The organism is Pseudochelatococcus sp. B33, from assembly GCF_053570585.1.
This window is the reverse complement of record NZ_JBSEFH010000008.1, coordinates 1-57,062: the sequence shown is the minus strand read 5'-3', so window position 1 is coordinate 57,062 and position 57,062 is coordinate 1. Positions and strand designations below refer to the sequence as shown.

Sequence of the window (57,062 nt, the reverse complement as noted above, 5' to 3'; positions counted from 1 at the left end):
GTCGTGCAGGCCGGAGACCTGCTCGACAGGCGGCGGGCGGCGCGGCGGGTGCTCGCCGACGTCGAGGCGGCGGTCGCTCGCGCGGCGGCGCGGCTGACGGCGCATCGGGCGCGGGAACTCTATATCGTGACGTTTGTCGACGAACGGCATGTGTGGGTCTACGGGCGCGCCAACCTGTTCCAGAACGTGCTCGACCGCGTCGGTTTCATCAACGCATGGGACCGGGAGTCCGTCTTCGACGTGGTCGGGATCGAACGGCTGGCGGACAGGCCGCGGGCGTCGCTGCTCTATATCGAAAACAACATGTCCGGACTGCCGGCAGGCCTGTCGCGCAGCCCGCTCTGGCGGGCGCTTCCCTTCGTGCGGGATCGCCGCGTCCACGCGATTGCCTCCGTGTCTCCCTTCGGCGCGTTGCCGACCGCCGGGCGGTTCTCGCGGCTGTTCGCCGATGCTCTGGGCAGCAGGGCTGCAGGACATGGGTGAGGCAGGATATGGGTGAGGCAGGTTCGACAGTATCGGGATCCGCCGTGCGCTCTCCCGCGGCGGCAGCGGCGGTTCTCTGTCTGCTGGCGGTGCTGCTCACCGCCGGCAATCTCGCGCGCGAACTGGAGCCCGCGCTGTGGTGGCAGGCGCTGGCGCATCCCCACCCGGACGACATGCGCGAACTGGTGTTTCACTACGCGGCAATGCCCCGCCTCGCCGTCGCCCTGCTCGCCGGGGCGACACTGGCATTCGCCGGCGCCATTCTTCAGCAGGCGCTCGCCAATCCGCTGGCGGAGCCGGGAACGCTGGGCATTTCCGCCGGCAGCTATCTGGCGCTGGCGGTCATCCTGCTGGCGGCACCCGGAACGGGACCGGCGGGGCGCGAGCTGGCGGCGCTGGGCGGAGCCCTGGTGGCGGTCCTGTTCGTCCTCGGTCTTGCGGCGCGGCGGGGCGGTTCTCCGCTGACATTGATCCTCGCCGGGCTTGTCGCGGGTCTCGCCTGCTCGGTGGCGGGAAACGTGCTGCTGCTCTTCAACCACCGCTACCTGACGAACCTGTTCGTCTGGGGCTCCGGCGCCCTTCAGCAGAACGACTGGAGCGTCGTTGCGTCGCTCGCGGCCAAGGTCGTGCTCACCGCGCTGCCCATCTTGCTCCTGCTGCGGCCGCTGATCCTGCTCGGAATCGACGGCGGGGCTGCGTGGGCGCTCGGTCTCTCACCCGCCGTGACCCGCTCCGCTGCCGTCGCCCTGGCGGCTGCGCTTGCGGCTTACGTGACGGTGTCGGTTGGCGTGATCGCCTTCATCGGCCTCGCCGCGCCGGCGCTCGCGCGCCTCACGGGCGCGCGCACCCTGCCGCAGCAACTTCTCTGGGCGCCGGTCATCGGCGCGGCGCTGCTTGCTCTTGCCGACGCAGCCGTCCTCGCCGCCACGCCGCTTGTGGGCGCCGTGCCGACCGGCGCCGCCACGGCGCTGCTCGGGGCGCCGCTTCTCATCCTGCTCGGAAGAGGTTCCCTGCGGCGCGGCCTGCCTCAGCCGGCGGAGCCCGCAGAGCGGCGCCGTGGGATTGCCCGTCTCTTTGCTGCGGTTGCGGTCGCTTTCATGCTGGCCGTCGTCGTGGCGTCGATGCTGGGGCGTACCGGTGCCGGATGGCGCTGGGCCGACCTTGCCGGCCTGGAGGCGCTGCTGCCGTGGCGGGCTCCGCGTGTCGGCGCTGCGATGGGCTGTGGTGCAATTCTGGCCGTCGGCGGCGTGATCATGCAGCGCCTGCTGAGAAATCCGATGGCTGCGCCCGAACTGACGGGTGTGAGCGCCGGCGCCGCGTGCGGCGTGATCCTCGCCCTGCTGCTGACATCCGACGCAGGACGCCTCACGCAGATGGCGGCGGGAACCTGCGGCGCGCTCGCGGTGCTCGCCGCCATGGCAGCCATCGGCCTGCGCACGGCGTTCGCGCCCGAGCGCCTCCTTCTTGCCGGTGTTGCGATGACGACGGGTCTTTCCGCATTCGTGTCCGTGCTGCTCGCAACCGGCGATCCACGCCTCGCGGACCTCATCACGTGGATGGCCGGTTCCACCTATGGCGCAGGGCCAACGGAGGCGGCACTCTCGCTGGGGACGGCGGCGGCGCTCGTCGCGACGCTGCCCTTTCTCGCGCGCTGGCTCGAGATCGTGCCGCTGGGTGACGACACGGCGCGGGCGCTCGGAATCGGCCTCTCTCACTGCCGGGCCATTCTGATGCTTGTCAGTGCGGCGGCGGCGGCCGTCGCGACACTGATCATCGGTCCGCTGACCTTCGTCGGCCTGCTCGCCCCCCATCTCGTGCGCGCCCTCGGCGTTCACCGGGCCTTGCCACAGGCGTTGCTCGCGGCGCTGACAGGGGCCACGATCATGGTGCTCGCCGACTGGATCGGCCGGCAGGCAGCGTTTCCGCGGCAGATCCCTGCCGGCCTGATGGCAACGGCGGTCGGGAGCCCGGTTCTGCTGTGGCTGTTGTGGCGCGGCGGGAGGACGTCGGCTTGATCGAGGCATTGCAGCCTTGTTTTACCGGCAACCTGACGTGGTTTGGCGACCGTATCGCGTTGTCGGGGGAGCGTGAGCCCACGCTCGCGGCGGCGGAACTGCTGGAGCCGCCAACCGCCCGCCGGGTCATCGGCGGTTTTGCCGCAGCCTATTCCGACTGCGATCGGCGCGCCGTCGTTTCGCTCTGGGCGCAATGGTACTTCGCGGCGCTCGTGATACCCTGCGTCGTGGCAGCGGTTCGCCTCGGGCGGCAACTTCCTGTCGGTATCGATGAGGTCGGCATCGCTCTCGGCGACGATGCGCTGCCCGATGCGGTCGTCCTCCACCATGCGGGCAATATTGCGCCGCACAGCACGGCGTCGGTGTTTCCGATGCTTGTCGGAGGTCACGTCGAGCCGCTCATCGATTCGCTCTGTACGGTATTTGCCGTTGCTCCCCGCCTGCTGTGGAGCAATGCCGCGACGGTGCTGGAATGGACCCTCACCCAGACGGAAGCGGGACCGATCGCGGACGAAGCCTGCCTCGCGGAAGGTCGCCGCCTTGTTTCCGAACGAACGCTTGCGAACGGCTTCGCCAGTCCTCTATATCAACCGGTCCGCTATGTGCTGGAGGGTGGCGTCCGCGTCCGCCGCCGGAAGGTGTGCTGTTTGCGCTATCTGTTGAGGGGCGAGGAGCATTGCGGCAGCCTTTGTCCACTACCCGCGATCAGGAGGAATGCATGACGGCAGCGGCAGACAGGATGCTGTTCGAACTGGAGGCGGCATCCTTCGGCATAGGCGGTCGCACGCTTCTGGAGCCGCTGACGCTCGCGCTGCCGTCGCAGGAGATAGTCGGCCTCATCGGCCACAACGGCTCAGGCAAGTCGACGCTGCTGAAGCTTCTGGCGCGTCACCTGCCTCTGTCGGGCGGGACCATCCGTTTCAGGGGGCGGCTGCTGCCGGAGTGGGGCAACCGGGAATTCGCCCGCAAGGTCGCCTACCTGCCGCAGCACCCGCCGCCGGCCGCCGGCATGCTGACGAAGGAGCTCGTCGCGCTGGGCCGCTATCCGTGGCATGGCGCGCTCGGCCGGTTCGGCAAGACCGACCGCGAGAAGGTCGAGGAAGCGATCGCATTGACGGGGGTCACGGCCTTTGCCGACCGGCTCGTCGACACCCTGTCGGGTGGAGAGCGCCAGCGCGTCTGGCTCGCCATGCTGATGGCGCAGGATCCGGAATGCCTGCTGCTGGACGAACCGATCTCCGCGCTCGACATCAACCATCAGATGGAGGTCATGTCCCTGGTGCGGCGATTGTCGCATGACAGGCAGCTCAGCGTGATCGTCGTTCTGCACGACGTGAACGTCGTCGCGCGTTTCTGCGACAGCGTCATTGCCCTGCAATCCGGAGCGATGATTGCCGCGGGCTCTCCCGGACATATCATGACTTCGAACGAGCTGAAGCGCATCTATGGCATCGACATGACCGTGCTGACCCATCCGAATACCGGCGCTCCGGTGGCCATTCCATGCTGAGCCGCTCAAACCGAAAAGGCGCTCCGGCAGAGATGTCCGGAGCGCTGGCCTGAAGCCGAAGGAAGCGGCTCAGCGATGCGTGGTGATGCGGCCGAAGGTGCTCTTCGTGCCCCAGATGCCGCGGCGCAGGCATTCGAGCTGGAAGATCTGGCTGTGGTCGACGAACAGGTTGACGTCGATGCCGTAGTTCTTGACGTACCACTCGAACACCTTGGGATCGGCCGCCTCGAACATGACGTGCGCCTGCCCGACTTCCTTCATGATCTTGGCCGCGACATCGGTGCGCCACGGGTCGGCGTTCTCGGTGATGCCCTCCGATTCGATCATGATGATATCCGCGCCGGCGTCGAGCGCCGCCCGCGCGGTGTCGATGAGGATCTGCGGATCGCGCGTGCCCTCCGCCTCCAGTTCCTCCTGCGAGGTGTCGCCGCCGGCGCCGAACTGGATGCCGATCTCGGGCTTCGCCTTGAGGCCCGCCTTCTTCACCTTCTCGACGAGGCGCAGCAGGTCCGGCACCGGCAGCTGGATGAAGCCCGTCGACAGCTCGATGTAGTCGAAGCCGAGCCGCTTCACCTCGGCGATGTAGTCATCGACGTGATGGGCGGCGCGCGCGAGCACATTCTCGATCCAGCCGCCGGTCGAGACGTAGATGCCGGCGTCGTGGGCGATGGCAATGTATTTCTTCACCGCCTCCTCGGGCAGCAGCGAGAACGACCCGCCGGCGAACTTGAGGCCGTCGATATGTTCGCCGAAGACCTCGAACAGCTCCTTGAGATAGGTCGGCGTGACCGAGGCGTAGTACGGCCCGCGGATCTCGGTGATCGATTGCGTGCGCGGCTTCGGCTCGCGGTCGTTCATCGGCACGAAGGGGAAGAGGCGGTTCTTCCACACTTCGGATTGCTCCCGGGACTGCTCGCGAACGGGTTCTTCATGGCTCATGACGGTCTCCTTCGTCGGTTCGGGAAAGTCAGAAATCAGACGTTGAGGTTCGCGAGGATGGTCGCGAAGTCGCGGATGCGCAGCTTCTCGATGTTCTGCACCGCGTCGACGATCGACGTGCGGGCGCGCTCCGACGTGAACGGCGCAGCGAGGCCGTTGAACTTGGCGATCACCGTTTCCCAGCTCATGGGACGGGTGCGGAAGCCCTCGTAATCCGCCTTGTCGATGGAGAACTTCCTGCCGTCCTTCAGCGTCACGGTGATGGTCGTTGCGACCTCCTGCGGGAAGCGGTCCGTGTATTCCTGGCTGGGGCGCACGGTGAAGCGCTTCAGCAGGCCCTGGATGTCGTCGCGCAGGATGCGTTCGGGCTCGTACTGCGCGGGCAGGACGTTGCCGTCGATCAGCGCCACGCCGACCATGTATTGCAGCGAGTGGTCGGCTTCCTCCTTGGTGCGGATGATGGTCTTGTCGCCTTCCTCGCCGCCGCCGATGATGTGATAGGCGACGTCGAAGATGTCGATCTCGATGCGTTCGATCTCCTCGGCCTTGAAACCGTGCTGCGCCTGCAGTTCCAGCGCGCCCTCGATAGAGGATTGCGAGTGGATCTCGGCGTTGTATTTCTTGATGATCGATTGCTTGACGTTCTCCAGATCCTCTTTCGACCAGTCGATCTCGAACGGGCCGGCGATCGCCTCCTTGAAGCCCTTGTTGCCCTCGAACACTTCCTCCGGCCCGGTGATGCCGCGATAGGCGAGGAAGGCCGCGTGCGTGCCCACGAAGGCGGTGTTGGGGTAGGCGAGACCCTTCCAGTGCGACAGCGCGCCCGTGCGCGTCACGCGCAGCGCGTTGTTGCAGGTGCCGCTGATGGCGATGGCGTTCGCCGTCTTCTCGGCATCGAGCCGCAACGCCCGTGCGACGCCGGCGGCTACCGCGTAGGCGCCCTGCACGGTGTGGTCGAAGCCCTTGGCGCGCACGGGTGCGACGTCGCACAGCCGCCCCTGCACCTGATAGGCAACGGCGAGCGCCGCGAGGAATCCGTCGCCGTCCTGATCGGCATATTCGGAGGCCGCGAGCACGGCGCCGAGATTGTCGCTCTGATGGCAAGTCTCGCCCTTGGCGAGATAGCTGTCCATGAAGTCGAGATAGCGGACCAGCGCGCCGTTGTAGAAGGCCGCGCGGTCGGGGGCCGTCTTGCCGCCGCCGATCAGCGTGGCATGCGGATTGCCGCCGAAATCCTCCACGTGGGTGCGGATATACTTGATGGGCTCGCCGTCGAGCGCGCCGATTGCGACGCCGACACTGTCGAGGATGCGCTTTTTCAGTTCATCGCGGGCCTCGGCGGATAGCGCGCCAGCATCCGCAGATGCGACGAAGCGGCCGAGGCGGCGGACCTCGGTGTCTTTCGGATCGGAACCGTGGGCAGTCATCTTCTCTCCTTGCACCGCTAGCGAAAATGCAAAACAATGTAATAATTCCAGAAAAATCTCATCTGGAATTATTATTTATTTATGATTGACTCTATCGACCGCTGTTATTGCGAGTCGCATCGTTATTTGCTTATGTATTCAGAGTCAATCACCGATATGTATATTTGATTTTCTATAAATCAATGAATGGGGTTAACGATGAGCTGGTCTGAATACGGAGAAGCGGATCGCACGGACGGCCTTGCCGGCGCTGAACCGGAGAGAGAAGCGATCGGTTTCTCCGATCTGGAGCCGGATGAAGCGCTCCTGGTGTCGCTGTTTCGGGGCTGGCGCTACGGCGCGCCCACGGCAGCAATCGCGGCGCACATGGTGGCTATTCGCCTGCGGCGTCTCGATTATTATCAGTATACGGATCTATTCCTGGATGTGTTCAAAAGCATTGGACCGGACCACACCGTTTGCCCGCAACAGATCGAGGATCCTCTGTTGGCCCCGGAGGAGGAAGCGCTCATCGGGCACATGGCGGCGCTGCTGGGTCGGCCGGAAGGCGCCGCCGGGGCGCAGCCGTCCTCCCGACAGCCCATGCGGCGACCGTTCAGCGTGCGCCCGGTGGAGGCCATCGCCCGCTCCGGCCGCGACCGTCTGGAAATGATGATCGCCCGAAGCTATCGCCTCGTTTACACCCGCCTGCCAGCGGATTTCTGACATCCCGGCGTTCGCGGCGGACACCCCTGTCGCCTGCCGCATGAATGAAACTGTCGCCAAGCGCGCTTCCCCGGGGCGCGCTCACCCGCGCCGTCTATCCGGGCTGGCGCCCGTCTTCCTCCTGACGGAGGAGAAGGACGATCCCCACGGCCACTGCAAAACCGGGACCATGTTCAGTTTACGGGTTCCCGCCTCATGTTTCAATATATCAGTCCGTCTGCTTATGGTTCCCTGCTCGCCAGTAGGGCACGCAGATCCTGCGTGTCTTGGCGATCGCCTTCAGCGGCGCGAGCAGCGCCTCGTAAGCGGCGAATTCACCCGCGATCCAGACGAAATGGTCCCTGATTCCGGCCGCCGTCGCCGTGATTGCCTGCGAGACCGTTGCAACGAAACCACCGCACCCGTCTTGCCTGCTGCGATACAGCCATCGGCAGGAAAGGCCGGGCGGCATGGAAAGCGGCAGCCGGTCTTCGGGTGTATCGACCTCGATGACGATGTCCCCCGTTGCACCCGCGGGCAGGGCTTCCGCGATGCGCGCGATGGCCGGAAGGGCGGTCTCGTCGCCGGCAAGCAGATAGCGCCGCGCCGGTTTGACTCCGAGGCCGCAAGGCCCCGACATCCCGCAGATATCGCCGATCCGGGCCGCGTGGGCAAAATCTCCGGCAGGACCGGGAGCTTCGTGCAGGACGAAATCGATGTCGACCCACCCCGCCGCGGCGTCGATCCGGCGGATCGTATAATAGCGGGTCGCCACGGCCACGGGATCGATGGCTTCCAGTGGCCGCCCGGCGCGTCCGGATATCGGCGGCCTTGACGCATCTCCCGGACGGTTCGGGATATGGAGCCGGACATGCAGATTGGCGTCGGTGTCGAAACGCCGCAGATTGTCGCCTTCGAGGCGCAGGCGCTGCATGCGCGGCGCGATGCGCTGCGTGTCAGCAACCCGCATCCAGCGGAAATCCTCTTCATCGCGGATCATCGGTTCCTCGCGATCAGGACCAGCAGGAAGGGGCCGCCCACGACCGCGGCGAACAGGCCGGCCGGGACCTGGAAGGGAAAGATCAGGTTGCGTCCGAGCCAATCGGCCGTGAGCAGGATGAGGCCGCCAAGCAACGCCGCCGCGGCGAGGTGCGTGCCGGCGCGCTGGAAACCGGCGAGGCGGGCGAGATGCGGCCCCATCAGCCCCGCGAAGCTGAGCGGCCCGACGAGGATCGTGGCGGCGGCGGTCAGCACGGCGGACAAGGCATAGAGGACGCCACGCGAAAGCGTGAGCGGCATGCCCGCCGCGCTCGCGGTCGTTGTGCCGAGCGGCAGCAGGTCGAGCCAGCGCCGCAGCGCCGGCAGCAGCAGCAGCGCGGCCAGCAGGAGCGCCGCGCTCGCCCCGGCCTCGGCCGGCCGCACTGCGTAGGTCGAGCCCGACATCCAGGCGAGCACCTGTCCGAGCCGCGGATCCTGCGCCGCCATCAGCACGGCCATGACGAAGCCGGAGACGGAACCGAGGGTGATGCCGATCAGCAGCAGCCTTTCACCGGCGAAATCGGGCCGCCGCGACAGCGCCAGCATGAGCAGCAGCACAGCCATCGCCCCGCCCGAGCCGGCCAGGATCTGGTCGGTTCGTGTCGGGGCGGGCGCGGCGAGCAGCAGGGCAACCGTGCCGAGCATGGCGCCGGAGGATACGCCGAGCACCTCCGGCGAGGCCAGCGGGTTGCCGCTCATCCGCTGCAGCACCGCGCCGGCCAGCGCCAGCATCGCGCCGCCCGCGAAGGCGGCGAGCACGCGCGGACCGCGCCATCCGAGCAGATGCGCGTACGCGTCTCCCAAAGCGAGAGACCAGCCCTCCGGCCCTTGCCCGAGAGCCGTCGCCAGCCAGGCCGCACCGGGAACGAGCATCACTAGGATCAGGATGGCGGCGAGCGGATTGCCGAGCCGGAATACCGGGGCGGCTTCCGCCAGTTGCGGCGGCGCCATCAGCTTGAGCCTGCGGATCAGCAGGAAGAGAAGCGGCGCTCCGAGCAGCGCGGTGACCGCACCCGTCGGGAACAGGCGATAGGTGACCGGCAGGCCGAGGACGAGCTGGTCCGTCGCCAGCAGCAGCAGCGCCCCGATCACACCCGACCACAGCAGGAGAGGCCCGGTTTGCCGCACGCCGCAGGCCCGCGCCAGCGTTGGTGCGGCAAGGCCGACGAAGCCGATGACGCCGACTGAGGCCGTCACCGTCGCGGTGAGGGCCGCGGCGGCGATCAGGGCCGCGAGCCGATAGGCCGCCAGCGGCAGGCCGAGGCTGCGCGCGCTCTCGTCGTTCAGGGCAAGCAGCGTCAGCGGGCGCAGGAGCAGGAGCGCGATGCCGCTAGCGACGAGGAGCCTCGGCGCGAGGAAGCGGGCATCGCCCCAATCCTGCTGATCGAGATGGCCCGCGCCCCACAGAAAGAGCCCGACCAGGAAGTCGTGGTTGAACAGCGTCAGCACCGCGCTGACGGCGCCGCAATACAGGCTGACGATCATGCCGGCGAGCGTCACCGTGACGGGCGAGAGCCCGCGCCGCCACGCGAGGGCGAGGATCGCGGCGAGCGCGGCGCCGGCCCCGGCGAAGGCGACCCACTCGCGCTGCGACAGCGCGGCGGGAAACCACAATGTCGCGACAGCCATCGCGAGATAGGCACCGGCTGAGATGCCGAGCGTCGCCGGCTCCGCCAGCGGGTTGCGCAGGATGCGCTGCAGGATGGTGCCCGACAGGCCGAGCGCGCCGCCTGCCATCAGTGCGACGGCGATGCGCGGCAGAACGGTGTAGTGCAGCAGCATCTCGCCAGTCATGTCCGGATCCGGGGCGAGGACGGCGACGAAGCCCGTTCCCGGCGGCAGCAGGGCCGCGATGTTGCGCATCGCCGCGAGAGCGGCGAGGGCTGCCAATGCGAGCGCCGGCCAGAGCGGCGTGGAAAGCCGCATCAGGCGCCCCCCGGCGCCAGAGCCTGGGCGGCGAGGCGGGCGAAACGCAGCGCGGGCGGCAGTCCGCCATAGAAAAGCACGTCGGGGACAAGGGCGATCCTGCCCTCACGCACGAAAGGAAGGCTCGCCACGACGGGGGATGCGAGCAGGCTTTGAACCGCGGCCCGGCTGCTGTCGCCGACGCAGAGCAGCCGGGCTTCCGGGCGCTGCGCGAGACGATCCGCGCTCACCGTCGCATGGCCGAACCGGGACGTGGAGCCTTCCCAAGCGTTCTCGATGCCGAACCGGTCGAGCACCGCCTGAAACAGGCTGTTGCGCCCGAAGACGAGAAGGCGGCGCCCGTCGATGATCGTCGCGATATAGAGCGGCCGTCCATCATAGGCGCGCAGGCGCTCGGCCGCCGCGCGCAAGCCGTCGTCGACCGAGCTGACGAAAGTCGCGAAAGCCCCCCGAACGCCCAGAACGTCGGCCAGTTGCTGCAGTCTTTCGCGTGCATGGCCCAGCTTGTCGGCTTCACCAAATCCGTTCGGATCGAAGCTCAGCACCGGGGCGATGCGGGACACGCGTTCGCGCAGCAGCTCGAATTCAGGTTCGATCAGGATGAAATCCGGCTTCAGCCGGTCGGCAAGTTCGAGATTGGGTTCCGCGCGCAGCCCGAGTTCGTGCACCTGCGCCGGCGCCGCGGGCTCCACCACGAGCCGGGCGTAGCGCTCCAGTTCCGGCATCGCGAGCGGCGTAACGCCGAGAGCGAGCAGATTCTGCCCGCTCACCCAGTCGAACGTCACCACGGCCGGCCGCCCCGATGCACCGGCGAGCCTCGGCAGGGCAGCGAGAGCCGCCCCGCCGAGCAGAGCCCGACGCGAGACCGTGCAGCGGCCCATCAGAACTTCATCTGGGCAGACACTGCCACCGTGCGCGGCGCGCCCAGATAGTAGCTGTTCTGCCAGTAGCTCTTGTCAGCCACGTTGCTGACATTGACGCGCAACGTCAGGGGGTTGCCAAAGGCCTCGGTGGCGTAGCGCATGCCAAGATCGACGGTGGTATAGGACTTCAGCCGATCGTCGTTGAGATTATTCGCCCATTGCCGGCCCGTGTGATAGACGCCGCCCGTGAGGAAGAGGCCGCGCACCCAGGGCAATTCGTATTCGGCATAGAGCTTGGCCAGCACCGGGGCCACGTTCATCGGCGTCTTGCCGTCGTAAGTGCCGCCCTCGATCTCGGCGTCGAGCAGCGTCAGGCCACCGACGACGGTCAGGCCGTCCGTCACCTTGCCGGTCGCCGTGAACTCGAAGCCGCGATGCCGCTGGCGGCCGTCCTGCGTGTAGATGCCGTTCAGGTCCTCGAATTCGTAAGCCTTCTCGATGTCGAACAGCGCCGCGGTCAGCAGGACGCCACCGACCTCGGCCTTGGCGCCGACCTCGTATTGATGGCTGACCATGGGCGCCATCACGGTTCCGTAGTTGAGCGAGGTGCTCGGCGCGATGCCGCCTTGCTCGAGACCTTCGATGTAGCTGCCATAGAGCGTCAGCCAGGGCACGGGCTTGAACAGCAGCGAGGCCGAGGGCGACCAGCGGCCCTGATTGTAGTCGGGCTGCGCCCTCACGCCGTCCTCCTCGAACGCGCGGGTATTGATGCGGCTGTAGGTCACGCCGAGCAGCGCCGACCATTGGTCGTTGAACTCGATCTGGTCGCCGATGACGAAGTTGTGGTTCCGCACATAGCCCGATTTGTAGGGAGCGCCGAGGTTGAGCGGAAATATCGGCTCGGGCACGTGCAGCGGCCGCGTCATCGGAAACGGGCCTACCCAGCCGGTATTCGGGTTATAAGGCGTCCCCCAGGCCCTGTCGGAATACATGTGGTAGCCGATCGTCAGCTTGTGCTGGACCGAGAAGGTATCGAACTTGACGTCGGCGAATGCCTGGGCGGCATCGAATTCGTTCTTCGTCTCGCCGGAGCGGATGGCGATCTGATAATATTCCCCCGGGTCCCTGACCGAGTTCATCGTGTGGTCCTGCACCGGCCGGTTGAACCATTCCCGGGCATAGGCGGCCCGCAGGGTGATGTTGTCGTTCAGTTCGTAGTTCAGCCGGGCCGCGAGGCGGGTCTTCTCGATCTCGTCCCGGATCCAGGGCTGGCTCCAGTTCCTGCTCGCGTCCGGCGCGCGGCCGTGCGGCACACCGGCGCGGAAGGTCCAGTACGACGAGGGCACGTCTATGTCGTACCGGCTGTGCGACGCGTTGAATTCCAGCTTCAGCCGGTCGGTGATCTGCCAGTCGAAGGCGCCGCTGACGAGCAGGCGATCGATCTTCTGGTCGTCGATCGCGGTCGGCCCGCCCTCCTTGACGACGTTGAGCCGATATCCGGCGGTGCCGGCGTCGTCGATGCGTCCGCCGAAATCTCCATGCACATAGGCCTGTCCCGCGCCATAGGTGCCGAGCGTCACGCTGTTGAGGCGCTCGAAGGTCGGGCGCTTGTAGACATAGTTGATCATGCCCGCCGGTGCGGCCGCCCCGTAGAGAAAGCCGGAAAGGCCGGTCAGGACCTCGATCCGCTCCTTGTCCTCGAGACTGGTGGCGTGGCTGTAGGAGCGGCGCAAACCGTCCTCGGCCGTGTCGTATGTGGTGAAGCCGCGCATGTTCACCATGGGGGCCCAGCCGGAAATCTGCGGTGTTTGCGTCCGGGTGTAGGGATTGACCTTGAAGACGTCGTCCGGTGACTGCGCCTGGATGTTCTGGATCAGCTCGCGCGGCGTCACGCTGATGGAGAACGGCGTATCCTTGAGCGCGACCGGTCCCAGCGGACCGAGCGACGAGACGGTGCCGACACGGTATCCGTCTCTGGCAAGACCGTCATTCTGCAGCGTCGCCGTCAGGTTCTCTCCCTGGACCGTGATCGTGTCGAGGACAATCGAGCCATCGGCGCCGATGCTGCCGCCGGGCGCGGTCGTGACGTCCAGGATCGTGACCGTGTTGGCATCCGTGAAGGTGTAGCGCAGGCCCGAGCCCGCGAGCAGGCGGGAGATCGCCTCTTCCGTCGTCATCGTTCCCTGTACGGTCGGGGCGGTCGTGCCGGAGGCGATGGCGGTCCTGTAAGCGATCTGGACGCCAGCCTGGTCGGCGAGCGCGCGCAGCGCGCTGTTGAGGGGCTGGCCCGGAATGTTGAAGCTGTGCACACGAGCCGTCTGGGCGGCGGCGTGCCCGACCGGCAGGAGGGCGGGGAACGTGCCAAGACAGAGCGCCGTGCTCATCATCAAGGTCGTCAGCAGCCGGCGGTGAGCACACCGGGAAACAGCCCGTCCAGCTCTTGTGTCCGTCATCGAAATCTCAACCCTCTCTGGCAAAAACGGCCCGGATCGGGCCCCGGTCGAAGGGCATGGGCGTATTGATACCGGTTCCCTTCACTCCATTGACGGGTGAGAAGGCACTTTGCCCAAAGAGGAGCTGTCACCTTTTTTCAGTTTTTCCGGCATCAGGTGATGAGGATCACCACGCCGGGGACGCGGCGCGCGGTCAGGCCCTGCGTCCTCGCGAGCGCCTGCACGGCAGACAGCGCCTCGCGCGTCGAGAAGATGGCGCTCACCGGCACATCGGCGTTCACGCCAGGCCCCATGACGATGCGCTCCGGGACATAGCGGCCAAGCTCGGCGATGGCGTTCGCGAACGGGCGCCCCTCGAAGATGACCCTGCCGGAGCGCCACGCCATCGCCACGTCGATGTCGACCGATGTCGCGGCTTCCGGAGAACCGCCGGACACGTAGCTCGTCTGCTCGCTGGCGACGAGTTCCACGCCGGCCACCGGGGCGGCGAGCGGATCGGTGGGCGAAGCGGGGCCGGCTACGCGGACGCGCCCCTCGACGACGGTGACCGTCGCCACGCCATCGAGTGCGCTGACGGAAAAGGTGGTGCCGAGCGCGTCGCTGTTGCCGCCGAGCGCCGCCACACGGAAGAGCGCCGAGTCGTCCGGCTTCACCCGGAACTGGGCTTCGCCTTGCAGGATCTCGACCAGCCGCAGCCGCGCCCCGAAATCGACGGCAAGAACGGTGTCCGTGTTGAGCGAGGCGACCGAGCCGTCCGGCAGGGTGACGTCCGCCTGCTCGCCGACGCCGGTCGTGAAGTCGGCCCTCCACCAGAGCTCAAGTCGCGGCATGGCGATAGTGGCAACAGCGGCGGCAGCGGCCCCGCCGCCTGCGAGCAGAAAACCCCGTCGGCCGATCGGTGCCCGGCGTGCGGGCTGCGGCGCATCGAAGGGCGGCATCCCGTCCGACCTGCCGTCCAGAACCTGCAATTGCTGCCAGAAGAGCCGCTCGCGATCGAAGACACGCCTGTGCTCGGGGGAGCTGTCGCGCCATGCCTTGAATTGCCTAAGATCCGCCTCGCTGACGTTGCCGGAGGTCAGGCGCACAATCCAGTCGCGCGCATCGAGAGCAATCCGGCGGTCGCTGTCGGGGAGTTTCTCGGACTCGTCCATTCAATCAATGCAATGCTGGGTTGTGGTGCGAAGCGCCCGGATTCGAGCGTCTCTACCTTATAGACGCGCGAGGGCCTGCTTTGCCGAAAGAAATTATCGAAAAATCAGTCAGCGAGGCCGTCGCGGAACTCGGCGAGGCGCTCCAGCGCCCGGCGGATATGATAGTAAACGGCCTTGTCGCTGATACCCAGCATCTCGGCGATCTTGCGATGCGGGATCCGCTCGATGCGGTTCATGAGGAAAATACGGCGCGTCTTCTCCGGCAGTTCGTCGAGCGCGTCGCGCACGGCCTTCAGATTGTCGCGGCCGATCAACGCCCGTTCGGGCGAAATGGCATCCACGCTCTCCCAGAGAAGCTCGGAGACCTCGGCGTCGATCTCGGCGCGCCGGCGCTCCTTGCGCAGATGGTCCGAAACCGTATTGTCCGCGACCTTGACGATGAAGCCGGCGGGGTTGTTGATCGTCCCGTCGAAGCCCGAGTTCTCCAGCCTGAGCCAGGCTTCCTGAACCAGCTCCTCCGCCGTCGCCCGGCTGCCGGTGCGCGCCCGCGCAGCCGCTTCGAGGCGCGGCCGCACCTTGACGAAGGTGGCGATCAATTGTCCAAGGGTCAGCCTGTCCACAGCAAATCACGAGCTCAATCGGCGATGCGGCACCACCATGCGGGTTCAGTCCGGAACCTATTGAATGGTGAAAAGCTCTGCAATGGCAATGATTTGGACTTATTCCAGAATACAGTCTCTCCACGGGCGGCACGTCCGGGAACGCATCTGTATTTTCGCAGCGATAGGCGACGTTAATGGTCTTCACGACCATGTTTCGCGTCCCCACGGACGCATTCTACTTTTCTGTAGAAAGTTGCAGGATTGTCACGGTCTGCCTATCGGATGACGATGTCCAGATGACAGGGGCTGTGCTGGATCTGAATGAAAAGCGCGTTGATGGTGATCTCGCGCCCGGGATCCGCGCTTTTGCGGAGAAACGGATCATGCAATTGGCGGGCGAGGCATGAACGGCCGCTGCTGCCGGTACCCCCGCCCGAGTGGAGTGGAGGGGCGGCGGGATCACTTCTTGGCGCTGGCTTGCAATTTCTGCAGGGCCTGGGCGCAGCCGACGGTCATTTCCTTCCCGTGAGCCTTCAGGCACGAGAGGATGCGGCCCTGGCCCGGCTTGACGTTCTTGCACAGCCTCTGAATATCCGCCTTGCAGTATTTCACCAGCTCATTGTCCTGCGCCAGCGCGGGAAGCGCAAAGAGAGCGGCGGAGATCAGCACGACAGAGGATACGGAACGGCACATTTCGATTACTCCTTATGGTACGGTGAAAAGCTTGTTCAAGGGCTTTCGCGCGGTCTCGCGGGCCGCCCTTCCAAAAAGCCGGGGCGGCCCTCGTCAACGCCTCGCCCGGAATCTTTCCTCCAGCCGCTGCATGACGACGAAGAGCGACGGCGTGAAAACGACGGTCAGGCAGGTCGATCCCAACATGCCGGTCAGAACCGCGATGCCGATCGACTTCTGCGCGCTCGCGCCCGCGCCGGTCTGCAGCACCAGCGGAACGACGCCGAGGATGAAGGCGATCGACGTCATCAGGATCGGGCGGAACCGGCTGCGCGCGGCTTCCACCGCCGCTTCCGCTACGCTTGTTCCGTCGTGCAGGCGCAGGTGGCGGGCGGTCTCCACGATCAGGATCGCGTTCTTCGCCGAAAGGGCGATGAGGAGCACGAGGCCGATCTGTGTGTAGAGATTGACCGCCGCGCCGGCGAGGAGCAGCGTCGCGGCGGTGCCGAGCAGCGCGAGCGGCACGGTGGCGATGATCGACACGGGCGCGTACCAGCTTTCATATTGTCCGGCGAGCACGAAATAGACGAGGATCAGGCTGAGCGCATAGACGAGGTAGATCTGCCCGCCGACTTCCCGCTCCTGATAGGAAACGGCGGTCCATTCGGTCGAAAAGCCGGGAGGCAACAGCTCCTTCGTGATCTTCTCCAGCGCATCCAGCGCCTGGCCGGTGCTGAAGCCCGGCGCCTGCGTGCCGATGATCTGGGCCGCAGGATAGAGATTGTAGAGACTGATCAGCGATGGGCCGGTGACGGGCGTCACCTCGGCCAGCGCGCCGAGCGGCACCATCTGCCCGGCATTGCCACGCAGCCTGAGCTGGGCGAGATCGACAAGGTCGATGCGCTTCGACGGCTCAGCCTGCACGTAGATCTGGAACACGCGGCCGAAGAGGTTGATCTGGCCCGCATAGGACGAGCCGATGAACTGGCTCACCGTGTCGAAGGCGCTGCCGGTATCGACGCCGAAGGTCTCGGTCTTCGTGCGGTCGAAGGCAATGGCGAATTGCGGCGCGTCGGCCCGGAACGGGCTGAAGGCCTGCCGGAAGGCGGGGTCTTTCTGCGTGGCCGCGATGACCGAGGCGGCCGCGTCCTGCAGGGCGATGTAATCGAAATTGCCGTCGCGCGCCTCGACCTGCATGGAGAAACCGGCGGCGTTGCCGATGCCCTGGATGGGCGGCGGCGGCAGGACGACCGCCTCGCCGTCGGGCAGGCTGGCCGTCAGTTCGCCGAGCCGGGTGTAGAGAGAACGAAGATCCTCGCCCTCTTTCCGCTCGCTCCAGTCGTTGAGAATGACGTAGAGCACCCCGGCGTTCGCGAGGCTCGCGTTGTTGTTGACGGCCGAGAGCCCGCTGATGGCGATGACGGTATCCACCGCGCCGACGGCTGCCACGCGGCCGCGGACGTCCTCCAGCGCCGTCCGGGTACGTTCCAGGGAGGCGCCTTCCGGCAGCTGCACGGAGACGAGGAAATAGCCCTGATCCTCGACGGGCAGGAAATCGGTCGGCACCCGCGACAGCAGGTAGGCCGAGAAGCCGACCAGCACGGCCGCGATGGCCGTGAAGACGAGGCTGAACCGGACCATCCGCGCCACCATCCCGGCGTAGGCGCGCTCGCAGGCGTCATAGACCCGGTTGAAGGCGCGGTAGAAGACGTTCTTGCGCTCTCCCGCCGGACGGGCCCTCAGCCAGAGCGCGCATTGGGTCGGTTTCAGCGTCATGGCGTTGACGGCGCTGATCAGGGCCGTCGCCGCGATGACCAGCGAGAACTGCCTGTACATCTCGCCGCTGAGGCCCGGCAGGAAAGCCGCCGGCAGGAAGACGGCGAGCAACACCAGCGTGATGCCGATGATCGGCCCGGTCAGCTGCTCCATGGCGAGCGCCGCCGCGTCGCGCGACGACCGGCCTTCCTCGAGGTGCTTGGCCGCCGCCTCCACTACGACGATGGCGTCGTCCACCACGATGCCGATGGCGAGGATGATGGCGAACAGGGTCGACAGGTTGATCGTGAAGCCGAAGGCCGCGAGCGCCGCGAAGGCGCCGATGATGGTCACCGGCACCGTCGTCGCCGGCACCAGCGTCGCCCGCCAGTCCTGCAGGAAGACGAGAATGACGAGGAGCACCAGCAGAGCGGCTTCCACCAGCGTGTGGTAGACGTCGTCGACGGCGGCGGCGACGAAGCGCGTCGTGTCGAAGGGAATGGCATGGCTCATGCCCTCGGGAAAATTCCCCGACAGCTCCTCCATCTTCGCTTTGACGCGCCCGATGACATCGAGCGCGTTGGCTTCTGGCAGCAGGAACAGGGAGAGGCCGGCGGCGGGGCGGCCGTCGATGGTGAAATCCTGGTTGTACTGCTGGGCGCCGAGTTCCACGCGGGCGACGTCGCTGAGCCGGGTGACCTGGCCGCTGTCCGACACGCGCACGATGATGTCCTCGAAGGCCGGCACGTCGGTGAGCCGGGAATCGAGCTTCAGCGTGTACTGGAAATCCTGGCCCATCGGCGCGGGCGGCAGGCCGAGCTGGCCGGCGGAGGTGGAGCGGCTCTGCTTGCCGATGGCATTGACGACGTCGGCGGGGATCAGGCCACGGGCGGCGAGCAGTTCCGGATCCATCCAGATGCGCACGGCATATTGTCCGGAGCCGAACACCGTGACGTTGCCGATGCCGGGGATGCGCGCGATCTGGTCGACGATGTTGATCGTCGCGTAGTTCGCCATGAACAGGCTGTCGTGCGCCGGATCGGAGGAGGTGAGCGCGACGATCGCGAGGATCGCGGTCGAGCGCTTGGCCGTTTGCACGCCCTGCGTCTGGACCGCGTCCGGCAGGGAGGAGAGGGCGCTCGCCACGCGGTTCTGGACGAGGATCTGCGCCTGATCGGGGTCCGTGCCGATCGTGAAGGTGACGGTCAACGTATAGGAGCCATCGCTGGTGGCGGTCGATTGCATGTAGAGCATGCCCTCGACGCCATTGACCTTCTGCTCGATGGGCAGCGCCACGTCGCGGACCACGGTTTCCGCATTCGCGCCGGGATAGCGGGCGGTTACCTGCACCGACGGCGGCACGATATCCGGATACTGCGAGACCGGCAGCCGTGTCAGCGCCACGAGGCCCAGGATCACCGTCAGGATGGCGATGACATTGGCAAGGACCGGCCGGTCGATGAAGAACTTGGCGATCATGGCGGCCCCGCGGTCAGAGCCGGTCGACGACGGTGACCGTCTCGCCCGGTCGCACGCCGCCTGCGCCCTGCACGACGACGCGGTCGGTCTCCGCCAGCCCCCCGACGATCTCGCGCAGGCCCTTGCCGGCCGGATCGCCGGTGACGACCTTGCGCAGCTCGACGCGCTTCTGCGGATTGACGACGAGGACCGTCTGTCCGAGCTGCGAACGGCTGATTGCCGTCTCGGGGATCACGAGCGCGGAATGGGGCGCGAGCGGAATGCGCACCCGCACGAACATTCCCGGCACGAAGAGACGATCGGAATTCCCGATGACGCCCCGCACGGTGATGGTGCCGGTATTCGCATCGAGTTCGGGCGCGATGTAGTTCAACTCGCCGACGTGGGGATAATCGCTTTCCGTCTGGAGGCCGATCTCCACTCTGATTGCGCCGGCGTCGCGGATCGTCATGTTCCGTTCCGCGAGCGCCTTGCGCACCGCGATCACCTGCTGCTCGTTGGCGGAGAAGAGGACGTACAGCGGATCGGGCTGCACGAGGGAGGCGAGCTTCGGGGCCGATGCCGCGTTGATATACGCGCCGACGTCGGCAGTGCGCGCCGCAAGGATGCCGTCGAAGGGCGCCCGAACTTCAGTATAGCCGAGGTTGAGCTCTGCGTTGCGGACCTTGGCCTGCGAGGCGGCGACCTGCGCCGCGGCAGTCTTCTGCTGGGCGACGGCGGAATCGAGGGTGCTTTCCGAAACCACCTGCCTGTTGGCGAGCGCCCGCTGGCGGGCGAGGTTGGCGTTGGCCTCCTCCAGATTGGCCTGCGACTGCGCAAGCTCCGCCTGCGCCGAGGCGAGGCTGATCTTGTATGGCTCCTGCTCGATGACGAAAACGATGTCGCCCTTGCGGACGTTCGCGCCGTCCTCGACATTGACCTTCTCCAGCGTGCCGGAGACGCGCGCGACGAGATCGACGCTGTTGACGGCCTGCAGGGTGCCGGTCGAATGCAGATACCGCGTCACCTGTTCGCGCGCCGGTGCCGTCACGGCGACTTTCCTGTGGCTCTCCTGCCTCTGGCTTTCCTGGGCGGAGGCCGCGCCGGCCGGGAGGCCGCTGACGAGGAGCAGGGTAGCGAGGATTCCGGTCGGCCAGCGCATCGTATTCTGATCCCTCTGTGGTCGGATCCTTCCGGCAGGCGGGCGAAGGGCCGCTACTGCACCGACGACAGCTCGTCGGGCGTGATGCGTCCGTCGCCGTTCTTGTCGATGCGGCCGAAGGCGAAGTCGTAGCGGCCGGATGACTTGATCTTGACCGCGTTCGGCCTGCCGGCCTCGGCGAGCTGGTCGATGAAGGTCCTGAATTCCGTCTTGTCGAGGGTGCCGTTGCCGTTCTTGTCGGCCGCGGCGAAGGCGCCGTCCTGCGCCTGTGCGCAGACCGTCGCGGCAAGCGCCGCGGCGAGGGCGGCCGTTGGAAGAAGAAGCCTGAAGGCGGACATTGCATTTCTCCTGTCGTGCTGCCGAAGGCCGGCGGTCGCATGGCCATGCCGCAGCGAGAGCCTGGGCCGTCGCGGTTTTCGTCAATACCGGCTGCGGCTTCCGGCAACTACCCCATGAATATGGCGTATCGCGAAAACCCGGCGTCGCGCATGGTGCGACAGAAGTGCCGGACATACGGGGCGAGCTATGAAGCATATCGAGGTGATTCTGCGTGCGGCGCTGGCTCTGGCCCCGCTTATGATGCTGGGGGCCATGACGATGACGCCGGTGCCGGCGGCGGCCGTCGTCTACTGCAAGACCGTCGGCGTGCCGAAGGGATGTGTCGCGCGGCCGGCGGCGCCGGCGAGGGCGAGAGCCGCCGTATACTGCACCGCGCCGGGCCTGCCGGTCGGCTGCGTTGCGAAACCGCGCGCAAGGGCCGCGGTGCCCGGCACGCCGATGAACCGGGGAGGCCCGGTCAATCGCGTCGGCCGCTGGTAGGTTCCCAATGCCGTGGCCTCACGCCGGCCTTGTCCGGACACCGCCGTGGGGTTTTGCCGACGCGCCGCGCTGAACGACTTTCCGGTATCACGCTCCGGGCGTTTCACCGGTGGCGCTCATGCCGAGATCGCCGGGCAGCCACAGGCTTACCCGTGTGCCGGACGGGCCGGACGACATGGCGAGGCGGGCCCCGCAGCGTTCGGCGCGCTGCCTCATGTTGGGCAGGCCGCGCCCCGTCATGGCCCGCGCCCCCGCATCGGCGGCGGGCCGGGGAGCGTCAAGGTCGAAGCCCTTGCCGTCATCCTCGATGGTGATGCGCCCGCCCGGCTTGCCCGTTTTGTCGCCCGCCGCCTCGACGATGACGCGAAGCGTCGTCGCGCCTGAATGCCGGATCGCGTTGGTCACGGCTTCGTCGATGAGGCGGACGATCTGGATGACATGCCAGGGGCGCAGGCCCGGAAAAACCGGCAGGCCCCCAGGCGCCACCTGCCACGACAGCCGGATGCCGTGGGCGCGCAACTGTGCCGATATCCGCTCCCGCCAGGAGCCGAGCGCCAGCATCAGGTCGCCGTCGATCTCCTCCATCGCGTCGATGACAAGGCGCAGGTCCTTCAGCGCGGCGCGTGCGGCATCGCCGATAGCCGTGCCCTCGCGGCCCATCTGCTCCGTGAGGGCGACGATGCTGACGAGCTGCCCGCCGAGGCCGTCGTGCAGGTCGCGCATGAGTCGCGTCCGCTCCGCCGCCAGCGCCTCGTTGCGTGCCCGTTCTTCCTCGCGGGCAAAGCTCGCCCGCAGCTTCTCCTCCGCCTCACGGACCCGCAGCACCAGCCTGCCGGCGAAGCTGTCGGCCTCGTTCAGCGCCTGCACGATGCGCCAGGTCAGCCCGATGCCGATGGCGATCAGGACCGCGGAGTAGGAGAGGCGGCCGAGGAATATCCGCTCGCCCGGAAGGGCGTTCAGCACGGTCAGCACGTCGTGGGCCCAGAAGACCACGACGACGGTCAGCGTCGAGCCGAGGAAGAAGCTGCTTTTCTCTCCCTTGGCCACCGCCGACCAGCCGAGGATGAGCGCGATCAGGATGACGAACAGGCCGATGCTCGCGGGGCCCAGCACCATATAGATCGTCCACAGATCCGCCGGGTCGCGGAACAGGCCTGTGGCCAGGATCGCGAGACCGGGGAAGAAGGCCAGCCATTCCAGCGCAGAGGACCTGAGATTCGCGAGACGCGCCGCGAAAAGCAGCGCCAGCGCGCTTTCCAGCGTGCCGGCGGCGGCGAGAAAGCCCTGTAGAGCCGGATACGCCGGCTGGGGGACGATAAAGTGCTGCGCCGCGCCGATCGCCATCGCCGCCGCTAGCCAGCCATAGGCGGTCTCGTGGCGCCGGTTCAGCCAGATCAGGCCGAGGATCGTCCCGATCGTCCCCTGCCAGACGGCGAGGACGAGCGGTATCGTGGCAAACAGGAAGATGCGCTTGTCGTAGGCGGGCCTCAGTTCGGCATCCGGCCCGACGTAGGCGCTGTCGAGATAGCCGGTGAGCGGCCCCCAGACGAAGAGCCGGACGGTGACTTCGTTGGCATCGTCGCGCAAGAGCGCCTGCGGTATCAGCGCGATGGCGGGACTGTTGCGGTTCAGCCGTCTCGCGCCGGGATTGCGGCGGGTATCGAGGATGACCGTGCCGTTGATGGCGACCTCGGCGCTGCTCGTGAACCTCGGGAGGAAGAGAGACCACGGCAGCGCATTGTCGGAAGGAGAACGGTCGAAGCGCATCCTGTAGAGGAGGGGCGCCGGATCGGCCCTGGTGCGCGCCGTGCCGGCGTGCTCGTAGGTGTGGGGCAGCTCGATGGGCTGCCACGAGACGCCGTCCTCGCTGATCTCCGCGCCGGCGAGCCGGTACTGGAGCGGCGGCGTGGGCGGGCTCAGCCGGAAGAGGGAAATGCAGAACGCCGCAATGACGATCTGAAAGGCGAGATAGGCCAGCAGCCGATGGTCTCTCGAACGGGCGATCGGAAGGCTCTCGGCCATGAACAACGCTTCTATAGTTTGATGAGCCCCCGCTGAAGGGCTTCGAAGACGGCCTCGCCACGTGTATTGACGTCGAGCTTGCGGTAGATGTTCTTGATATACCCGGGAACGGTCTGCCGGGAAATACCGAGACGGTCGGCGATGTCGGCATAGCTGAAGCCCTTGGCGATGCCCCAGAGGATATCGATCTCGCGCGGCGTGAGCTTCGCGGTGTTGAGGTCCGAGGGCATGGGCTGGCCCGGCCGTCCCTGCGTGCGGCGGACGATGAAACGGGCGATCGATGCGGAGATCGGCGAATGGCCGCGCATCAGGTCGCGTACCGTATCGGCGATGTCCGTCGGAAAGGCATCCTTCAGCAGATAGCCGTTCGCGCCGAGCAGGATGGCGGAAATCACGCTTTCCTCATCGCCGAGGATCGAGATGACCATGATCTCCGTCGCCTCGCTGCGCTGGCGCACGTCCCGGATGAGTTCCAGACCGTTGCCGTCCGGCAGATGGAGGTCGGTGAGCAGCACGTCCGGAACGGTGTCGTCGACGAGCGCGCGCGCCTCGGCGAGATTCGCAGCCTCGTTCACCAGGAACTCCGCCTGACGCGACAGGGCGTCGCTGATGCGCCAGCGTGTCGGCGCATCATCTTCGACGATAAGGACCGAGGTCTGCTTGCCGGCGCCTTCGTTCGACTGCGCGGATGCCATCTGTGTCCCTTTCCGTCAGGTGTCCGTTGATGCGAAGCCCTCGCGGATTATCGCCAAAATGACGCCTGCCCGACAGCCATGATTATGGGGGGAGGGGGGATCCTGCCTGCCTCGGTCGCAGCGCCGAGGATGCTGGGGGCTTCTTCGTTCGGCAGGCCAAAGCGGCGGACATTCAAGTTGAACCGCGCCGCCGGCTCCAATGCCCTTCCTGCTTCGGGAAAAGATGGCTTCGGGAAAAGATGGTACCGGCAATCCGTTCGAAGCCGGCTGCGATGCCGGGATAACGGAAAGGCGAAGGCCGGTGCTGCAATCGCCATCGAGTCGACAGCCACCTATTCAGAAAGAGTCTGTCTCGCTGCCGTTTACAGTGCTGTAACGGGCAGGTATATCCTACTGCGCCGTTGTTATGCTCATGCTCGTTTCAGCTGCATCTTGCGGGCTGGACGTGCCCACCCGGTCGGTATTCTTTGCCGACTTGCATGCTCGTCCGACGGCATGATGCGGGGGGACGTATTCATGGTTGCTTTCGTTGCTGGCCGACTTGCGATGGCGTGCTGCGCCGGTCTGGTAACCGCCTGCCTTGCCGTTCCGGCAACCGATCTGGTCGCGGGGCGGGCGTTCGCACAGGTGCCGGGGCGTGCTCCCCCGGCAGTGGGAGTGGTTGCAGCGACCGCGCAGACCATGAACGAGAGCACGGAATTTTCCGGGCGCGTGCAGTCGCGCGAGCGGGTCGATCTCCTGGCGCGCGTCACCGGCTTCCTGGAGGAGCAGGCGTTTCAGGAGGGCGCGGAAGTGAAGGCCGGCGATATCCTCTACCGCATCGAACGCGGGCCCTACCAGGCCGCCCTCGATGCGCAGGCGGCGCTGGTGGAGCAGGCGAAAGCGCAGCTCGTCAATGCCGAGCTCACCCTGACGCGCGCGCAGGAGCTTCTGGCCCGCAACGCCGGACCGCAGACGAACGTGGATAACGCCCTCGCCGCCGAGCGCAGCGCCAAGGCGCAGGTGTCGCTGGCGGAGGCGCAGCTTCGCGCGGCGCAGATCAACCTCGACTACACCGAGATCCGTTCTCCCATTGATGGCCGCATCGGCCGCACCTCGGTCACGCAGGGCAATGTCGTGGGGCCGAATTCCGGCGTCCTGGCGACGATCGTCAGCCAGGACCCGATGTACGTGACCTTTCCCGTCCCGTCGCGTGAGATCCTCCAACTCGGTGACGAGGAGCGCGCCGACGGTGGCAAGGGGCTGAACGTGCGGCTGAGGCTGGCGGACGGTTCGCTTTACACCGAGGTCGGCAAGCTCGATTTCATCGACACGTCGGTGGCGCAGGATACCGATACGATCCTGTTGCGCGGCGTCATCACCAATCCGCCCGTCCCGACCGCCGGTGACGGCGTCGGCTCCGTCCGCAGGCTTACCAACGACGCGTTCGTCACGGTCATCCTCGAAGCGGTAGAGCCGACGAAATCTCTCGCCGTGCCGCGGTCGGCGATCCTCTCCGATCGGCAGGGAGACTACGTTTTCATCGTCGACGCCGACAACAAGGCGCAGCAGAAGCGCGTCAAGCTCGGGCAGTCGACCCCGCTCGTCGCTGCCGTCGTGGACGGTCTGAACGAGGGCGACAGCGTCATCGTCGAGGGCATACAGAACGTTCGCCCGGGCGAGCCGGTCTCGCCCGCGCCGGCGAGCCAGTCGGCTGCCGCTGCGGCGCAGCAGTAGGGGCGGGCCATGATCTCCTCGGTCTTCATCCGCCGGCCGCGCCTGGCGATCGTCATCGCCATCGTCATTTCCATTGCCGGTCTGCTGGCGCTGATGCGCATTCCCGTGGCGCAACTGCCCGACATCGTGCCGCCTCAGGTCAAGGTGAGCGGCTTCTACCCCGGCGCCTCCGCCGATGTGGTGGAATCCGCTGTCGCACAGCCGCTCGAGGCCAAGATCATCGGCGTTGACCGCATGCTGTACATGAAGAGCACCAGCGGCGCGGATGGCTCCTACAACCTCACGGTGAGCTTCGAGCTGGGTTCCGACCCGGATATGAACACGGTCAACGTCAACAACCGCGTCCAGACCGCGCTCGCCAGCCTGCCGCCGGAGGTGCAGCAGCAGGGACTGACGGTGCAGAAGCAGTCGTCGTCGATTCTGCAGTTCATCATGTTGACGAGCGACAATCCCGCCCACGATGAGCTCTTTCTCACCAACTACGCCACGATCAACATCCTCGACAGCCTCGCGCGCACGCCCGGCGTGGGGTCGGCCACGCTTTTCGGCCGCATGAACTATTCGATGCGGATCTGGTTCGATATCGAGCGTCTCACCAGCCTCGGCCTGATCCCGTCGGACATCACGCGCGCCATCGCCGCGCAGAACGTGCAGGCGCCGGTGGGGCGCATCGGCGCGCAGCCGGTGCCCGATGACCAGCAGTTTCAGTTCAATGTTTCCACGCAAGGCCGCCTGACCACGGGCGAGGAGTTCGGCGCCATCGTCCTGCGCGCCAATCCGGATGGTTCGGTGCTGCGCGTAAGGGACGTCGCGCGCGTGGAACTCGGCGCCCAGAACGAGGACACGACGAGCCGTCTCGACGGCGGCGAGGCGGTCGCGATCGGCATCTATCAGGCGCCCGGCGCCAACGCGATCAGTGCGGCGGAGGCGATCGGCGCGACGCTCGACGATCTGAGCCAGCGCTACCCCCAGGGGATGCGCTCCCAGATCGTGTTCGACACCACCACCTTCGTGAACGCCACCATCGACGAGGTGATCAAGACGCTGTTCGAGGCGTTCGTTCTGGTGGCCGTCGTGGTGTTCCTCTTTCTCGGCAACCTGCGAGCCACCCTCATCCCGATCATCGCGGTGCCCGTCAGCCTGGTCGGCACTTTCGCGGTGCTGCTGGCGCTTGGCTTCTCCGCCAACACGGTGTCGCTGCTGGCGCTGGTGCTGGCGATCGGCATCGTCGTCGATGACGCCATCGTCGTGGTGGAGAACGTCGAGCGCGTGCTGGAGGAGGAGCCGGAGCTGACGCCGGCGCAGGCCGCCGAGAAGGCCATGAACGAGGTGACCGCACCGATCATCGCCGTGACCCTGGTCCTGCTGTCGGTGTTCGTGCCGATCGGGTTCATTCCCGGCATTTCCGGCGAGCTGTTCCGGCAGTTCGCCGTGACCATCAGCGTGTCGATGGTCATTTCCGCGATCAACGCGCTGACGCTGTCGCCCGCGCTCTGCGCCGTGCTGTTGCGCCATGGCGGGCCGAAACGCGGCGTGCTGGGCTGGGTCAGCGCGCGCATCGACAACGTGCGCGACGGCTACGCCGCCCTTGTGCGGCGGCTGGTGCGGGTGGCCGTGCTGTCGCTGGCGGTGGTGGTCGCCGTGGGTGTCGGCGTCGTGTCGCTGTCGGGGATCACGCCGACCGGCTTTTTGCCGGAGGAGGATCAGGGCGCGTTCTTCATCAGCGTGCAATTGCCGGACGGCGCGTCGACCAATCGTACCCGTGAGGTGACGAAGGAGGTGGAGGCGCTTGTTCGGAAGATGCCGCAGGTCGAGCATGTCACCTCGATTGTGGGCTATTCGTTCCTCGACGGCTTTTCGGCCAGCAACGCGGCTTACATCGTCGTCACGCTGAAGGACTTCGCCGATCGGCCGGCAGCGCAGGATTCCGCGCAGGCGCTGATCCGCGACGTCTTCGTTGCGTCGATGCAGATCCGTGTCGCCAACGTGCTGCCGATCAATCTGCCGCCGGTCATCGGATTGTCCACGAGCGGCGGTTTCGAATACCAGCTTCAGAACCTCGAAGGAGCGGAGCCGGCCGCGATGGCCAGCGTGGTACAGGCTCTCGTTTCCGCGGCCAATCAGGATGAGAGGCTGACGCAGGTTTTCTCGACCTTCCGGGCGACGACGCCGTCGATCTATCTCGATATCGACCGCGAGAAGGCGCAGGCGCTCGGTGTCAGCGTCGGCGATATCTTCTCGACCGTGCAGGCAACGCTTGGCGGGGCCTATATCAACGACTTCAACCTCTACGGCCGGACGTGGCAGGTGAACCTGCAGGGTAACGCGGCCGACCGGCGCGACGTGGATGCGCTGTGGAACATCTATGTGCGCAACAACAGGGGCGCCATGGTGCCGCTGCGATCCGTCGCCACCGCGCGGACGGAAGTGGGGCCGCAGGTCATCACCCGATACAACAACTATCGCTCGGTGACGATCAATGGCAGTCCTGCCCCCGGCGTATCATCGGGTGACGCGATGGCGGCCATGGCGGAAGTGTCGGAGAAGACGCTACCGGCGGGCTACAGCTTCGAATGGACCGGAACAGCCTATCAGGAGCAGGGCACCGCCGGACAGACGACGGTGATCATGGCGCTGGCGATCCTGTTCGCCTACCTGTTTCTCGTCGCGCTTTACGAGAGCTGGACGATCCCGGTGCCGGTCCTGCTGTCGGTGTCCGTCGCCATCATGGGGGCGTTCATCGGCCTCATCGCTTTCGGCCTGACGCTCGATCTCTACGCGCAGATCGGCCTCGTGGTGCTGATTGCGCTTGCGGCGAAGAACGGCATTCTGATCGTCGAATTCGCCAAGGAACGGCGCGAGGCGGGGATCGGCATCTCGGAGGCCGCGATGCTCGGGGCGAAGCTCCGATTCCGCGCGGTGATGATGACATCGATCGCCTTCATCCTCGGTCTCGTGCCGCTGGTGCGAGCGCATGGCGCGTCCGAAATCGCCCGGCACAACGTGTCGACGCCGGTCTTTGCCGGCATGATCGCAGCCGCCGTCTTCGGGATCTTCCTCATCCCGATGCTCTATGTCACGTTCCAGTCCGTCCGTGAGAGGGTGAAGGGACGATTCGGGGCACAAAAGCAGCAGCCGGTGACACCGCCGCCATAATAATCTGAGGCTGACCGCCGAAGCCATGGAGGCCCTGCCCATGGGCCCGGCCTTCGTGTCGTCGATCGCGTCCCGACCCCCGGCTGAAGATGGGCGGCGCTCCGGCGCCAACCATGTCCGCAACTCAGAACAGCCAGAGATCCTCGGGAGCGATCTCCGCCCAGCATGGTCCCGGCGCCCGATCGGCCTGCCCCCAGGCGCGAAAGCGGACCCCATCAACCGAGAGCATGTATTCGCGCCGCTCGCCCAGATAGAGCATGGCGTCGAGGTGGCACCGCATGCGGTTCGGCCCCGGCGCGTCGGCGAGACGCACGCGTTCGATCCGCGTGAGCGCCACCGTCCCATTGCCCACGCGGCCCGCCCCGCGAACGACGCCGTGCATGTCGGATTCGCCCAGCCGGAAGCTGGCAACGCCGTCCCGAACCTCCCGGACGGTCACCGGGAAGCGATTGTTACTCCCCATGAACTCCGCCGCCCCCAGCGACGCCGGACGCTCGTAGATTTCAGCAGGCGGTCCCTCCTGCTCCACGCTGCCGCCGCGCAGCAGCATGATCCGGTCCGCGACCGCCATGGCCTCGATCTGGTCGTGCGTAACGTAGAGCGCACTGATGCCGGCCTGCACGATGAGTTCACGCAACCAGGAGCGCGCTTCCTCGCGCAGCTTCGCATCGAGGTTGGACAGCGGTTCGTCCAGAAGCAGGATGCGCGGCTGGTAGACCAGCGCCCGAGCGAGGGCGACGCGCTGCTGCTGCCCGCCCGATAACTGATGCGGATACCGCTCGCCGAGGTTCGAGAGGCCCAGCCTTTCGAGCAGCGAAGAAACCTTCCGTCCGCTCTCCGCCGCGCCGACGCTGCGCAGTTTCAGTCCGTAGGCGATGTTCTGGCTCACCGTCTTGTTCGGCCACAGCGCATAGGACTGGAAGACGAGGCTGAGGCCGCGCTGCTCGGGGGGCAGATTGATGCCTCTGCCGCTGTCGAACACGACATTGTCGCCTAGCGTGATGCGGCCGGAACTCGGCTCGTCGAGCCCCGCCACCGATCGCAGCAAGGTGGTCTTGCCGCTTCCCGAATGCCCGAGAAGCGCGACGATCTCCCCCGCTTGCAGCGTCAGCGAGATGCCCTTGAGGATTTCCAGAGCGCCGATCTGCCGCCGGATGTTGTCAATCACGAGTTCAGGCATTGAGACGCACTCCAAGTCGCAGCGCGAGGATCAGGGGAAGCCCCACCAGGCAGAGATTGATGACGGACATGGCGGCGATGAGGTCGAGCCCGCCGCTGCCGAACAGGGAGACGATCATCGAGCCGATGACCTCCGTATTCGGGCCGAGAAGATAGACGCCAGTCGAGTATTCCCGCGTGAAGGTCATGAAGATCAGCAGCCAGCTCCCGATCAGCCCGAACCGCACGAGCGGGATCGTCACGTCCCGATAGGCCCGCCCCTCACTCGCGCCCGAGACCCGGGCGGCCTCCTCCAGCTCCGCGCCGACCTGATACAGCGCGGCGCTGATCAGGCGCGTGCCATAGGCAAGCCAGACGACCGTATAGGCGATCCAGAGGCTGGCGAGCGTGCTGCGCAGCGGCGTGAGGAAGGGCACGAAGAGAAAGATCCAGAGGAAGGCGAGGCCGGCGATGAGCCCCGGCAACGCGCGGGGCATCATGACGAGGAAGTCGAGCACGGCGGCGCCGGAGCGGCGCCAGCGGTGGCCGATCAGCGCCACGGCGGTGTAGCAGCCGACCGCCAGCGCCCCGCCGATCCCCGCGAGCAGGATCGTGTTGACGATGCTACGGACGAGGTTGGGATAGTTGAACAGCTCCGCGTAGTTGGCTGTCGTGAAGACGCTCGTGAGGTCGACCCCTTCGCCCCAGGTGGAGACGAGCGAGCGCAGCACCAGACCGCTGATCGGCAGAATGACGGTAAAGCCCAGCCACAACATCACCATGCCGAAGGCCGGCCAGCGCCAGACGCCCAGGGACAGCGGGCGTCCGGACATGCCCTTACCCCGGATGGTGACGTAGTGCTCCGACGCGCGCAGCAGGCGGCGCTGCAGCAGCACCAGCGGCAGCGTCATGAGCACGATGACGACCGCCACCACCGCCATCAGATGATACGACGGCGTCCCCAGCAGGTTGGTCAGCTTGTAGAGATAGGTCGTCAGCACGACGACGCCGGCGGGGTCGCCCAGAATCAGGGCGAAGCCGAACATCTCGATGCCGAGCAGGAACACGAGCATGCCGCTGAAGACGAGCGAAGGCAGGATCAGCGGCATGCTCAGCGTGAACGCCACGCGCCAGACGCCGGCGCCGGCGATGCGCGCCGCCTCCTCCACCTCGGGATTGAGGCCCCGCAAGGCTGCGGAAGCGTAGAGATAGACGTGCGGGACATGCGTCAGCCCCGAGATAACAATGAGCGACTCGATCGAGTAGAGATTCCACGGGATGGCGCCAAACAGGCTTCGCGCCCATAGGGACACGAAGCCGACCGGCCCGATCGACACCACATAGCCGAACGCCATCACGATTGCCGAGATGAAGACGGGTGTGAGCAGCAGCGGCTCGATCCAGCCGCTTCCCGGCATGTCCGTGCGCGTCATCAGGAAGGCCAGCAGCGCGCCCAGCGAAACCGCGATGGCCAGCATGCCGAGCGCGATGATCACGGAATTGGACAGGGCGCGATAGAATTCCGGATCGCCCAGCACGAATTCGTAGGCGGAGAGGCTGAGCGTCGCGCGCGGCATGAAAAAGGGCGTGCTCAGGAAACTCTGGTAGACGATGAGGGTGATGGGTGCCAGCACGACGAGCGCGACGCCGGCGACGCCGATTGCCCTTATCGGATTGCGTCCGGGAATCCGTCGGCGGGCGGGCGCCCTGGCCCAGCCCGCCTTCGTCGGCACGGAGGCATCACTTTGCACGGAGCGACTCCTGGAACTTGCGCAGGAACGCCACTCTCCCGCTTTCGTTCATCACTCGGTCGAGCAGTTCGTCGCCGATCGGGATCGGGCGGATGGCCCCGCCGACCCGTTTCGCGAGCGCGGCGGCCGTCAGATCGCCCGTGAGATCGCTGCGGATCGAATAGAGTTCGGCCTTTTCCATCAGCAGCTTCTGGCCGCGCGCGGACAGCAGGTAGTCGAGGAACAGGCGCGCCGCGTTCGGATGTTCGGCCCGGTCGGCGATCAGGGCCACGCGGGAGAGGATCAGCGTATAGTCGGACGGCGTGACCATGCCGATCGCCGGATTGCGGCGCTGAAGCGCAGGAACGTAGGAGCCGATCGTGTTCCACGCCAGCACGTATTCACCCGATCCCACCTTCTCCATCATCGAGCCGGAACTCGCGTCGATCCGCATGCCGCTCTTGCCGAGGCTGGAGAGCGCTTCCCAGAAATCGGGCCAGTGCACCTCGTCGAACATGTTCAGCATCAGGCCGAGCGTGCGGCTCGGGTCATAGGTGGTGAACCTGCCGTTGAAGAGGTCGGGCTTTTCCCTGACCAGCCGCACCAGATCGGCATGGCTCGTCGGCACGGCGTCGTCCTTCAGGATGCGGTTGTTATAGATGAACACCAGCGGCTCGAAGGTTGTGCCGTAGGCGATGTTCTTCCAGTTCGCCCAGTCCGGCAGGTTCCCCGTTTCCGGCGATTCGTACGCCGCCGCATAGCCGTCGGCGGCAAGGCGCGTGCCGGTGTCCATGCCGCTGGTCCAGACGACATCGGCGCTGGGCTGGCCGGCCGCCTGCTCCGAGATGACGCGGTTGTAGATTTCGGCGCTGGAAATATCCGAATACTCGACCTTGATTCCCGGATAGAGCGCCTCGAAGTCGGCGATCAGCGGCTGCACCGACGCCGCGTCGGTGGTCGAGTAGACTCGCAGCCGTTTTTCCGCCAGGCCCTTCGCGATTACGTCGGCGTAACTTTCCGGATAGCCGGCCGGCACTTCCGCCGAGGCGGCCCTACCGGGAACCAGCATGCACGACAGCGCCAGCGTGGACGCGACAAGCAAAGAACGTCTCGAAAGCATCTTTTCCTCCCTGTTCTTTATTTGTTTTACCGTTTTTTATTTTTGTCCCGGCCGAACCGGATATTTTTCAGCCTTCAGGCTGATGTTCCGCCGGAAATATGGACCGGCGGAAAGACTTCCAGAGAACCTCGAGCCCGAAGCCGGATCGCCGTCCGTACAGCGAAGCCGCCTCAGGGCGCGGACAGCTCGAACAGGCCGCTTTTCAGCCCCCGCGGCTCGCGGCGATCCCTTTCGACTTCCAGCGTCAGTTCGACCAGCTTGCCGGCCGGCAACTCCGGCAGGGCCAGCGCATGTGTCAGGAAGCGGTCGATCTCGGCATCCCGCACCGTCAGGGAGGCGAGCGACCGGAACTTGCGCAGGTAATCGTCGCGGCCGAAGGGGCTGGCGCCGGAAGGATGCGCATCCGCGACATCGAGGGATTCCTCTGTCACCGTACCATCCTCGAACGTCACGACCGCACGGCCGCCGAAGGCGCGCCGCATCGGATCGGGATGATGGTAGAGCGCGGTCCATTCCTCGTCCTCGACCGTGCTGATCTTGCGCCACAGGGCCACCGTCTCGGGACGGCTGGCGCGCTCGGGCGTATAGCTGGCGATATGGTCCCAGACGCCATCCTCCAGCGCCACCGCGAAAATGTACATGGCGCTGTGATCCAGTGTCTCGCGGCTTGCCTGCGGGTTATATTTCTGGGGATCGCCCGAGCCGTTGCCGATGATGCGATGCGTATGGTGGCTCGTATGGATGACGATCGAGCGGATGACGGCGCGCGTGTCCGCGATGCGTCTGCGGAGCCGGAATGCGAGGTCGATCAGCGCCTGCGCCTGGATTTCCGCGGAATAGGCCTTCGTATAGGTCTCCATGATCGCGCGCTTCGGCTCTCCCTTTTCCGGCAGCGGAACCGCGTATTCCGCCTCCGGTCCCTTCAGCAGCCACGCGATGATGCTGTCGTCGCCCTCGTAAATCGGCGTCGGCGAGGTCTCTCCGCGCATCGCCCGGTCGATCGCCTCGACCGCGAGCTTGCCGGTATGGGCCGGCGCATTGGCTTTCCAGCTCGAGATTTCCCCTTTCCGTGACTGGCGCGTCGTCACGCTCACGTGCACGATATGGTTGAGGGCCTGATAGAGCGCCTCGATCGGCAAGCGCATCATGGCGCCGATGCCCGCGACCATGCCCGCGCCGATATGCGTCAGGTGATCGATGCGGTGCTTGTGCAGGCAAATCCCCTTGGTCAGGTCGCCGCACACCTCATAGGCGGCGGCCACCCCCCGGACGAGGTCAGCGCCGGTCGCGCCGAACTGCTGGCCGGCTGCAAGCACGGCCGGGATCATGTCGCCCGGGTGATTCATGTCCTCGGCGAGAAACGTATCATGGAAATCGAGTTCGCGGACCGCCGTGCCGTTCGCCCAGGCCGCCCATTCGGCCGACACGCGCTGGTGCCGGGGCAGTCCATAGACCGTCGCCCCACCCGGATGCGGATGGCAGACAGCCTGCGCGCGCGCATTGGCCACCGGACGGCGCGCGATTCCGGCGATGGCCACGCCGCTATTGTCGATGACCCTGTTGACGATCATGTCGACAACATCCCCATCCAGCGGGGCTTCGTCCAACGCAACCTCCGCCAGCTTCCACGCCAGAAGGTCCTGGTGGGCAGGCATCTCGGAGCTTCTAAGTACGCGGATTGTATGGACTTTCATCTTCTTGTCTTTCCTCCCCGTCCTGCCGGATGTTTTTTTCTTCAGGGAGAAATGCTAGGCTGAAGGCGCATTTTGTCAACAAAAAAGTGGATCACGTGGATCAACAAGCGCGCAAATTGCCCAAAGGCCGGATTTCTGTCTACAATCCGGCCTCGATTCTTCGTTTAACGACGAGATTGTCGACATATCAATGCATTCCGCCCGGAGGCCCGCCCATGAACGACGTATTTCAGGAAGTTGCGGACGGCGATGACCAGATGCTGTCCGACCGGGCATTCCGCCAGTTGAGCGACGCCATCGTCAAGGGCGAGATCAGGCCGGGCTCGAAGCTGAGCGAGCCCGACCTCTCGCGCCGCCTCGGCGTCAGCCGCGGGCCGCTTCGCGAGGCGATCCGCCGTCTGGAGGAGCGGCGGCTCGTGACGCGCTCGCCGCGCCTTGGCGCCCGCGTCGTCACGATAACCCACCAGATGATGAGCGAGACCTTCGCCATCCGCGAGGTGCTGGAAGGGCTTGCCGCGCGTGAGGCGGCGCGGCGGATCACCAGTGCGCAGATCGAGGAGCTGCGCGCGATGCTGCAGGGGCACGAGAAGCTGGTCGGCGTCACGCCGGGCGGCTACATTCAGAGCAGCGCCAACGCGGAGTTCCACTTCGCCATCACGCGCTACAGCGGCAATGCCAGTCTTTTCCAGCTCCTGTGCGACGAATACTACCAGCTGATCCGCCTGTGCCGCTTCCAGCATGCGATCGACGGCGCGCGCGCCCAGCGCGCCTTCGTGGAGCACCAGCGGATTGCGGAGGCGATTTCCAACCGCGATCCCGAACTCGCGGAACTGCTCATGCGGCGGCACATTCAGGCTTCCCGCGCGAACATGGAAAAGGCGCTGCTGGAGCGGGAAGCGCAAGAGGCGACCGCAGCGTCCGCCCGCCGCAGCCGCAAGGGCTGACGGGCCGGGGACCCGGACGGACATGCCGTCCCTCGTCAGGGTGCGAGGTAGACCCGTCCGTCCATCAGTCGCCGGGCCGTACGATAGACGACGGCATCGATCACCTCGAAGGAATCGCCCCGCGCCTCCACGGTGGCGGAAACCGGCAGCACGCCGGACGCGTGGGCGATCCGCACATCCGCATCCGCGGCGAGGGGCTGCGCGAGACGGTTTGCGATGGTGCCGGGAATCTTGACCGCGGCGGCGAGGCACATGGCGCCCGTGAGTGGCGATGCCTTGTGCGGCTGGCCGGTTGCCACCATCCGCGCGACGATGTCGCTGGAAGCGTCCTCAGGCGCCGACAGCAGGGCGACGATGGGAAGGCTGCGGAGCGCCGTGCGGGCCTCGTCTTCCGAGGCGACCAGCCCCATCGCCACGGCGGCCGCGCGCCGTATCGCCTCGAAGGTCTCCAGCAGGGCCGCGTCCGCGGCGAGAAGCGACGCCGCCTCGTCTCCCCGCAGGCCAATGTCCTCTGCCGTGACGAAAACGACGGGATTGGAGACATCCAGCATGGTCACCGCGAGGGCGGCGGGGAAGCCGGCCACCTCCAGCCGGTCGATGGCGTTCGCGGTGGGCAGCAACCTGCCCGTCGCCGCGCCTCCGGGTGCCTTGAACGCGAGCCTGATCGGCGCACCGGTGCCCGACACGCCCTGAAGCGAGAAGCTGCCCGCCTCCACGGCCTTGCCGCCCGCCACCGCGAAACTGGCGACGACGATCTTGCCGGTATTAGTGTTGTGAATACGCACCGTCTGCGTTCCATCCGCGGCCGGCACCAGCCCTTCGTCCACGGCGAAGGAACCGACCGCCGAAGAGATATTCCCGCAATTACCGCGATAGCCGACGATGCTGTCAGCGACGCCGACCTGGGCGAACGTATAATCGACATCGGCATCGTCGCGAGTGGAAGGCCCCACGACGGCCACCTTGGAGAGTGAAGAAATGCCGCCCCCCATCCCGTTGAGTTGCCTGCCATGGGGATCGGGACTTCCAAGCGCCCGGAGGAAGATGTCGGACCACAGGCTTCGCCTGCCATCGGGGTCGACGGCAGGCAGATCCCGTTGGTGGAACACAAGCGCCTTGCTCGTACCCCCGCGCATGAAGACGACTGGCAAAGACCGTGGTAGAGACATTGTTGTCTACAATTCTCAGGTATGTTGCGTATATTTCCCCATAAAGTAGCTATTTTCATTATCCTTGTCGACATAAATGTTTGGTTCCAGAAACTGACGGATCAGATCACTTCTGAATCTCCTCGGGGGCTTGGATATCAACGGCAGGCGGATTGCCATGGTGTTCGGATCCGTTGGCGCTGAATCCCGCCTGCACCGTCGGTTGGCAACTTGCCGAGATGTTTCGCATTCACGGTAGCGAAGCCGGCAATCTGCATGCGGAGGCGATAAGGTTGCTCGGCCGCGTCGGCATCCCCGATCCGGAGGAACGCGTCGACTTCTATCCGCATCAGTTCTCCAGGGCCAGCGTCCGGGCGATCGCGATGCGCTGACGCTGCATAGATACATGCCGAACCGGCAATGGACTGGAACAGCGGCGGTTGCCATCCTTCCACGACGTATCAAGGTGTATTGCATGAGCAGCAGGGGCCATCGTGGAACGTGAAAAAACAAACGTTTACAGGATCGCGGTCATTCCTGGCGACGGTGTCGGCAAGGAAGTCGTTCCGGAGGGATTGAGGGTGCTCGAAGCGGCGGCCTCGCGCTACAGCTTCGATCTTAAAATCGATATCTTCGATTTCGCATCATGCGACTACTACGAGAAGCATGGCCACATGATGCCGGAGGACTGGAAGGAGCAGATCGGCAGGCATGACGCGATTTTTTTCGGTGCAGTCGGTTGGCCGGCCAAAGTTCCGGACCACATTTCGCTGTGGGGATCGCTGATCCAGTTCCGCCGCGAGTTCGATCAGTACGTGAGCCTGCGCCCTTGCCGGCTGATGCCGGGCGTGACGTCTCCGCTTGCGGGCCGGAAGCCGGGCGATATCGATTTCTACGTCGTGCGGGAAAACACCGAAGGTGAATATTCCTCGATCGGCGGTAGCATCTTTCCGGGCACGGAACGGGAAGTTGTGATCCAGGAGACCGTGATGACCCGCAAGGGCGTCGACCGCATTCTCAAGTTCGCGTTCGAACTCGCTGCCGAACGCAAGGGGCATCTCACTTCTGCGACGAAGTCGAATGGAATCTCCATCACGATGCCCTACTGGGACGAGCGTGTCGAGGAAATGGCGAAGAACTACCCGGATGTTCGCCGGGACAAATACCACATCGATATCCTGACCGCTCATTTCGTGCAGCATCCGGACTGGTTCGACGTCGTGGTGGCATCCAACCTCTTTGGCGACATCCTATCCGATCTCGGCCCGGCCTGCACCGGCACGATCGGAATCGCGCCGTCGGGCAACATCAATCCTGAGCGGGATTTCCCTTCCCTGTTCGAACCGGTGCACGGTTCAGCGCCGGATATCGCAGGCCTGTCCGTGGCCAATCCGATCGGTCAGATCTGGTCGGCGGCGATGATGCTCGACCATCTGGGCGAGCGCCCTGCGGCCTCGGCGATCCTCGGCGCGATCGAGCATACGCTTTCGGATAGGCGGCTGAGGACGCGTGACCTGGGCGGCACCGCCGACACGGTCGCATGCGGGAAAGCCGTCGCGGCTGCCATCTGATGTGCCGCAGGGAAATCAGCGGTGTCACCGACCTTGAGAGGATCCGTGCCTTTCTTTTCGCCCTGATGCTCGGCACGATCGGCGGCGCGCTGTTTGCCTGTATGCATCTCCCCCTTGCGTGGATGCTGGGATCGATGCTGGCCTGCACCGCGGCGGCGGCGTTCGACGCGCCGATTGCGGCACCTGCCTGGGTTCGCCCGCCAGTGATCATCGTGGTCGGATTGGCTCTGGGGGCGAGCTTTTCGCCCGACATAGCAAGAGCTGCCATACAATGGTTGCCGACGATCGTCGGCCTCGCTCTCTACCTTTCCTTCGGCGGCGTCGCCTGCGTCCTCTATCTCAGGTACGTTGCCGGATACGATCGCCTGACGGCCTTCTATTCCGGCATGCCCGGCGGATTGTCCGAGATGGTGATTTTCGGCGAGCAGAATGGCGCCGACGTCCGGCGGATTGCTCTCATCCATTCCTCGCGGATTATCCTCGTGGTGTCGACGCTCCCCCTCATCATCTCGCTCTTCAACCACGCGCCCGCTGTCGCGGCATCAGGCGCGGCCGCGGCATCGGGCGAGTGGTCACATCCGGACTTTCTCTGGGCCGTTGGCGCGGCTGTCGTCGGCGTTCTGCTTGCGCAGATTCTCCATCTGCCGGCCAAATTCCTGCTCGGTCCGATGCTCGCGAGCGCCACGATCCATCTCTTCGGCCTTTCCGCCTTTTCGTTGCCGACGCCTGCCGTGAACGCAGCGCAAGTTGTGCTGGGTGCCATTATCGGCTGCCGGTTCCGCGGCGCCCATCATTCGCTCTTCCTGTCCGTGGCGTTTCACTCGGCGGTCGTAACGGGTATCCTGCTTTTGCTGACCCTCACGTTTGCGGCCCTGTTCGATCACTCCATCGATGCGGGCTTTCTGCCCGTCGTGCTTGCGTATTCGCCTGGCGGGCTCACGGAAATGGGTCTCGTCGCCGTTACGCTGCAAATCGACGTCGCATTCGTCATCGTCCATCATCTGCTGCGCATCTTTCTCGTGCTTACCGCCGCGCAGCTGCTTGGCCGGAAGATGGGGGGACGATGCCATCTGAGAAACAGTCGACCGCTTTCAGGGTGCCGGCCACCCGGGCGGCAGAAAATGGGCATGAAAAGGGGGAGCCACCATGACCGGGGCAGGAAGAAAGGTCGTCGTGACGCAAAGGTATTTCGACCAGGCAACGATCGACTATCTCAGGAGCAACAACTGCGAGGTCGATATCCTGGACTTGCCGAAGGGAAAGGGGGATGGAAATCTGACGCACGACGAGCTTCGGAGTGTTTTGGCTGGAGCCGGGGGCTGGATCGTTGGACACGCGCACGTCACGCGCGCACTGCTTGAGGACTTGCCTGACCTTATCGCAATAGCGCGCCGGGGCGTGGGCTACGAGCGCGTGGACGTGAACGCCGTGCGTGAACTCGGGCGGGTTATCACCATCGCAGCCGGCGGGAACGACGCGTCGGTGGCCGACCACGCAATCGGTCTCATGCTGGCAGTCGGGCGACGCCTGCGCGAGACGCAGAACAGGATGCTGGCGGGCGACTGGACCATACTCGTCAGCTCGGACCTGAACAGCAAGACAGTCGGGATCATCGGTCTTGGCCGTATCGGCCGCAGTGTCGTGAAGCGTCTGCGGGGCTTCGATTGCCGCGTCCTCGTGCACGATCCGTACCCGGACGAAGAATATGCCCGCAGCGAAAACGTGACATTCTGCGATGTCGCAACAATCTTGCGCGAGAGCGACTACATCTCCCTGCATGCCCCGCTCGTTCCCGCCACGCGGAACCTGATCGACGCCCGGGCCATCAGCCTCATGAAACCGTCGGCAATTGTCATCAATGCGGCCCGTGGCGGTCTCGTGGATGACCGGGCGCTCCTTGACGCGCTGAAGCAAGGCAAGCTCGCGGGGGCGGGGCTCGACGTCTACCTTAGCGAGAGCGACAGGAGTTTTGCCGATGTCACGGCCGAGCTCATCGCCCTGCCGAATGTCGCCGCCACGCCGCATTCCGCCGCATCGTCGCTCGAAGGCCTGGCCCGAACGAATATGGTTGCAGCGCAGTCCGTCGTCGCCATTCTTGACGGGAAAGACCCGCCGGAGGCCTGCATCATTGCCGATGGCCGGCGCCGCGGCAGCTGAGCTGTCGCCGGAACTCGATTGCGAGGAGGTGACGTCTGTCCTATGAAAACAAGCACAGGGCAGGGAGGATGTTAACATCCAATGGAAATTGCGTGGCTTGAAGATTTCATAGCGCTTTCGGAGATCGGACATTTTTCCCGCGCTGCCGAACGGCGGAACATTACCCAGCCGGCCTTTAGCCGCCGTGTTCGAACATTGGAAGAATGGGTCGGCACACCGCTCTTCGACCGACATCCGCACGGCATTGAGCTGACGAGTGCCGGCGAGCAGTTCAAGCCCCTTGCCGAAGAGGTTATCCGCCTCGTTTATCTCGGACGGGAACAGGCACGCTCTGCGGCCCAATCCGCCGCCGAAACACTGCGTTTCGCGTCGACGCATGTGCTGTCGATCAATTTCTTCCCCGACTGGCTGCGCCGCATCGAGGAGCGGACCGCATTGGAAGCGACGGTAAGCCTCATGGCCGACAACATGGCGGCCTGCGAGCGCAAGATCCTGCAAGGGGAAGCGCATTTCCTCCTGTGTCATCACCATCCTGCCGCCGCCACTGCCCTGGACCCGAAGCAGTTCCGCTGGATTGATCTCGGCGACGACATTCTCGTGCCCGTGGGCGTGCCTGTCGCCGAGGGCAGCAAGGAACCAAGACATGCTCTCCCCGGGACCAGGGAGTCGCCCGCCAACTACGTCTCGTACAGTCCGACCTCGGGGATGGGCCGCATCGTCGCGGCGACGCAGGCGCTGGATGCGCCGCCGACATGGCTGACGACGGTCTTCACATCGCATGTCGCGACCGTGCTGCTCGCCATGACGCGGAACGGTCGCGGCCTCGCGTGGCTGCCGCTCAGCCTCGTGCAGCCCTTTCTGGAAAGCGGCGAGCTTGTGCGGGCCGGCGAGGAGAAATGGGACATCCCCATCATCATACGGATATTCCGGCCGCGCCTCCGGCAAAGCCCGACGGTGGAACGCTTCTGGTCCTTCCTCAAGGAAATATACGACATTTCCGGGAAATAGGCCGCCGCGTGTTGCCGGGATGAGTAACGATTGATGTCGATTCGGCATTAGCCGCGTAACGGCGCCGGGTAGGTTTGGAACTGATGGAGACCTGCCGCCGGTATGAAGCCCGCCGCCTCCGGTCGCCCGCTCGCACGGCCTGTGACGCCGTCATCCTCATGGTGCCCGATACACCGGACGTCGAGCAGGTGTATCGGCCTTCACCAGAAGGACATCGCTCTCGCCCTCCAGACCGCCCGGCAACTCGAGATGAGCCTGCCGAACACGGCGACGGTACAGGAACTCTTTGATGCCTGCGCCGCAAGAGGAGGCCACCGTTGGGATTATTCGGGCCTGATTGACGCTCTTGAGCCGCTCGCCGGCCTCTAGCGCAGCGTGCAGAAAAGTGGATACCACTTTTCGTCGCTCGGCCGAGTATCAAACGGCCAGACGTTTCCGTGACGGTCACGGCGTCGGCGAATTCGTCATCGTCGAAGGATTGCCGGAGGACCCGACTCCAGCCTGACGCCCGCCCCCGGCTCTCCTGAAGGCACCGCCGCACACAAGTTGCGAGGTCCGGCAGATCGGCGGCGGGGGAGGGGGCACAGGACGGACGTGCTACCACTCGGCTGATATATATTGCGCCTCAAGAAACTCCAGCATGCCCTCCTGAGCGCCCTCGCGGCCGATGCCGGACTGTTTCACGCCGCCGAATGGCGCGGCCGGGTCCGACACCAGGCCGCGATTGAGGCCGATCATGCCGAATTCGAGCTGCTCGCAAAGGGCGAGCCCACGTTTCAGGTCTTTCGTATAAAGATAGGCGGCGAGACCGTATTCGGTGTCATTGCATCGTCTGACGAGGTCCTGCTCGTCCGAGAAGCTCGCGATCATCGCGACAGGGCCGAAAATTTCTTCGCGGAAGCAGCGGGCGTCATCGGGCACGTTCACCAGCACGGTCGGTGGGTAGAAATATCCAGGCCCCGGTAACGCCTCTCCGCCGATCAGCACCTCGGCTCCGCGCAATCTTGCATCGGCCACGAGTTCCTCGACCTTGTCCCGCGTTTTCGCGTTGACCAGCGATCCGACCTCGACGCCTTCCGTCAGGCCGTTGCCGACCTTCAGGGCGCTCATCCGCTCGCAGAACTTGCGGACGAACGCGTCCTTGACGCTGTCGTGGACGTAGAACCGGTTGGCGGCGGTGCAGGCTTCGCCGAGGTTGCGCATCTTCGCCACCAGCGCGCCGGAGACGGCGGCATCGATATCGGCATCGGCAAGGACTATGAAGGGAGCGTTGCCGCCGAGCTCCATTGCCGGTTTCACGACGCAGTCCGATGCTGTGCGAAGCAGCTTTCGTCCGACCTCGGTCGAGCCGGTGAAGGAGATGATCCTTACCCGCGGGTCATGCAGCAGCATGTCGACGAGAGGGGCGGGGCGGGTTGTCGGCAGCACATTGACAACACCTCTGGGCACACCCGCTGCCTCAAGGATCGGCATCAGGGCAAGCATCGTCAACGGGGTTTCCGAGGCGGGCTTGATCACGACCGGACAGCCAGCAGCCAGCGCCGGGGCGATCTTCCGCGTGCCCATCGCCGCCGGGTAGTTCCAAGGTGTGACGAGCACCGCTATGCCGATGGGCCTGTATTGCACCAGGATACGGGCGCCGGAAGCCGGTCCCCTGGTGATCTCGCCGATGTTGCGTACTGCCTCCTCGGAATACCATCGAAAGAACTCCGCTGCGTAGGCGATTTCCGCGCGGGCGTCGGGAAGCGCCTTGCCGTTCTCGATGGTGACGAGACGGGCGAGCGATTCCGACCGCTCCATGATAAGCGTATGCGCCCGCCGCAGAATCTCGGCCCGTTCGCGCGGGGGACGGCCAGCCCATGTCGCGAAGGAAGCCTCCGCCGCATCCAGGGCGGCCCGGCCATCCTCGATCGTCGCATCGGCGACAACGGCGACGGCCTCATCCGTGGCCGGATTCGCAACCTCGAATGTCCGGCCGTCGAACCCGTCCCGCCACGCGCCGTCGATATAGAGACGGTCGGGCACTGTGATAGAAGGACATTCCGCGTTCAGAATGTCATACGCCGCATGCAAGGTTTTAGACATAAAGGGTTCTCGACAAACAATATAGGATACGATATCTATAGACCGTCCCCTTTGGTCCGTCAACTGACATACCGTTCCGGACCGGGACCGCTGGCGGATTTCCTGCTCTCAGATGAGGCCATAAGCGATGAAGATAACCGACCTCTCCCTTGAGTTATTCGCCTGGGAGGCGACACCCGATGTCAGATACGGGGCGCACAGTCCCAACCCCGCGCATGCCCGATCCTGTCTCGGGCTGCTGACGATCGAAACCGACGAAGGGGTCAAGGGACATTCCTTCCTCGGATCCTATTCAAGATCAGCCGAACTCGATGCGCTTTCGCTGGTGCGCGCTCTGAAGCCCATGGTCGTCGGCTGCGACCCGCTGGACCGAGAACGCATCCATGGCCGGATGATGCGGCGGATCAAGATGACGACATATCGTGCCATCGGCGCGGTGGATGTCGCTTTGTGGGACATTGCCGGCAAAGCCGCAGGCATGCCGGTTCACAAGCTGATGGGTGGCTTTCGCAGCAATGTTCCGGCCTATGCCAGCTCGCAGCTGTTGCCAAGCGTCGAGGCGTATGTCGAGCAGGCGCTCAAGATCAAGGAGGCCGGCTGGGCCGCCTACAAGATCCATCCTCCCGCACGCTGGAAGGAAGATATCGCTATTTGCGCGGCGGTGCGCAAAGCCGTCGGCGACGAGTTCGCCCTCATGCTCGACTCCACGTGGAGCTACACCTACGATCAGGCGTTACGCGTGGGCCGTGCGATAGAGGAGATGGGCTATCATTGGTATGAGGACCCGCTCCCGCCCGACGACATCTACAGCTACGTCAAGCTGAAGCAGCACCTTCATATCCCCATCGTCGCCACAGAGCATTCGTCCGGCGGGTTCGCCGGCTATGCGCCCTGGATCATGAATCAGGCCACCGATGTGTTGCGCGGCGATCCCGCCGTGAAGGGAGGGCTCACCGCATGTCTGAAGACCGCGCATCTGGCGGAAGCCTTTGGCATGAACTTCGAGATACATCACGGCGGCAATTCGTTGATCAATATCGCCAATGTTCATCTCATGTGCGCGATCAGCAACTCGGAATTCTTCGAAGTGCTCCTGCCCGACGAAGCCCAGAAATACGCGATCGTGAACGATCTGGAACGCGACGGCAATGGCATGCTCTCTCCACCGGACGGGATCGGCCTCGGCGCCGTCATCGATCATGATGCGATCCGCAGGAACGCCGTGGCCCGCCTCGAATAGAGCATCCGTCAGAAGACCGACATAACGCGATCACGGGATTTCTCGATATGCTCCCGCATGGCCGCCTCGGCAGCGGCAGGGTCGTTCGCGCGAAATGCCTCAAGAATCCGCTCATGCTCGGCGAGGGCTTCCTGCGCCGTTCTTCCGTGCGAGTAGAGCCGGAAGATGTGGATGTGCGTGTGCAGCCTGGAGAGGGAATCATGGATCAATGTATTGCCGCTAAGCAGCGCGATTTGTTCATGAAACTCCGCATCTCGCGTCGCAAAGTCCCTATAGTGATATTTGCTGTCCGGCTTGCTCGGCAGTTGCATGATCGACTCGAGGGCAGAGACGTTCTTGGGCGTTATCCGCGCGGCGGCCAGGGCCGCACTGGCGGGCTCCAGCAGAAGGCGGAAGTCAAAGAGCTCCTCAAACTGCGCGCGGTCGAGCTGCGGCGCCACGCGGTAGCCGATGAGATGCGTCTTGATGACGAGCCCTTTGGCCTCCAGGCGTCCCAGGGCTTCCCGCAACGGCGTGTGCGACACGCCGAACTCACGGGCGAGATTGTCGATCGTCAGTCGCTCTCCGGGGCTCATCTCCAGCGACATGAGCTGGCCGAGCAGCACTTGATAGACGTGGTCTGCCAGGCTCGACGGACGCTGGACGAGCTTCTTGGAGCGTCTCGAGGAGGTTTTCTTGGGGTCAATCGCGCGGGTTTTCTGCATGCGGCTTCTCTTGACAGAGGGAATGATATCTGCCTTTTATCAAATACGATATCAGATAGGATTTGTACATGCTGCTGATCGACTCTGATGTGGCGCGACGGATTTCCGTATCGGCGCTTTGTTCCCACGGTGCGCCCGAAGCCCATGCCAGCACACAGATCGAACTCCTCGTTGAGGCCGAGTTGATGGGATACGCATCCCACGGGTTGCTGCGTCTCCCTCGCATTCTTGAACGTATTGAGCGGGGGCTTGTCAATCCGGAAACCGCCGGCAGCCATTTCTGGCGTTCCCCGGCGTTTCTTGAGGTGGACGGTCAGCGAGGGCTCGGCCCGGTCGTCGTCCAGGAGGCCATGTCGAGAATTGTCGAGCGCGCTTCGGAGGTTGGCATTGCCGTCGCCGCCATCCGCAACAATAACCATATCGGGATGCTGGGTTGGTATACGAGAAAATTGGCCGAGCGCGGCAAGGTGTCGATCGTCCTGGGCACCAGTGAGGCGCTCGTCCATCCATGGGGCGGGCGCGTGGCCATGATCGGCACGAATCCGATCTCCATCGGCATTCCCTGCGATCCTGATCCCGTTGTGCTCGACATGGCGACGGGTGTGGTGTCGATGGGGAAGATCCACGACTACGCACAGCGCGGCGAGCCCATACCGGATCATTGGGCGCTCGATGCGCAGGGCAACCCGACCACGGACGCCGAGGCCGCCAAGCAGGGTGCCATCGCGCCTTTCGGCGGCGCCAAGGGATATGCCCTCGGCCTCGCCTTCGAGGTTCTCGTCGCCGGCCTGACGCAGTCGGCGCTTGGTGCCGATGTGAAGGGCACGCTGGATGCCCGGCATGTCTGCAATAAAGGCGACTTGCTCATCGTCATCGATCCGCCGGCGCACAGGGAAATGGCGGCCGCTGTCTCGACCTACCTCGACGCCATCAGGCACTGCCCGCCCGTTGATCCCCGCCAGCCGGTCATGGTGCCGGGCGACCGCGCATTGGCCTGCCGGCAGCGGAGCATCGAGAGTGGCATCAGGATCGAAGCGGAGGTGTGGCGGCGTATCCAGAATGCAGCCGAGGGGGAGACGCGCGCATGACCAGCTTCGGGCTTATTCGCAGTCCCCGGAATATCCTGTTCGGAGCGGGGCAGCGCGGCGCTCTCGGAACGTTGGCGCGATCGACAGGCAATCGGGCGCTCGTCTGCACTGACGGGCGCATGGCGGCCGACGCGAACTTCGCCGCCATGCTAGACGATCTCGCGGCCGCAGGCGTGGAGACACGGATTTTCGACGGTGTTCTGCCTGATGTTCCCGTGTCTCTCGCGACCGACGCCTTGGGAAAAGTCCGGAATTTCGCTCCGGACGTCGTCATTGGCATCGGTGGCGGGAGCTGCATTGATCTTGCGAAACTCATCGCCCTGCTGCTCAGCCATGGGGGCGCTCCGCAGGACTATTATGGCGAGTACATGGTTCCGGGCCCGGTTATACCGGTGATCGCGGTGCCCACGACCGCGGGAACAGGTTCGGAAGTCACCCCGGTCGCGGTGCTTTCCGACCCTGATCGGCTGATGAAGGTCGGCATATCGAGCCCGCACCTGATTCCGGCCGTGGCAATATGCGATCCGGAACTGACCCTCAGTTGTCCGTCGGAATTGACGGCAGTGTCGGGCGCCGACGCGCTGACGCACGCCATCGAAGCCTATTCCGCCATTCGCCGGCCGCCGACAGCGGACATCTCGCGCAATTACGTCTTCGTCGGAAAGAACGACCTGTCGGATTATTACGCGCTGCTGGCCATCCGCAAGATCAGCGGGAGCCTTCGCAACGCCTGCATCAATGGCGCCGACCTCGACGCGCGTGCCGATATGATGCTGGGCTCGCTCGTCGCGGGTATGGCCTTCGGCACGGCCGGCACCTCCTTCGCCCATGCGCTGCAATACCCGATCGGGGCCGTGACGCATACCTCCCATGGCGAGGGAGTCGCGGCGCTCCTGCCATATGTGATGGAATTCAACCGCGGCGTCGCAGGCACGCACTATGCAGAGATCGCCGTCGCCATGGGCGTGTCCAGTGCCGAGGACGCAGATCCGCGGACTCTGGGCGACAAAGCCATCCAGGCCGTGACCGATCTGTTTGCCTCCATCGGCATTCCCGGCGATCTGAAGGCGCTCGGGCTGCCGGGGGATAAGAAGAGCTGGGTCGCCGAGCAGTGTTTGTCAGCTCAGCGACTGGTCGCAAACAATCCACGCCCGATAACCGTGCGCGAGGCGAAAATTGTCGTCGAGGCCGCCTTCCGGGGGGATCGGGGCATGGCGCGCTGTGAGACGGTGTTCGAGGACACCGAATAAGCAGACACACGCGTCAATCCGAAAACATAAAAAGCAGTGGGAGAGGAACAGTGATATCGAGAAGGTCGATCCTGAAAGGCGCCGGTGCCGCGGGTGTGATCGCCGCGTTCGACGGTCTGCCTGCGTGGGCCCAGGCGAGGAGATCGTTGAATATTCTTGCCGTTCCCGTGCACGTCGAGATGATGCAGCGCGGACCCGGCGGCGATATCGCGAGCGACTGGGCGGCCGCCAACAATGCCTCCGTCGAATGGCTTTCGTTCGCCAATTCGGCGCTCGCGGAGCGCCTTTTCCGCGAGCTCAGCCTGAAATCGACAGGCATAGGCACGTCGTTCTTCTTCGATCCATGGGCGAGCGAGAATATCCTCGCCCTGCTGGAGCCTCTTGAGCCGCACATGGAGAGGGCGCCCATTGAGGATTTCGACGATTTCTTCCCGGGTCCCATGCGCACCCTCATGTACGAGGGACAGCTGCGCGGTATCCCCATCCGCCAGAACATTGCCGGCCTGCACTACAACGAGGTGTTCTTCGAGGAGCGGGGGATATCGCAGCCGCCGTCCACCATGGAGGAGCTGCTCGATTGCGCGAAACGCCTGACCTATACGCGGGCGGACGGCACACCGGTCGCCGGACTGGTGTTTCCGAGCAAGCAGTCCAACTACACCCATGTCGTGCGTTCCTGGAACGCGGACTACATTGACGAGAACCATGTCGTACGCGCCGCCGAACCGCCGATGATCGCGGCCTTGAGCGCCCTGCACGATCTCTACCAGGCGGGCGCCCTGCCGCGCCAGTTCTCGACGCTGAGCGACGAAGACAGCGTCAACTGGCTGCAGACAGGCCGCGCGGCGATGACGATTACGACCATGTCACGCCATGCGCCGCATAACGATCCGGCGAAATCACTGTTTCCCGGCAGGATCAAGGTCGCGGCGGCGCCTTCGATAGCCGCCCTGAAGGACGAGTTTCCCGTCGCGCCGGTCGGGCTCAACTTCTGGAGCCTGGTCGTGCCCCGCGCCGCGCAGAACAAGGAACTCGCGTGGGAATTCATCCGCTACGTCGCCTCTCCCGAGGGCACCCGGCGCCTGGCGGAGAACGGCAACAGCCCCATGCGCATGTCGACCTATAGCGACCCGACGTACATGAACAACGTGCCTTATGCGGCGATCGAAAAGCAGGTGCTTGAATATGCCCGGGTTGCGCTGCCCCCGTTCCAGGGTTCCGCGCGGGCAGCCGATCTGATCGGTGAGGAATCTGAGGCAGCGGTCATCGGCGTCAAGAGTCCGCAGGAGGCCATGGAATCCTTGGCCAACAGCCTGAAGCGGCTCCTGCCGAGCTGAGCGGGCCGAGCGGCAGGCAACGCCCTCGCCGGCGGCCTGAAAGCGGAAATCCGATCGACTGCGGGCAGGGTGCCAGCCACTCGGCCTGAGCAGAAGGGCGAACAAGAACAGCCCCGGGGAAACATATGCTAGGGAGGATACGAGATGAAACTTTCGCGTAGAAGCGTTCTTCAGGGAGCGATGGCCGCCGCTGGTGGCGCTGCCGTCATGGGATGGTCATCGGCGATGGCGCAGAGGCGTCGCCAGCTCAACATACTGGCTGTGCCCGTACACGCCGAAATCTTGCGCAACGGCCCCGGAGGGAACGTCGCCGGCGACTGGGAAAGCGCCAACAATACCCAGATCGAATGGCTCACCTTCGCGAACGGCCCCCTTGCCGAACGCACCTTCCGTGAGCTGAGTCTGAGGTCGTCCAATGTGGGGCTCGGATTCTTCTACGATCCGTGGGCAAGCCCGAACATCCTCAACATGCTCGAACCGCTCGACGTGCTTATGGCGGAGAATCCGATTGAGGATTTCGACGACTTCTTCGCCGGCCCCGTGGGACACTATCGGCATGAGGGACATCTCTACGGCCTCCCGATCCGTCAGAATGTCGCCGGACTGCATTATAATGAGGCGTATTTCGAGGAGCGCGGACTGACACGTCCTCCACAGACGATGGAGGAAGTGATCGAATACGCAGAGCGTCTGACCTATACACGCGAGGACGGCACGCCCGTGGTCGGCTTCGCCCTGCCAAACAGGCAATCGAACTATTCCCACTTCATTCGCGGGTGGAATGCCGACTTCGTCGATGAGGAATATGTCGTTCGCGCCGACGAACCGGCGATGATCGCCTCGATAACGGCGTTGCACGAGATGTATCGGGCAGGTTCGTTGCCGCGCCAGTTCTCGACCCTGAGCGAGGAAGACAATATCAACTGGATCCAGACCGGCCGCGCGGCGATGACGTTCACCACGACGTCGAAACTGCCGGTGCACAATGATCCGAAGCAATCGGCGTTCCCCGGGAAGATCAAGGTTGCGCCCATCCCGCCGGTCGAGGCGCTCAAGGAGCAGTTCCCGGTGGCGCCCGTCGCGCTCAACTTCTGGAGCCTGGTCATTCCCGCCAACTCGACGAACAAGGAGCTGGCGTGGGAGTTCATTCGCTTCGCGGCATCCAAGGAGAATACGCTGCGCCTGGCGCAGAACGGCAACGGCCCGATGCGCAGCTCGGCTTACGAGGATGCGGCATATATCGAGAGTGTGCCTTATGCGTCGATCGAGAAGGAGGCCCTTCAGGTGGCGCGTGTCGCCCTGCCGGCCTTCAAGGGCGCAGCCCGCGCCGCGGACGCGATCTCCGAGGAGTGCGAGGCGGCGGTTATCGGCGTCAAGACTCCCGAGGAGGCGATGACGTCGCTGGCCGCCCAGCTACGGCGGCTCGTGTCGGCGTGATGCCGCATGCCGCGGTTCGCGCCGCCCGTGCGGACCGCGGCTTCGGCATGATGGACCCGCCCGCCTCAACAATGTCTTGCCAGAGCGTGATACAGCTATGCGTCCAGGCCTGATTCAATACCTGCTTATTTCACCGGTGCAGCTTCTGCTTGTCTGCCTGATCCTCATCCCTTGCCTCTTCGTGGGATGGTTGAGCCTCAATAATCTGACCTTCGGGACGGAAGCGGAATTTGTCGGCCTCGACAATTATGCCAATCTGTTGACCGATCCGGATTTCTGGCGGGCCTTCTGGAACACGCTTATTCTCGTGAATGTCATCGTTTATCTTGAACTTGCCCTGGGACTGGGAATCGCGCTGTTCTTCGCGGGCGGGATTCCCTTTCCGAAGCTGATGATCTGCATCGTCCTGATACCCTATGCGGTGAGCGAGGTCGTTGCGATCATCATGTTCAAATATCTGTTCGACTATCAGGTCGGCATCGTGAACATCATGCTGGGCGGCATTGGCATTCCGCCGCTGGAGTGGGGAACGAATTACATCCATTCGTTCATTCTCATTACGATCATCGCCGTCTGGCAGCATCTTCCGTTCACGTTCATCCTGCTCTATACGGCCAGGATCGGCATCCCGAACGAGATCTACGAGGCGGCGCGGCTGGATGGAGGGTCATCCTTCGCCATCTGTCGCCGGATCACGATCCCTCTGATGATGCCGGCGATCCTCATCTCGGTTCTTTTCCGCTGCATCTTCGCGTTCCGCATCTTCTCGGAAGTGTGGCTGCTGACAGAAGGCGGGCCGGCGCGCCGGACGGAGGTTCTGGCGGTCTATCTCTACCGTCTCGGCTTCCGCTATCACGAGTTCGGCGCGGCGTCGGCCGCCGGTTGGGCGATGCTCGTTCTGTCGCTGGCCATCTCGGCCTTTTATCTCCGCGCAATGTACCGGAGGATGTTCGCATGACATTGGCGAAGGTTGCCATCAGGACGGGGCGCGGGCTGGTGCTGGCGCTGATCGTATTCTGGTCCCTGTCTCCGATCTATTTTATCGTCAGCTCCTCATTCAAGGTATCAAGGGACATTTTCTCGGTTCGGCCGTCCATATTCTTTTTTCAGCCGACAATTGAGAACTATTACCGGGTGGTGGACCGGTGGCCGCAGTTTTTTGCCGCGTTGTGGAACAGCTTTCTTGTTACCGTGTCCGCGACCTTGCTCGTCGTGATATCCTGCGGCCTCGCGGGCTACGTCTATTCCCGCTACCGCAGCCGTTTGCTGACGATGTCGGCATTCGGAATGATATTCATCCGCATGTTTCCGCCGATCGTCATTTCGCTGCCGCTGTTTCCCTGGGTCAACAGCATAGGTCTGAATGACACGCTGATCATCCTGATCCTGCTCTACGCAAGTTTCTGGGTGAGTATCGGGTCATGGATCATGAAGGCATTCTTCGATCAGATTCCGAAGGAGATCGACGAGGCGGCGCTGATGGACGGCGCTCCGCTCTTCAGCATCCTGACGCGTATCCTCCTGCCGCTGGCGGCGCCCGGCATGGTGGCGTGCGCGGTGTTCATCGTCGTCTTTTCGTGGAACGAGTTCCTGTTCGCCTATGTCTTCGCGTCGACCAACGCGCGTACCGCGCCCATGTCGCTCAGCGAGATGATGGACGCATCGCAGGGGATTGACTGGGGCGTGCTGTTCGCTGCGGCGACCATCCAGCTCATTCCCGTCATCGCCCTCGTTGTCGTCGCGCAGAAATATCTGATCGCCGGTCTGACCGTTGGTTCCGTAAAGGGGTAGTGCATGTCTCGCATTTCAGTTCAGCAGGTTCGCAAGCGCTACGGGAACGTCGAGGCCCTCCACGGCATCAACCTGGAGATACCCGAAGGAAAGATGACCGTGCTGCTCGGCCCCTCGGGATGCGGCAAGTCGACCTTGCTGCGGATGATCGCAGGGCTTGAGGAAATCAGCGCCGGTGACATCTTCATCGACGGGAAGCGCGCGAACGACATTCCCCCGAAAGATCGCGGCTGCGCGATGGTTTTTCAGAGCTACGCGCTCTATCCGCACCTTACCGTGTACAAGAATCTTTCCTTCCCGCTCGAAATGGCGGGCGAGGGCAAGGCGGCCATTGACACCAAGGTGCGCGACGTCGCCCGGATGCTCGCGGTCGACGCGCTGCTTGATCGCTATCCCAAGCAACTGTCGGGCGGCCAGCGCCAACGCGTTTCCATGGGACGGGCGATTATCAGGGCGCCAAAGGTCTATCTCTTCGACGAGCCGCTCAGCAATCTGGACGCTGCGCTGAGAATCAAGATGCGGCTCGAGATCGCACGTCTGCAGGAGTCTCTGAACGCGACGATGCTGTTCGTCACGCACGATCAGGTTGAGGCCATGACGCTGGCGCATCAGATCGTCGTCATGCGCGACGGTTACGTCGAACAGGTCGCGACGCCACTCGAACTGTACCGACGGCCGGGAACGCTGTTCGTCGCGCGGTTCATCGGCTCTCCCACCATGAATATCGTGGACGTCAAGGCCATGCATGACGACGGTTCGAGGGTTCGTTTCGGGCTTCCCGACGGCTCTCACATCGATGTCGTCGGGTCTTTCGAGCGACCGCCCGTTCATATCGGCTTTCGCCCGGAGCATCTGCAGCCCGCGCGACCGGCGGCTGACGCGACGACGGACGTGACATTTCGGTTCGCCTCGGGAGAATATGAAGTGCTCGGCGTCGAACACCTGGGCGATCGCAGCTTCTGTTACCTGCGCTCCAAACTCGGGGAGATCGTTTTTTCCGTGCCGACTGAAGGCGAGGGCGTCCAGGGTGATATCGTTCTTCACCTGGCCACGGACAATCTGCATTTCTTCGACGACGCGGGCATCGCCTTGCAGGCATCCCCTGCCGTCGACAAGTGACGAGACACCAGCGACCGGGGAGGCGGACCATGAAGGCGCTGATATTCACGGACTACTACAGCGCGTCGATCGCAGCGGCCGTGGGGCGCCACCCGGATGTGGAGCCGGTCGTCGTCTCGACGGCCCGCGAGTTCATCAGCGAACTTCGCGATGCCGAGGCCGTGTTCTGCCGGCCTGCCCAGGTCAGCGACGATGTAGCGGACGCCATTCGATCGGCCGGATCTTTGCGGTGGATTCAGGCGCTGACGTCGGGCATCGACGCGCTGGCAAAGCTGCGCGGAGACCTCGATCGGCTCATCGTGACCAATGTCGCCGCGGCCTATGGGGATGCGGTGGCGGAGCATGCCGTCGCACTGGCGCTGGCACTGCTGCGCGGCGTGCCGGCGCTCGTCGAGGCCAAGGCGGCACGGCAGTGGATCAAGACGAGGCTCGGCCGCGAGATTGCGTCGCTCGAGGGAGCGCGCGTGACGGTCCTCGGACTCGGCGCTATCGGCCAGGCGCTGGTGCGCCGGCTCCATCCCTTCAATTGCGCCATCACCGTTGTGCGGCGGACTTCGGGGAAGCTGCCAGCCGGTCTGCCCGGCGATGTCCGGCAGGAGTCGCTGGACGCGGCGCTGCAAGACACCGACCTGCTGTTCGTGTCCGTCCCGCTGACGGACGAAACGAAGGGGTTGATCGGCGAGCGGCGTCTCGCTCTGCTGCCGGCCGGCGCGCGTCTCGTCAACGTCGCCCGCGGCGAAGTGGTAAATGCTCGTGCTCTCGCGGCGGCGCTCGATAGCGGCCACCTGAGCGCAGCCGCGCTCGATGTGTTCGACCGGGAGCCGCTGGAGCCGGCCAGCGAACTGTGGGATGTACCCAATCTCCTTATTTCTCCCCATGTGTCCGGACGCGGCAACAGACTTGTAGAAACGCGGATCGTCGAAATCTGCGAAGCAAATCTGCATTCCTTCATGCGGGGAGAGCTCAGGTCGTCGCCGATATAGCTGTAAATGCGCCAATATCCTGGAGTGAGGATGGACACGAGGCCGGTCGTGGAGGAACAGATGAAGATAGCATTGTTCGATGTACTCCAGTGCGATGCGGGCTGGCGTACATTCTCCTTCCTGAAGATCGTGACGGATGACGGAATAACGGGTTGGTCGGAGTTCAACGAGAATTTCGGAGGGCCGGGCCTCGCAACCGCCATCCGAACGCTGATGTCCGAGATCATCGGCATGAATCCGATGCAGATCGCGCTGATAAACGCGGTGATGGCCTCGAAAGCCGTCCACTCGCGAGGGGGCGTCGCCCGTCAGGCCGCGGGAGCCATCGAGAATGCGCTTCTCGACATCAAGGGAAAGGCGCTTGGCGTTCCTGTCTACGAGCTCTTCGGCGGGCTGATCCGCGACCGCATCCCGGTCTACTGGTCCCATTGCGGCTCCTATCGGCTACGCCATCCGGAGCTTGTCGGAAGACCCGCTGTGCGGACCTACGACGATATCACGCGGCTCGGCCAGGAGGTTCGGGATCGGGGCTTTTCCGCTCTGAAGACCAACATCGCCATGGAGATCGACGGGCGGCTGATGCCCTACAGGCCAAGTGTCCAGAGAGCAAAAGGCTTCCCGGAGCGGAATTGGGATGACTTCCTGGTTCGTTCGGCGGCCATGACAGTCGAAGCGTTCCGGGCAGGCTGCGGGCCGGATGTCGGCGTCATGCTGGACCTGAACTTCAATTTTCGGCTCGAAGGTTACCGCCGGATCGGGCAGGCCCTGCGGTCGGCCAATCTCACATGGCTCGAAGTCGATATCCATGATCCGATATCCCTGCAGCTTCTGAGACGGGACCTTCCCTGCAGCCTCGCCTCGGGCGAAACCCTTCTGGAACGCCGGGATTTCAGGCCCTATCTCGAAAACTATGCGATGGACGTCGCCATAGTCGACGTCATATGGAACGGCATGGCCGAGGCAGCGAGGATTGCCGACATGGCCGATATTTATGAAATGAACGTTGCTCCCCACAACTTTTACGGCCATCTGGCGAGTGCGATCAACGCGCATTTCTGCGCAGCGATCCCGAACATCCGGATCATGGAGATCGACATTGACAGCGTTCCCTGGCGGGATGAAATTGTCACTACTCCCCCCGTGATAGAAGATGGCCACTACGTTGTGCCGACCGGCGCCGGTTGGGGCGTCGATGTCAATGAAGAGGCGCTGAGGGCCCATCCGGTTAAAAGTTCCGCGGCGTCATCGTCGAACTGACGGAGCAAGGCCGTCGTCTGCTTGAGCCGGCAATGCGCGACCGTGCCGAAACCGAGCGGAGCGCCGTTGCCAGGCCGCTGCTGGTTCGGACCGCTGGCCCGCAGTCGGCGGCGTGCCGGTTCACCTGCCGGCCGGCGTGCAAATCTGCCTGCCTGGATGGCGACTTTCGGAACGTCGGCTATCGGCAGACCGGGTCATCGGATCGAATCATGACGCCCGGGCACGCTTCGCGCATTGAACCCAGCGTTCTCCTGACCGGTCCATGCAATCATGCCCTACCTTCCTGAAACGAGGAGACTTGATTTCCGCTCGGGTTCCCTGTGCAGTGGACGTCAAGCAGGCAAGAGCAATTCAAGGGTTGGAGGGGAAGCGCGTGAATCTTCGACAACAGATCCTGGCGTTGGCCATCGTGCCGCTCGTGGTCGCGATCCTGGCGATCACGGCGCTGATCACATGGCAGTCCACCAATCTCGTGCGCTCCAGCATCGACACTTTCGAGCGCAACATGCTCGCCGCCAAGCAGACCGAACTGCTCAACCTCACCAATCTCGCCCTGTCCGCCATCAACGAGATCTACGTCAACGCGGGGCCGGACGACGAGGAGGCCAAGGAGAAGGTCCGTCATATCCTGGCCGCCCTCGACTACGGGCCGGACGGCTATTTCTTCGTCTACACCTACGACGGCACCAGCATCGCCCATCCGCGCCAGACGTTCCGTCCGGGCCACAACTGGATCGATCTGACCGATTCGGACGGCAACAAGGTCATCGCGCGCCTCATCGACAAGGCGCGCGAGGGCGGCGGCCTGTTTCAGTACAAATGGGAAAAGCCCTCCGCTGGCGTGATGGCCGACAAGCTGTCGTTCGCCGTCGGCCTCGACAAATGGGGCTGGATGCTGGGGACCGGCGTTTACCTCGACGACGTCTTCGCCCAGACCGCCGCCGCCAAGGCCGACCTGCGCGGGACCATCGGGCGCACGTTCTTCATCGTGGCGGTGATCGCGGTGCCGGCGGTGCTTGTCGTGTTCGCCACCTGCATGTTGCTCAACCTGCGCGAGCGCCGGCTCGCCGACGGCAAGCTGAAGGAACTGACGCAGCGCATCATCGATACGCAGGAGGAGGAGCGCTCGCGCGTGGCGCGGGAGCTGCACGACGGCATCTCGCAGAATCTGGTCGGCGTGCGGTATGCGATCGACCTTGCCCGGCGCAGGGTCGATCGCAACAACATCGAGGCGGTCACGGCCATCGAGAGAGGCGCCGCCGCCCTCAACGACGCCATCAAGGAGGTGCGCCGCATGTCCCATGAGCTTCGCCCGCGCGTGCTCGACGACCTCGGGCTGACAGCGGCGCTTGAGGCGCTCGTGCACAATTTCTCCGAGCGCAACAACATCGAGACCAGCCTCGAATCGGTGGCGTTCAAGAACCGGCTCCTGCCCGAGGCGAAGATCGCGCTCTACCGGGTCGCGCAGGAGGCGCTGACCAATATCGAGCGCCACGCCAACGCCACGAAAGTCACCGTCCGGTTTTCCAGCAGCCAGCCGCCGGATGCAAGCGGAACCGCGGTGCGGGGCCGGATGCAGATGGACATCATCGACAACGGACGCGGATTTTCCACGACCGGGCATGCGGGCTCGGGGCTCGGGCTGCGCAACATGCAGGAAAGGATGGCCCATTTCGGCGGCCATATCGAGGTCGA

At 64.7% G+C, this 57,062-nt stretch carries 46 protein-coding genes and 2 pseudogenes (1 of these 48 running past the window's edge); 27 read left to right on the top strand and 21 right to left on the bottom strand.

The genetic code is table 11. The features are described 5' to 3' along the window. The 4 genes in view from ACUSIJ_RS10460 to ACUSIJ_RS10445 are tightly spaced (at most 8 nt apart) and all read left to right on the top strand, a layout consistent with a single transcriptional unit that may run on beyond the window. A protein-coding gene (locus ACUSIJ_RS10460) for an ABC transporter substrate-binding protein (RefSeq protein WP_449308334.1) crosses the window boundary here: on the top strand, positions 1-483 show its 3' portion. 402 nt of this gene lie to the left of the window's left edge; only the last 483 of its 885 coding nucleotides appear in the window; its start codon lies beyond the left edge, outside the window; the stop codon is at positions 481-483. An 8-nt stretch (positions 484-491) separates the two neighbouring features. Continuing rightward, positions 492-2,498, top strand: a complete 2,007-nt coding sequence (gene fhuB, locus ACUSIJ_RS10455) for a Fe(3+)-hydroxamate ABC transporter permease FhuB (RefSeq protein ID WP_449308333.1) — start codon at positions 492-494, stop codon at positions 2,496-2,498. Next, positions 2,495-3,220: a siderophore-iron reductase FhuF gene (gene fhuF / locus ACUSIJ_RS10450; protein WP_449308332.1), complete on the top strand. Its 726-nt coding sequence runs from the start codon at positions 2,495-2,497 to the stop codon at positions 3,218-3,220. The genes fhuB (ACUSIJ_RS10455) and fhuF overlap by 4 nt, the downstream gene beginning before the upstream one ends. Next, a complete protein-coding gene (locus tag ACUSIJ_RS10445; protein ID WP_449308331.1) occupies positions 3,217-4,008 on the top strand; it encodes an ATP-binding cassette domain-containing protein in 792 nt (263 codons plus the stop codon). The genes fhuF and ACUSIJ_RS10445 overlap by 4 nt, the downstream gene beginning before the upstream one ends. Before the next feature lie 69 nt (positions 4,009-4,077). Here ACUSIJ_RS10445 and ACUSIJ_RS10440 read toward each other — a convergent pair whose 3' ends face one another. Further along, complete coding sequence (locus ACUSIJ_RS10440) at positions 4,078-4,947, bottom strand: phosphosulfolactate synthase (protein ID WP_449308330.1); 870 nt, start codon at positions 4,945-4,947, stop codon at positions 4,078-4,080. Between the two features lie 35 nt (positions 4,948-4,982). Continuing rightward, a complete protein-coding gene (locus ACUSIJ_RS10435; RefSeq protein WP_449308329.1) occupies positions 4,983-6,374 on the bottom strand; it encodes an MmgE/PrpD family protein in 1,392 nt (463 codons plus the stop codon). A gap of 198 nt (positions 6,375-6,572) precedes the next feature. On the opposite strand from ACUSIJ_RS10435, the gene ACUSIJ_RS10430 reads away from it, so the two are divergent. After that, complete coding sequence (locus ACUSIJ_RS10430) at positions 6,573-7,079, top strand: hypothetical protein (protein ID WP_449308328.1); 507 nt, start codon at positions 6,573-6,575, stop codon at positions 7,077-7,079. Positions 7,080-7,287: 208 nt separating this feature from the next. Here ACUSIJ_RS10430 and ACUSIJ_RS10425 read toward each other — a convergent pair whose 3' ends face one another. The 6 genes from ACUSIJ_RS10425 to ACUSIJ_RS10400 all read right to left on the bottom strand — a co-directional run bounded on the left by ACUSIJ_RS10425 (position 7,288) and on the right by ACUSIJ_RS10400 (position 15,109). Beyond that, positions 7,288-8,058 (bottom strand): siderophore-interacting protein, encoded by a 771-nt coding sequence (locus ACUSIJ_RS10425; protein ID WP_449308327.1) that lies wholly within the window; start codon positions 8,056-8,058, stop codon positions 7,288-7,290. Then, entirely contained in the window at positions 8,055-10,022 is a 1,968-nt protein-coding gene (gene fhuB, locus ACUSIJ_RS10420) for a Fe(3+)-hydroxamate ABC transporter permease FhuB (protein ID WP_449308326.1), read from the bottom strand. The genes ACUSIJ_RS10425 and fhuB (ACUSIJ_RS10420) overlap by 4 nt, the downstream gene beginning before the upstream one ends. Then, on the bottom strand, positions 10,022-10,903 hold the full coding sequence (locus ACUSIJ_RS10415; protein ID WP_449308325.1) for an ABC transporter substrate-binding protein: 882 nt from the start codon (positions 10,901-10,903) through the stop codon (positions 10,022-10,024). The genes fhuB (ACUSIJ_RS10420) and ACUSIJ_RS10415 overlap by 1 nt, the downstream gene beginning before the upstream one ends. Further along, positions 10,903-13,338, bottom strand: coding sequence for a TonB-dependent siderophore receptor (locus ACUSIJ_RS10410; RefSeq protein WP_449308324.1), 2,436 nt, complete (start codon positions 13,336-13,338; stop codon positions 10,903-10,905). Before ACUSIJ_RS10410 ends, ACUSIJ_RS10415 begins: the two co-directional genes overlap by 1 nt. A 152-nt stretch (positions 13,339-13,490) precedes the next feature. Next, on the bottom strand, positions 13,491-14,489 hold the full coding sequence (locus ACUSIJ_RS10405) for a FecR family protein (protein ID WP_449308323.1): 999 nt from the start codon (positions 14,487-14,489) through the stop codon (positions 13,491-13,493). Positions 14,490-14,593: 104 nt separating this feature from the next. Continuing rightward, positions 14,594-15,109 carry an RNA polymerase sigma factor gene (locus ACUSIJ_RS10400; RefSeq protein ID WP_449308322.1) on the bottom strand — a complete coding sequence of 172 codons (516 nt, stop codon included), beginning with the start codon at positions 15,107-15,109 and terminating at the stop codon, positions 14,594-14,596. Positions 15,110-15,285: 176 nt separating this feature from the next. Between ACUSIJ_RS10400 and ACUSIJ_RS10395 the strand changes: the two genes are divergently transcribed. Further along, positions 15,286-15,498 carry a hypothetical protein gene (locus tag ACUSIJ_RS10395; protein ID WP_449308321.1) on the top strand — a complete coding sequence of 71 codons (213 nt, stop codon included), beginning with the start codon at positions 15,286-15,288 and terminating at the stop codon, positions 15,496-15,498. 52 nt (positions 15,499-15,550) lie between these two features. On the opposite strand, the gene ACUSIJ_RS10390 is transcribed toward ACUSIJ_RS10395, so the two are convergent. The 4 genes from ACUSIJ_RS10390 to ACUSIJ_RS10375 all read right to left on the bottom strand — a co-directional run bounded on the left by ACUSIJ_RS10390 (position 15,551) and on the right by ACUSIJ_RS10375 (position 20,476). Further along, positions 15,551-15,760 (bottom strand): cysteine rich repeat-containing protein, encoded by a 210-nt coding sequence (locus ACUSIJ_RS10390; RefSeq protein ID WP_449308320.1) that lies wholly within the window; start codon positions 15,758-15,760, stop codon positions 15,551-15,553. 117 nt (positions 15,761-15,877) lie between these two features. Then, positions 15,878-18,997 carry an efflux RND transporter permease subunit gene (locus ACUSIJ_RS10385; protein WP_449308319.1) on the bottom strand — a complete coding sequence of 1,040 codons (3,120 nt, stop codon included), beginning with the start codon at positions 18,995-18,997 and terminating at the stop codon, positions 15,878-15,880. A 13-nt stretch (positions 18,998-19,010) separates the two neighbouring features. Beyond that, on the bottom strand, positions 19,011-20,138 hold the full coding sequence (locus ACUSIJ_RS10380) for an efflux RND transporter periplasmic adaptor subunit (RefSeq protein ID WP_449308318.1): 1,128 nt from the start codon (positions 20,136-20,138) through the stop codon (positions 19,011-19,013). Between the two features lie 53 nt (positions 20,139-20,191). Beyond that, a complete protein-coding gene (locus ACUSIJ_RS10375; RefSeq protein WP_449308317.1) occupies positions 20,192-20,476 on the bottom strand; it encodes an EF-hand domain-containing protein in 285 nt (94 codons plus the stop codon). 187 nt (positions 20,477-20,663) lie between these two features. On the opposite strand from ACUSIJ_RS10375, the gene ACUSIJ_RS10370 reads away from it, so the two are divergent. Continuing rightward, complete coding sequence (locus ACUSIJ_RS10370; protein ID WP_449308316.1) at positions 20,664-20,957, top strand: hypothetical protein; 294 nt, start codon at positions 20,664-20,666, stop codon at positions 20,955-20,957. Between the two features lie 87 nt (positions 20,958-21,044). On the opposite strand, the gene ACUSIJ_RS10365 is transcribed toward ACUSIJ_RS10370, so the two are convergent. Together ACUSIJ_RS10365 and ACUSIJ_RS10360 are read right to left on the bottom strand one after the other, a co-directional pair. Further along, on the bottom strand, positions 21,045-22,979 hold the full coding sequence (locus ACUSIJ_RS10365; protein WP_449308315.1) for a sensor histidine kinase: 1,935 nt from the start codon (positions 22,977-22,979) through the stop codon (positions 21,045-21,047). Between the two features lie 11 nt (positions 22,980-22,990). After that, positions 22,991-23,674 carry a response regulator gene (locus ACUSIJ_RS10360; protein WP_449308314.1) on the bottom strand — a complete coding sequence of 228 codons (684 nt, stop codon included), beginning with the start codon at positions 23,672-23,674 and terminating at the stop codon, positions 22,991-22,993. 516 nt (positions 23,675-24,190) lie between these two features. Between ACUSIJ_RS10360 and ACUSIJ_RS10355 the strand changes: the two genes are divergently transcribed. Further along, positions 24,191-25,390: an efflux RND transporter periplasmic adaptor subunit gene (locus ACUSIJ_RS10355; protein WP_449308313.1), complete on the top strand. Its 1,200-nt coding sequence runs from the start codon at positions 24,191-24,193 to the stop codon at positions 25,388-25,390. Positions 25,391-25,399: 9 nt separating this feature from the next. After that, positions 25,400-28,546, top strand: coding sequence for an efflux RND transporter permease subunit (locus tag ACUSIJ_RS10350; RefSeq protein WP_449308312.1), 3,147 nt, complete (start codon positions 25,400-25,402; stop codon positions 28,544-28,546). Between the two features lie 124 nt (positions 28,547-28,670). Here the strand turns inward: ACUSIJ_RS10350 and ACUSIJ_RS10345 are convergent, their stop codons facing one another. The 4 genes from ACUSIJ_RS10345 to ACUSIJ_RS10330 all read right to left on the bottom strand — a co-directional run bounded on the left by ACUSIJ_RS10345 (position 28,671) and on the right by ACUSIJ_RS10330 (position 34,248). Then, complete coding sequence (locus tag ACUSIJ_RS10345) at positions 28,671-29,726, bottom strand: ABC transporter ATP-binding protein (protein WP_449308311.1); 1,056 nt, start codon at positions 29,724-29,726, stop codon at positions 28,671-28,673. Then, positions 29,719-31,455 carry an ABC transporter permease gene (locus ACUSIJ_RS10340; protein WP_449308310.1) on the bottom strand — a complete coding sequence of 579 codons (1,737 nt, stop codon included), beginning with the start codon at positions 31,453-31,455 and terminating at the stop codon, positions 29,719-29,721. Before ACUSIJ_RS10340 ends, ACUSIJ_RS10345 begins: the two co-directional genes overlap by 8 nt. Next, positions 31,445-32,554 carry an ABC transporter substrate-binding protein gene (locus ACUSIJ_RS10335; RefSeq protein ID WP_449308309.1) on the bottom strand — a complete coding sequence of 370 codons (1,110 nt, stop codon included), beginning with the start codon at positions 32,552-32,554 and terminating at the stop codon, positions 31,445-31,447. The genes ACUSIJ_RS10340 and ACUSIJ_RS10335 overlap by 11 nt, the downstream gene beginning before the upstream one ends. Positions 32,555-32,724: 170 nt before the next feature. Beyond that, entirely contained in the window at positions 32,725-34,248 is a 1,524-nt protein-coding gene (locus tag ACUSIJ_RS10330) for an MmgE/PrpD family protein (RefSeq protein WP_449308308.1), read from the bottom strand. Between the two features lie 215 nt (positions 34,249-34,463). Here ACUSIJ_RS10330 and ACUSIJ_RS10325 point away from each other — a divergent pair, with 215 nt between their 5' ends. Beyond that, the gene (locus tag ACUSIJ_RS10325) at positions 34,464-35,192 is read left to right on the top strand and encodes a GntR family transcriptional regulator (RefSeq protein WP_449308307.1); all 729 of its coding nucleotides are present in this window, start codon (positions 34,464-34,466) and stop codon (positions 35,190-35,192) included. 35 nt (positions 35,193-35,227) lie between these two features. Here the strand turns inward: ACUSIJ_RS10325 and ACUSIJ_RS10320 are convergent, their stop codons facing one another. Further along, a complete protein-coding gene (locus tag ACUSIJ_RS10320; RefSeq protein WP_449308306.1) occupies positions 35,228-36,361 on the bottom strand; it encodes a PrpF domain-containing protein in 1,134 nt (377 codons plus the stop codon). Positions 36,362-36,494: 133 nt separating this feature from the next. On the opposite strand from ACUSIJ_RS10320, the pseudogene ACUSIJ_RS10315 reads away from it, so the two are divergent. The 6 genes and pseudogenes from ACUSIJ_RS10315 to ACUSIJ_RS10290 all read left to right on the top strand — a co-directional run. Next, positions 36,495-36,699: pseudogene (locus ACUSIJ_RS10315) on the top strand (ABC transporter ATP-binding protein); the annotation flags it as partial. Positions 36,700-36,834: 135 nt separating this feature from the next. Further along, positions 36,835-37,911 carry a tartrate dehydrogenase gene (locus tag ACUSIJ_RS10310; RefSeq protein ID WP_449308305.1) on the top strand — a complete coding sequence of 359 codons (1,077 nt, stop codon included), beginning with the start codon at positions 36,835-36,837 and terminating at the stop codon, positions 37,909-37,911. Beyond that, positions 37,881-38,948 (top strand): annotated as a pseudogene (locus ACUSIJ_RS10305) (AbrB family transcriptional regulator); the annotation flags it as partial. The gene ACUSIJ_RS10310 and the pseudogene ACUSIJ_RS10305, both read left to right, overlap by 31 nt. 109 nt (positions 38,949-39,057) lie before the next feature. Continuing rightward, entirely contained in the window at positions 39,058-40,068 is a 1,011-nt protein-coding gene (locus ACUSIJ_RS10300; RefSeq protein WP_449308304.1) for a phosphoglycerate dehydrogenase, read from the top strand. 81 nt (positions 40,069-40,149) lie between these two features. Then, on the top strand, positions 40,150-41,076 hold the full coding sequence (locus ACUSIJ_RS10295) for a LysR family transcriptional regulator (RefSeq protein ID WP_449308303.1): 927 nt from the start codon (positions 40,150-40,152) through the stop codon (positions 41,074-41,076). Positions 41,077-41,178: 102 nt separating this feature from the next. Then, a complete protein-coding gene (locus tag ACUSIJ_RS10290; RefSeq protein WP_449308302.1) occupies positions 41,179-41,445 on the top strand; it encodes an NAD-binding protein in 267 nt (88 codons plus the stop codon). A gap of 228 nt (positions 41,446-41,673) precedes the next feature. Here the strand turns inward: ACUSIJ_RS10290 and ACUSIJ_RS10285 are convergent, their stop codons facing one another. Beyond that, positions 41,674-43,161, bottom strand: coding sequence for an NAD-dependent succinate-semialdehyde dehydrogenase (locus tag ACUSIJ_RS10285; RefSeq protein WP_449308301.1), 1,488 nt, complete (start codon positions 43,159-43,161; stop codon positions 41,674-41,676). A 127-nt stretch (positions 43,162-43,288) separates the two neighbouring features. Between ACUSIJ_RS10285 and ACUSIJ_RS10280 the strand changes: the two genes are divergently transcribed. Next, positions 43,289-44,401, top strand: coding sequence for an enolase C-terminal domain-like protein (locus ACUSIJ_RS10280; RefSeq protein ID WP_449308300.1), 1,113 nt, complete (start codon positions 43,289-43,291; stop codon positions 44,399-44,401). An 8-nt stretch (positions 44,402-44,409) separates the two neighbouring features. On the opposite strand, the gene ACUSIJ_RS10275 is transcribed toward ACUSIJ_RS10280, so the two are convergent. After that, on the bottom strand, positions 44,410-45,105 hold the full coding sequence (locus ACUSIJ_RS10275) for a GntR family transcriptional regulator (RefSeq protein ID WP_449308299.1): 696 nt from the start codon (positions 45,103-45,105) through the stop codon (positions 44,410-44,412). A 68-nt stretch (positions 45,106-45,173) separates the two neighbouring features. On the opposite strand from ACUSIJ_RS10275, the gene ACUSIJ_RS10270 reads away from it, so the two are divergent. The 10 genes from ACUSIJ_RS10270 to mctS all read left to right on the top strand — a co-directional run. Continuing rightward, on the top strand, positions 45,174-46,193 hold the full coding sequence (locus tag ACUSIJ_RS10270) for an Ldh family oxidoreductase (RefSeq protein WP_449308298.1): 1,020 nt from the start codon (positions 45,174-45,176) through the stop codon (positions 46,191-46,193). After that, complete coding sequence (locus tag ACUSIJ_RS10265; RefSeq protein WP_449308297.1) at positions 46,190-47,443, top strand: iron-containing alcohol dehydrogenase; 1,254 nt, start codon at positions 46,190-46,192, stop codon at positions 47,441-47,443. The genes ACUSIJ_RS10270 and ACUSIJ_RS10265 overlap by 4 nt, the downstream gene beginning before the upstream one ends. 50 nt (positions 47,444-47,493) lie before the next feature. Beyond that, positions 47,494-48,780: an ABC transporter substrate-binding protein gene (locus ACUSIJ_RS10260; RefSeq protein WP_449308296.1), complete on the top strand. Its 1,287-nt coding sequence runs from the start codon at positions 47,494-47,496 to the stop codon at positions 48,778-48,780. Between the two features lie 144 nt (positions 48,781-48,924). After that, positions 48,925-50,217 carry an extracellular solute-binding protein gene (locus tag ACUSIJ_RS10255; RefSeq protein WP_449308295.1) on the top strand — a complete coding sequence of 431 codons (1,293 nt, stop codon included), beginning with the start codon at positions 48,925-48,927 and terminating at the stop codon, positions 50,215-50,217. A gap of 97 nt (positions 50,218-50,314) precedes the next feature. Beyond that, positions 50,315-51,175, top strand: coding sequence for a carbohydrate ABC transporter permease (locus ACUSIJ_RS10250; protein ID WP_449308294.1), 861 nt, complete (start codon positions 50,315-50,317; stop codon positions 51,173-51,175). After that, positions 51,172-52,008, top strand: a complete 837-nt coding sequence (locus ACUSIJ_RS10245) for a carbohydrate ABC transporter permease (RefSeq protein WP_449308293.1) — start codon at positions 51,172-51,174, stop codon at positions 52,006-52,008. Before ACUSIJ_RS10250 ends, ACUSIJ_RS10245 begins: the two co-directional genes overlap by 4 nt. Positions 52,009-52,011: 3 nt before the next feature. After that, positions 52,012-53,127 carry an ABC transporter ATP-binding protein gene (locus ACUSIJ_RS10240; RefSeq protein WP_449308292.1) on the top strand — a complete coding sequence of 372 codons (1,116 nt, stop codon included), beginning with the start codon at positions 52,012-52,014 and terminating at the stop codon, positions 53,125-53,127. A 29-nt stretch (positions 53,128-53,156) separates the two neighbouring features. Continuing rightward, positions 53,157-54,110, top strand: a complete 954-nt coding sequence (locus tag ACUSIJ_RS10235) for an NAD(P)-dependent oxidoreductase (protein ID WP_449308291.1) — start codon at positions 53,157-53,159, stop codon at positions 54,108-54,110. A 60-nt stretch (positions 54,111-54,170) separates the two neighbouring features. Next, positions 54,171-55,367, top strand: a complete 1,197-nt coding sequence (locus tag ACUSIJ_RS10230) for a mandelate racemase/muconate lactonizing enzyme family protein (RefSeq protein WP_449308290.1) — start codon at positions 54,171-54,173, stop codon at positions 55,365-55,367. A 373-nt stretch (positions 55,368-55,740) separates the two neighbouring features. Continuing rightward, positions 55,741-57,062, top strand: a 1,322-nt coding sequence (mctS, locus tag ACUSIJ_RS10225; protein WP_449308289.1) for a two-component system sensor histidine kinase MctS, incomplete at its 3' end; no start/stop codon positions are given.

What these genes read in the sequence shown, in the direction of transcription:
- ACUSIJ_RS10245 (WP_449308293.1), top strand. Translation starts at nt 51,172, where the DNA reads ATGACATTGGCGAAGGTTGCCATCAGGACGGGGCGCGGGCTGGTGCTG.
- ACUSIJ_RS10350 (WP_449308312.1), top strand. Translation starts at nt 25,400, where the DNA reads ATGATCTCCTCGGTCTTCATCCGCCGGCCGCGCCTGGCGATCGTCATC.
- ACUSIJ_RS10275 (WP_449308299.1), bottom strand. Translation starts at nt 45,105, where the DNA reads ATGCAGAAAACCCGCGCGATTGACCCCAAGAAAACCTCCTCGAGACGC.
- ACUSIJ_RS10360 (WP_449308314.1), bottom strand. Translation starts at nt 23,674, where the DNA reads ATGGCATCCGCGCAGTCGAACGAAGGCGCCGGCAAGCAGACCTCGGTC.
- ACUSIJ_RS10255 (WP_449308295.1), top strand. Translation starts at nt 48,925, where the DNA reads ATGAAACTTTCGCGTAGAAGCGTTCTTCAGGGAGCGATGGCCGCCGCT.
- fhuB (WP_449308333.1), top strand. Translation starts at nt 492, where the DNA reads ATGGGTGAGGCAGGTTCGACAGTATCGGGATCCGCCGTGCGCTCTCCC.
- ACUSIJ_RS10320 (WP_449308306.1), bottom strand. Translation starts at nt 36,361, where the DNA reads ATGTCTCTACCACGGTCTTTGCCAGTCGTCTTCATGCGCGGGGGTACG.
- ACUSIJ_RS10250 (WP_449308294.1), top strand. Translation starts at nt 50,315, where the DNA reads ATGCGTCCAGGCCTGATTCAATACCTGCTTATTTCACCGGTGCAGCTT.
- ACUSIJ_RS10265 (WP_449308297.1), top strand. Translation starts at nt 46,190, where the DNA reads ATGACCAGCTTCGGGCTTATTCGCAGTCCCCGGAATATCCTGTTCGGA.
- ACUSIJ_RS10380 (WP_449308318.1), bottom strand. Translation starts at nt 20,138, where the DNA reads ATGCGCTGGCCGACCGGAATCCTCGCTACCCTGCTCCTCGTCAGCGGC.
- ACUSIJ_RS10385 (WP_449308319.1), bottom strand. Translation starts at nt 18,997, where the DNA reads ATGATCGCCAAGTTCTTCATCGACCGGCCGGTCCTTGCCAATGTCATC.
- ACUSIJ_RS10405 (WP_449308323.1), bottom strand. Translation starts at nt 14,489, where the DNA reads ATGGACGAGTCCGAGAAACTCCCCGACAGCGACCGCCGGATTGCTCTC.
- ACUSIJ_RS10410 (WP_449308324.1), bottom strand. Translation starts at nt 13,338, where the DNA reads ATGACGGACACAAGAGCTGGACGGGCTGTTTCCCGGTGTGCTCACCGC.
- ACUSIJ_RS10280 (WP_449308300.1), top strand. Translation starts at nt 43,289, where the DNA reads ATGAAGATAACCGACCTCTCCCTTGAGTTATTCGCCTGGGAGGCGACA.
- ACUSIJ_RS10395 (WP_449308321.1), top strand. Translation starts at nt 15,286, where the DNA reads ATGGTCTTCACGACCATGTTTCGCGTCCCCACGGACGCATTCTACTTT.
- ACUSIJ_RS10355 (WP_449308313.1), top strand. Translation starts at nt 24,191, where the DNA reads ATGGTTGCTTTCGTTGCTGGCCGACTTGCGATGGCGTGCTGCGCCGGT.
- ACUSIJ_RS10290 (WP_449308302.1), top strand. Translation starts at nt 41,179, where the DNA reads ATGAAGCCCGCCGCCTCCGGTCGCCCGCTCGCACGGCCTGTGACGCCG.
- ACUSIJ_RS10415 (WP_449308325.1), bottom strand. Translation starts at nt 10,903, where the DNA reads ATGGGCCGCTGCACGGTCTCGCGTCGGGCTCTGCTCGGCGGGGCGGCT.
- ACUSIJ_RS10370 (WP_449308316.1), top strand. Translation starts at nt 20,664, where the DNA reads ATGAAGCATATCGAGGTGATTCTGCGTGCGGCGCTGGCTCTGGCCCCG.
- ACUSIJ_RS10430 (WP_449308328.1), top strand. Translation starts at nt 6,573, where the DNA reads ATGAGCTGGTCTGAATACGGAGAAGCGGATCGCACGGACGGCCTTGCC.
- ACUSIJ_RS10330 (WP_449308308.1), bottom strand. Translation starts at nt 34,248, where the DNA reads ATGAAAGTCCATACAATCCGCGTACTTAGAAGCTCCGAGATGCCTGCC.
- ACUSIJ_RS10345 (WP_449308311.1), bottom strand. Translation starts at nt 29,726, where the DNA reads ATGCCTGAACTCGTGATTGACAACATCCGGCGGCAGATCGGCGCTCTG.
- ACUSIJ_RS10435 (WP_449308329.1), bottom strand. Translation starts at nt 6,374, where the DNA reads ATGACTGCCCACGGTTCCGATCCGAAAGACACCGAGGTCCGCCGCCTC.
- ACUSIJ_RS10365 (WP_449308315.1), bottom strand. Translation starts at nt 22,979, where the DNA reads ATGGCCGAGAGCCTTCCGATCGCCCGTTCGAGAGACCATCGGCTGCTG.
- ACUSIJ_RS10425 (WP_449308327.1), bottom strand. Translation starts at nt 8,058, where the DNA reads ATGATCCGCGATGAAGAGGATTTCCGCTGGATGCGGGTTGCTGACACG.
- ACUSIJ_RS10375 (WP_449308317.1), bottom strand. Translation starts at nt 20,476, where the DNA reads ATGTCCGCCTTCAGGCTTCTTCTTCCAACGGCCGCCCTCGCCGCGGCG.
- ACUSIJ_RS10335 (WP_449308309.1), bottom strand. Translation starts at nt 32,554, where the DNA reads ATGCTTTCGAGACGTTCTTTGCTTGTCGCGTCCACGCTGGCGCTGTCG.
- ACUSIJ_RS10325 (WP_449308307.1), top strand. Translation starts at nt 34,464, where the DNA reads ATGAACGACGTATTTCAGGAAGTTGCGGACGGCGATGACCAGATGCTG.
- ACUSIJ_RS10285 (WP_449308301.1), bottom strand. Translation starts at nt 43,161, where the DNA reads ATGTCTAAAACCTTGCATGCGGCGTATGACATTCTGAACGCGGAATGT.
- ACUSIJ_RS10235 (WP_449308291.1), top strand. Translation starts at nt 53,157, where the DNA reads ATGAAGGCGCTGATATTCACGGACTACTACAGCGCGTCGATCGCAGCG.
- ACUSIJ_RS10300 (WP_449308304.1), top strand. Translation starts at nt 39,058, where the DNA reads ATGACCGGGGCAGGAAGAAAGGTCGTCGTGACGCAAAGGTATTTCGAC.
- ACUSIJ_RS10240 (WP_449308292.1), top strand. Translation starts at nt 52,012, where the DNA reads ATGTCTCGCATTTCAGTTCAGCAGGTTCGCAAGCGCTACGGGAACGTC.
- ACUSIJ_RS10295 (WP_449308303.1), top strand. Translation starts at nt 40,150, where the DNA reads ATGGAAATTGCGTGGCTTGAAGATTTCATAGCGCTTTCGGAGATCGGA.
- ACUSIJ_RS10230 (WP_449308290.1), top strand. Translation starts at nt 54,171, where the DNA reads ATGAAGATAGCATTGTTCGATGTACTCCAGTGCGATGCGGGCTGGCGT.
- ACUSIJ_RS10270 (WP_449308298.1), top strand. Translation starts at nt 45,174, where the DNA reads ATGCTGCTGATCGACTCTGATGTGGCGCGACGGATTTCCGTATCGGCG.
- fhuB (WP_449308326.1), bottom strand. Translation starts at nt 10,022, where the DNA reads ATGCGGCTTTCCACGCCGCTCTGGCCGGCGCTCGCATTGGCAGCCCTC.
- ACUSIJ_RS10440 (WP_449308330.1), bottom strand. Translation starts at nt 4,947, where the DNA reads ATGAGCCATGAAGAACCCGTTCGCGAGCAGTCCCGGGAGCAATCCGAA.
- ACUSIJ_RS10445 (WP_449308331.1), top strand. Translation starts at nt 3,217, where the DNA reads ATGACGGCAGCGGCAGACAGGATGCTGTTCGAACTGGAGGCGGCATCC.